This is a genomic window from Psychrobacillus sp. NEAU-3TGS (genome assembly GCF_029955155.1).
GTDB lineage: Bacteria > Bacillota > Bacilli > Bacillales_A > Planococcaceae > Psychrobacillus.
Map to the genome: position 1 here is coordinate 178,612 of NZ_JAPNOZ010000004.1, position 57,671 is coordinate 236,282.

64 protein-coding genes and 1 pseudogene (2 of these 65 only partly in view) are annotated in these 57,671 nt (G+C 37.1%); 42 read left to right on the plus strand and 23 right to left on the minus strand.

Annotation, left to right across the window (positions count from 1 at the left end; genetic code table 11):
- From abc-f to OR571_RS01815, 3 genes are all read right to left on the minus strand, one after another.
- Positions 1-197, minus strand: the 5' portion of a protein-coding gene (gene abc-f, locus OR571_RS01805; RefSeq protein ID WP_282241157.1) for a ribosomal protection-like ABC-F family protein. 1,459 nt of this gene lie to the left of the window's left edge; only the first 197 of its 1,656 coding nucleotides appear in the window; the start codon lies at positions 195-197; the stop codon falls past the left edge of the window.
- Positions 198-492: 295 nt separating this feature from the next.
- Positions 493-1,005: a hypothetical protein gene (locus OR571_RS01810; protein WP_282241158.1), complete on the minus strand. Its 513-nt coding sequence runs from the start codon at positions 1,003-1,005 to the stop codon at positions 493-495.
- Positions 1,006-1,166: 161 nt separating this feature from the next.
- Positions 1,167-1,979, minus strand: coding sequence for an ATP-binding cassette domain-containing protein (locus OR571_RS01815; RefSeq protein ID WP_282241159.1), 813 nt, complete (start codon positions 1,977-1,979; stop codon positions 1,167-1,169).
- A 197-nt stretch (positions 1,980-2,176) separates the two neighbouring features.
- Here OR571_RS01815 and dapD point away from each other — a divergent pair, with 197 nt between their 5' ends.
- Positions 2,177-2,890 carry a 2,3,4,5-tetrahydropyridine-2,6-dicarboxylate N-acetyltransferase gene (gene dapD, locus OR571_RS01820; protein WP_282241160.1) on the plus strand — a complete coding sequence of 238 codons (714 nt, stop codon included), beginning with the start codon at positions 2,177-2,179 and terminating at the stop codon, positions 2,888-2,890.
- Between the two features lie 10 nt (positions 2,891-2,900).
- Positions 2,901-4,028, plus strand: coding sequence for an N-acetyldiaminopimelate deacetylase (locus tag OR571_RS01825; RefSeq protein WP_282241161.1), 1,128 nt, complete (start codon positions 2,901-2,903; stop codon positions 4,026-4,028).
- Positions 4,029-4,145: 117 nt separating this feature from the next.
- Here the strand turns inward: OR571_RS01825 and asnB are convergent, their stop codons facing one another.
- The 4 genes from asnB to OR571_RS01845 form a co-directional block, all read right to left on the minus strand.
- A complete protein-coding gene (asnB, locus tag OR571_RS01830) occupies positions 4,146-5,990 on the minus strand; it encodes an asparagine synthase (glutamine-hydrolyzing) (protein ID WP_282241162.1) in 1,845 nt (614 codons plus the stop codon).
- A 295-nt stretch (positions 5,991-6,285) separates the two neighbouring features.
- Positions 6,286-6,708 (minus strand): ABC transporter permease, encoded by a 423-nt coding sequence (locus OR571_RS01835; protein ID WP_348775011.1) that lies wholly within the window; start codon positions 6,706-6,708, stop codon positions 6,286-6,288.
- Positions 6,666-7,523, minus strand: coding sequence for an ABC transporter permease (locus tag OR571_RS01840; RefSeq protein WP_282241163.1), 858 nt, complete (start codon positions 7,521-7,523; stop codon positions 6,666-6,668). The genes OR571_RS01835 and OR571_RS01840 overlap by 43 nt, the downstream gene beginning before the upstream one ends.
- Positions 7,516-8,415: an ABC transporter ATP-binding protein gene (locus OR571_RS01845; RefSeq protein WP_282241164.1), complete on the minus strand. Its 900-nt coding sequence runs from the start codon at positions 8,413-8,415 to the stop codon at positions 7,516-7,518. Before OR571_RS01845 ends, OR571_RS01840 begins: the two co-directional genes overlap by 8 nt.
- 135 nt (positions 8,416-8,550) lie before the next feature.
- On the opposite strand from OR571_RS01845, the gene OR571_RS01850 reads away from it, so the two are divergent.
- Positions 8,551-9,978, plus strand: a complete 1,428-nt coding sequence (locus OR571_RS01850) for a stalk domain-containing protein (RefSeq protein WP_282241165.1) — start codon at positions 8,551-8,553, stop codon at positions 9,976-9,978.
- A 53-nt stretch (positions 9,979-10,031) separates the two neighbouring features.
- On the opposite strand, the gene OR571_RS01855 is transcribed toward OR571_RS01850, so the two are convergent.
- Positions 10,032-10,946, minus strand: a complete 915-nt coding sequence (locus tag OR571_RS01855; protein WP_282241166.1) for a DNA-3-methyladenine glycosylase 2 — start codon at positions 10,944-10,946, stop codon at positions 10,032-10,034.
- Positions 10,947-11,050: 104 nt separating this feature from the next.
- Between OR571_RS01855 and OR571_RS01860 the strand changes: the two genes are divergently transcribed.
- From OR571_RS01860 to OR571_RS01870, 3 genes are read left to right on the plus strand one after another with little or no spacing between them, the layout of a single operon-like run.
- A complete protein-coding gene (locus tag OR571_RS01860) occupies positions 11,051-11,623 on the plus strand; it encodes a bifunctional transcriptional activator/DNA repair enzyme AdaA (RefSeq protein ID WP_282241488.1) in 573 nt (190 codons plus the stop codon).
- The gene (locus tag OR571_RS01865) at positions 11,616-12,122 is read left to right on the plus strand and encodes a methylated-DNA--[protein]-cysteine S-methyltransferase (protein ID WP_282241167.1); all 507 of its coding nucleotides are present in this window, start codon (positions 11,616-11,618) and stop codon (positions 12,120-12,122) included. Before OR571_RS01860 ends, OR571_RS01865 begins: the two co-directional genes overlap by 8 nt.
- 34 nt (positions 12,123-12,156) lie before the next feature.
- Complete coding sequence (locus OR571_RS01870) at positions 12,157-12,570, plus strand: GNAT family N-acetyltransferase (RefSeq protein ID WP_282241489.1); 414 nt, start codon at positions 12,157-12,159, stop codon at positions 12,568-12,570.
- 129 nt (positions 12,571-12,699) lie between these two features.
- Here OR571_RS01870 and aroD read toward each other — a convergent pair whose 3' ends face one another.
- On the minus strand, positions 12,700-13,452 hold the full coding sequence (gene aroD, locus OR571_RS01875; protein WP_282241168.1) for a type I 3-dehydroquinate dehydratase: 753 nt from the start codon (positions 13,450-13,452) through the stop codon (positions 12,700-12,702).
- Between the two features lie 69 nt (positions 13,453-13,521).
- On the opposite strand from aroD, the gene OR571_RS01880 reads away from it, so the two are divergent.
- Positions 13,522-14,373, plus strand: coding sequence for a GNAT family N-acetyltransferase (locus OR571_RS01880; RefSeq protein WP_282241169.1), 852 nt, complete (start codon positions 13,522-13,524; stop codon positions 14,371-14,373).
- A 65-nt stretch (positions 14,374-14,438) separates the two neighbouring features.
- Here OR571_RS01880 and OR571_RS01885 read toward each other — a convergent pair whose 3' ends face one another.
- Both OR571_RS01885 and OR571_RS01890 read right to left on the minus strand, forming a co-directional pair.
- Positions 14,439-15,470 carry a DUF4097 family beta strand repeat-containing protein gene (locus OR571_RS01885; RefSeq protein WP_282241170.1) on the minus strand — a complete coding sequence of 344 codons (1,032 nt, stop codon included), beginning with the start codon at positions 15,468-15,470 and terminating at the stop codon, positions 14,439-14,441.
- A complete protein-coding gene (locus OR571_RS01890) occupies positions 15,463-15,786 on the minus strand; it encodes a PadR family transcriptional regulator (protein WP_282241171.1) in 324 nt (107 codons plus the stop codon). Before OR571_RS01890 ends, OR571_RS01885 begins: the two co-directional genes overlap by 8 nt.
- Positions 15,787-16,554: 768 nt before the next feature.
- On the opposite strand from OR571_RS01890, the gene OR571_RS01895 reads away from it, so the two are divergent.
- Genes OR571_RS01895 through OR571_RS01905 form a run of 3 tightly spaced genes read left to right on the plus strand, consistent with a single transcriptional unit; the run spans position 16,555 to position 19,090 of the window.
- Complete coding sequence (locus OR571_RS01895; protein ID WP_282241172.1) at positions 16,555-16,884, plus strand: MGMT family protein; 330 nt, start codon at positions 16,555-16,557, stop codon at positions 16,882-16,884.
- A 22-nt stretch (positions 16,885-16,906) separates the two neighbouring features.
- On the plus strand, positions 16,907-17,320 hold the full coding sequence (locus OR571_RS01900) for an NUDIX hydrolase (protein ID WP_282241173.1): 414 nt from the start codon (positions 16,907-16,909) through the stop codon (positions 17,318-17,320).
- Positions 17,321-17,359: 39 nt separating this feature from the next.
- Positions 17,360-19,090, plus strand: a complete 1,731-nt coding sequence (locus OR571_RS01905; protein ID WP_282241174.1) for a MutS-related protein — start codon at positions 17,360-17,362, stop codon at positions 19,088-19,090.
- Between the two features lie 17 nt (positions 19,091-19,107).
- Here OR571_RS01905 and OR571_RS01910 read toward each other — a convergent pair whose 3' ends face one another.
- Positions 19,108-19,866 carry a MerR family transcriptional regulator gene (locus OR571_RS01910; protein ID WP_282241175.1) on the minus strand — a complete coding sequence of 253 codons (759 nt, stop codon included), beginning with the start codon at positions 19,864-19,866 and terminating at the stop codon, positions 19,108-19,110.
- Between the two features lie 165 nt (positions 19,867-20,031).
- On the opposite strand from OR571_RS01910, the gene OR571_RS01915 reads away from it, so the two are divergent.
- Both OR571_RS01915 and OR571_RS01920 read left to right on the plus strand, forming a co-directional pair.
- Positions 20,032-20,619, plus strand: a complete 588-nt coding sequence (locus OR571_RS01915) for a histidine phosphatase family protein (protein WP_282241176.1) — start codon at positions 20,032-20,034, stop codon at positions 20,617-20,619.
- Positions 20,619-21,113, plus strand: coding sequence for a cupin domain-containing protein (locus OR571_RS01920; RefSeq protein WP_282241177.1), 495 nt, complete (start codon positions 20,619-20,621; stop codon positions 21,111-21,113). The genes OR571_RS01915 and OR571_RS01920 overlap by 1 nt, the downstream gene beginning before the upstream one ends.
- A 61-nt stretch (positions 21,114-21,174) precedes the next feature.
- Here the strand turns inward: OR571_RS01920 and OR571_RS01925 are convergent, their stop codons facing one another.
- Together OR571_RS01925 and OR571_RS01930 are read right to left on the minus strand one after the other, a co-directional pair.
- Positions 21,175-22,101 carry a DsbA family protein gene (locus OR571_RS01925; RefSeq protein ID WP_282241178.1) on the minus strand — a complete coding sequence of 309 codons (927 nt, stop codon included), beginning with the start codon at positions 22,099-22,101 and terminating at the stop codon, positions 21,175-21,177.
- Position 22,102: 1 nt separating this feature from the next.
- Complete coding sequence (locus tag OR571_RS01930) at positions 22,103-22,429, minus strand: winged helix-turn-helix transcriptional regulator (RefSeq protein ID WP_142539335.1); 327 nt, start codon at positions 22,427-22,429, stop codon at positions 22,103-22,105.
- Between the two features lie 147 nt (positions 22,430-22,576).
- On the opposite strand from OR571_RS01930, the gene nagZ reads away from it, so the two are divergent.
- Together nagZ and OR571_RS01940 are read left to right on the plus strand one after the other, a co-directional pair.
- A complete protein-coding gene (gene nagZ / locus OR571_RS01935) occupies positions 22,577-24,223 on the plus strand; it encodes a beta-N-acetylhexosaminidase (protein WP_282241179.1) in 1,647 nt (548 codons plus the stop codon).
- 13 nt (positions 24,224-24,236) lie between these two features.
- Positions 24,237-25,010, plus strand: a complete 774-nt coding sequence (locus tag OR571_RS01940) for an alpha/beta fold hydrolase (protein ID WP_348775004.1) — start codon at positions 24,237-24,239, stop codon at positions 25,008-25,010.
- Between the two features lie 50 nt (positions 25,011-25,060).
- Here the strand turns inward: OR571_RS01940 and OR571_RS01945 are convergent, their stop codons facing one another.
- On the minus strand, positions 25,061-25,768 hold the full coding sequence (locus OR571_RS01945) for a YetF domain-containing protein (protein ID WP_282241181.1): 708 nt from the start codon (positions 25,766-25,768) through the stop codon (positions 25,061-25,063).
- A 156-nt stretch (positions 25,769-25,924) separates the two neighbouring features.
- Between OR571_RS01945 and OR571_RS01950 the strand changes: the two are divergent.
- Positions 25,925-27,141 (plus strand): annotated as a pseudogene (locus OR571_RS01950) (MFS transporter).
- Between the two features lie 124 nt (positions 27,142-27,265).
- On the opposite strand, the gene OR571_RS01955 reads toward OR571_RS01950, so the two are convergent.
- Positions 27,266-27,946, minus strand: coding sequence for a universal stress protein (locus OR571_RS01955; protein WP_282241182.1), 681 nt, complete (start codon positions 27,944-27,946; stop codon positions 27,266-27,268).
- A 358-nt stretch (positions 27,947-28,304) separates the two neighbouring features.
- On the opposite strand from OR571_RS01955, the gene OR571_RS01960 reads away from it, so the two are divergent.
- The 9 genes from OR571_RS01960 to OR571_RS02000 all read left to right on the plus strand — a co-directional run bounded on the left by OR571_RS01960 (position 28,305) and on the right by OR571_RS02000 (position 36,756).
- Complete coding sequence (locus OR571_RS01960) at positions 28,305-30,716, plus strand: Na+/H+ antiporter subunit A (protein WP_282241183.1); 2,412 nt, start codon at positions 28,305-28,307, stop codon at positions 30,714-30,716.
- On the plus strand, positions 30,703-31,125 hold the full coding sequence (locus OR571_RS01965) for a Na(+)/H(+) antiporter subunit B (protein WP_142539341.1): 423 nt from the start codon (positions 30,703-30,705) through the stop codon (positions 31,123-31,125). The genes OR571_RS01960 and OR571_RS01965 overlap by 14 nt, the downstream gene beginning before the upstream one ends.
- A 3-nt stretch (positions 31,126-31,128) precedes the next feature.
- Entirely contained in the window at positions 31,129-31,467 is a 339-nt protein-coding gene (locus OR571_RS01970; RefSeq protein ID WP_282241184.1) for a Na(+)/H(+) antiporter subunit C, read from the plus strand.
- Complete coding sequence (locus OR571_RS01975) at positions 31,460-32,944, plus strand: Na+/H+ antiporter subunit D (RefSeq protein ID WP_282241185.1); 1,485 nt, start codon at positions 31,460-31,462, stop codon at positions 32,942-32,944. Before OR571_RS01970 ends, OR571_RS01975 begins: the two co-directional genes overlap by 8 nt.
- Positions 32,945-32,962: 18 nt before the next feature.
- Positions 32,963-33,445 (plus strand): Na+/H+ antiporter subunit E, encoded by a 483-nt coding sequence (locus OR571_RS01980; protein ID WP_282241186.1) that lies wholly within the window; start codon positions 32,963-32,965, stop codon positions 33,443-33,445.
- Positions 33,445-33,729, plus strand: a complete 285-nt coding sequence (locus OR571_RS01985; protein WP_282241187.1) for a Na(+)/H(+) antiporter subunit F1 — start codon at positions 33,445-33,447, stop codon at positions 33,727-33,729. The genes OR571_RS01980 and OR571_RS01985 overlap by 1 nt, the downstream gene beginning before the upstream one ends.
- Positions 33,707-34,066: a Na+/H+ antiporter subunit G gene (locus OR571_RS01990; protein WP_282241188.1), complete on the plus strand. Its 360-nt coding sequence runs from the start codon at positions 33,707-33,709 to the stop codon at positions 34,064-34,066. Before OR571_RS01985 ends, OR571_RS01990 begins: the two co-directional genes overlap by 23 nt.
- Positions 34,067-35,132: 1,066 nt before the next feature.
- Complete coding sequence (gene brnQ / locus OR571_RS01995) at positions 35,133-36,482, plus strand: branched-chain amino acid transport system II carrier protein (protein WP_282241189.1); 1,350 nt, start codon at positions 35,133-35,135, stop codon at positions 36,480-36,482.
- A gap of 109 nt (positions 36,483-36,591) precedes the next feature.
- A complete protein-coding gene (locus OR571_RS02000) occupies positions 36,592-36,756 on the plus strand; it encodes a hypothetical protein (protein WP_282241190.1) in 165 nt (54 codons plus the stop codon).
- 94 nt (positions 36,757-36,850) lie between these two features.
- On the opposite strand, the gene OR571_RS02005 is transcribed toward OR571_RS02000, so the two are convergent.
- Positions 36,851-37,495 (minus strand): GntR family transcriptional regulator, encoded by a 645-nt coding sequence (locus tag OR571_RS02005; RefSeq protein ID WP_282241191.1) that lies wholly within the window; start codon positions 37,493-37,495, stop codon positions 36,851-36,853.
- 87 nt (positions 37,496-37,582) lie between these two features.
- Positions 37,583-38,209, minus strand: a complete 627-nt coding sequence (locus tag OR571_RS02010; RefSeq protein ID WP_282241192.1) for a YfbR-like 5'-deoxynucleotidase — start codon at positions 38,207-38,209, stop codon at positions 37,583-37,585.
- 90 nt (positions 38,210-38,299) lie between these two features.
- Between OR571_RS02010 and OR571_RS02015 the strand changes: the two genes are divergently transcribed.
- The 5 genes from OR571_RS02015 to OR571_RS02035 all read left to right on the plus strand — a co-directional run bounded on the left by OR571_RS02015 (position 38,300) and on the right by OR571_RS02035 (position 41,270).
- Positions 38,300-38,758 carry a DUF3052 domain-containing protein gene (locus tag OR571_RS02015; protein WP_282241193.1) on the plus strand — a complete coding sequence of 153 codons (459 nt, stop codon included), beginning with the start codon at positions 38,300-38,302 and terminating at the stop codon, positions 38,756-38,758.
- The gene (locus tag OR571_RS02020) at positions 38,751-39,209 is read left to right on the plus strand and encodes a DinB family protein (protein ID WP_282241194.1); all 459 of its coding nucleotides are present in this window, start codon (positions 38,751-38,753) and stop codon (positions 39,207-39,209) included. Before OR571_RS02015 ends, OR571_RS02020 begins: the two co-directional genes overlap by 8 nt.
- A 40-nt stretch (positions 39,210-39,249) precedes the next feature.
- Positions 39,250-39,735, plus strand: coding sequence for a TraR/DksA C4-type zinc finger protein (locus OR571_RS02025; RefSeq protein WP_282241195.1), 486 nt, complete (start codon positions 39,250-39,252; stop codon positions 39,733-39,735).
- Positions 39,736-39,812: 77 nt separating this feature from the next.
- Positions 39,813-40,202, plus strand: a complete 390-nt coding sequence (locus OR571_RS02030) for a thiol-disulfide oxidoreductase DCC family protein (protein ID WP_282241197.1) — start codon at positions 39,813-39,815, stop codon at positions 40,200-40,202.
- A gap of 75 nt (positions 40,203-40,277) precedes the next feature.
- A complete protein-coding gene (locus tag OR571_RS02035; RefSeq protein ID WP_282241198.1) occupies positions 40,278-41,270 on the plus strand; it encodes an NAD(P)/FAD-dependent oxidoreductase in 993 nt (330 codons plus the stop codon).
- Between the two features lie 100 nt (positions 41,271-41,370).
- On the opposite strand, the gene OR571_RS02040 is transcribed toward OR571_RS02035, so the two are convergent.
- Positions 41,371-41,745 carry a nucleotide excision repair endonuclease gene (locus OR571_RS02040; protein ID WP_282241199.1) on the minus strand — a complete coding sequence of 125 codons (375 nt, stop codon included), beginning with the start codon at positions 41,743-41,745 and terminating at the stop codon, positions 41,371-41,373.
- 131 nt (positions 41,746-41,876) lie between these two features.
- Here OR571_RS02040 and OR571_RS02045 point away from each other — a divergent pair, with 131 nt between their 5' ends.
- From OR571_RS02045 to OR571_RS02080, 8 genes are all read left to right on the plus strand, one after another.
- Positions 41,877-42,377: a DinB family protein gene (locus OR571_RS02045; RefSeq protein WP_282241200.1), complete on the plus strand. Its 501-nt coding sequence runs from the start codon at positions 41,877-41,879 to the stop codon at positions 42,375-42,377.
- 72 nt (positions 42,378-42,449) lie between these two features.
- Positions 42,450-43,433, plus strand: a complete 984-nt coding sequence (locus OR571_RS02050) for a diaminopimelate dehydrogenase (protein WP_282241201.1) — start codon at positions 42,450-42,452, stop codon at positions 43,431-43,433.
- Positions 43,434-43,485: 52 nt separating this feature from the next.
- The gene (locus tag OR571_RS02055) at positions 43,486-44,430 is read left to right on the plus strand and encodes a dipeptidase (RefSeq protein ID WP_282241202.1); all 945 of its coding nucleotides are present in this window, start codon (positions 43,486-43,488) and stop codon (positions 44,428-44,430) included.
- Between the two features lie 147 nt (positions 44,431-44,577).
- Positions 44,578-45,051 (plus strand): hypothetical protein, encoded by a 474-nt coding sequence (locus OR571_RS02060; protein WP_282241203.1) that lies wholly within the window; start codon positions 44,578-44,580, stop codon positions 45,049-45,051.
- A 12-nt stretch (positions 45,052-45,063) separates the two neighbouring features.
- The gene (locus OR571_RS02065; RefSeq protein WP_282241204.1) at positions 45,064-45,438 is read left to right on the plus strand and encodes a DUF3221 domain-containing protein; all 375 of its coding nucleotides are present in this window, start codon (positions 45,064-45,066) and stop codon (positions 45,436-45,438) included.
- 139 nt (positions 45,439-45,577) lie between these two features.
- Positions 45,578-46,750, plus strand: a complete 1,173-nt coding sequence (locus OR571_RS02070; protein WP_142539361.1) for an MFS transporter — start codon at positions 45,578-45,580, stop codon at positions 46,748-46,750.
- 490 nt (positions 46,751-47,240) lie between these two features.
- A complete protein-coding gene (locus tag OR571_RS02075) occupies positions 47,241-48,254 on the plus strand; it encodes a beta-carotene 15,15'-monooxygenase (protein ID WP_282241205.1) in 1,014 nt (337 codons plus the stop codon).
- 91 nt (positions 48,255-48,345) lie between these two features.
- Entirely contained in the window at positions 48,346-48,951 is a 606-nt protein-coding gene (locus OR571_RS02080; RefSeq protein WP_282241207.1) for an alpha/beta hydrolase, read from the plus strand.
- 86 nt (positions 48,952-49,037) lie between these two features.
- Here OR571_RS02080 and OR571_RS22720 read toward each other — a convergent pair whose 3' ends face one another.
- Together OR571_RS22720 and OR571_RS22725 are read right to left on the minus strand one after the other, a co-directional pair.
- The gene (locus tag OR571_RS22720) at positions 49,038-49,895 is read right to left on the minus strand and encodes an MMPL family transporter (protein ID WP_348775005.1); all 858 of its coding nucleotides are present in this window, start codon (positions 49,893-49,895) and stop codon (positions 49,038-49,040) included.
- Between the two features lie 8 nt (positions 49,896-49,903).
- On the minus strand, positions 49,904-51,169 hold the full coding sequence (locus OR571_RS22725; protein WP_348775006.1) for an MMPL family transporter: 1,266 nt from the start codon (positions 51,167-51,169) through the stop codon (positions 49,904-49,906).
- A 107-nt stretch (positions 51,170-51,276) separates the two neighbouring features.
- Between OR571_RS22725 and OR571_RS02090 the strand changes: the two genes are divergently transcribed.
- Complete coding sequence (locus OR571_RS02090; RefSeq protein WP_282241208.1) at positions 51,277-51,909, plus strand: pentapeptide repeat-containing protein; 633 nt, start codon at positions 51,277-51,279, stop codon at positions 51,907-51,909.
- Positions 51,910-51,953: 44 nt separating this feature from the next.
- On the opposite strand, the gene OR571_RS02095 is transcribed toward OR571_RS02090, so the two are convergent.
- Positions 51,954-52,952 (minus strand): inorganic phosphate transporter, encoded by a 999-nt coding sequence (locus OR571_RS02095; RefSeq protein ID WP_142539366.1) that lies wholly within the window; start codon positions 52,950-52,952, stop codon positions 51,954-51,956.
- 11 nt (positions 52,953-52,963) lie between these two features.
- Complete coding sequence (locus OR571_RS02100) at positions 52,964-53,584, minus strand: DUF47 domain-containing protein (protein WP_282241209.1); 621 nt, start codon at positions 53,582-53,584, stop codon at positions 52,964-52,966.
- Positions 53,585-53,846: 262 nt separating this feature from the next.
- On the opposite strand from OR571_RS02100, the gene OR571_RS02105 reads away from it, so the two are divergent.
- From OR571_RS02105 to fumC, 4 genes are all read left to right on the plus strand, one after another.
- Complete coding sequence (locus tag OR571_RS02105) at positions 53,847-54,356, plus strand: NfeD family membrane protein (RefSeq protein ID WP_282241210.1); 510 nt, start codon at positions 53,847-53,849, stop codon at positions 54,354-54,356.
- An 18-nt stretch (positions 54,357-54,374) separates the two neighbouring features.
- On the plus strand, positions 54,375-55,907 hold the full coding sequence (locus OR571_RS02110) for a flotillin family protein (protein WP_282241211.1): 1,533 nt from the start codon (positions 54,375-54,377) through the stop codon (positions 55,905-55,907).
- A gap of 124 nt (positions 55,908-56,031) precedes the next feature.
- Positions 56,032-56,964: an HD-GYP domain-containing protein gene (locus OR571_RS02115; RefSeq protein WP_282241212.1), complete on the plus strand. Its 933-nt coding sequence runs from the start codon at positions 56,032-56,034 to the stop codon at positions 56,962-56,964.
- 15 nt (positions 56,965-56,979) lie between these two features.
- A protein-coding gene (gene fumC / locus OR571_RS02120; RefSeq protein ID WP_282241213.1) for a class II fumarate hydratase crosses the window boundary here: on the plus strand, positions 56,980-57,671 show its 5' portion. Its footprint extends 685 nt past the window's final position; 692 of the gene's 1,377 nt are visible here — the first part of the coding sequence; it begins with the start codon at positions 56,980-56,982; the stop codon falls past the right edge of the window.

Here is a 57,671-nt window from a genome sequence, read left to right on the forward strand (position 1 = left end):
GCTCCAAACCATTCTATAGATCCACTGGATGGAATCGTTTCTTTTGCCACCACAGAAAGTAGGGAAGATTTCCCTTCTCCATTCCTTCCTACTATGCCAATAACAGCACCTGTTGGAAGGTCTGCTGTAATATTTTCCAAAATAATCTTTTCCCCAAATGTGATACTAATATTCATTAATTTACCGTGTAATGTCATATAATCCGCTCCTTTTGGAGGAACAAAAAAATCCCTCCGAATATGAATCGGAAGGACTCGTTGCCTTTTAAAAAATACGCAAAAAACCACTACAAAAATAGAGTGTTGTAGAGAATCTTTCGTATTTGATTGAAAAATGGGCAGACTAATCCTATTTCCGATTTTGTAGTGTTTATTTTGTTAAACCTCTACGTAAGAAATAAGATTAAATATCCATTGTCCACCCATCATCCTCTCAAAAATAGTTGTCTTCATTATAGCATATTCTAACTTTCTTTTTTTAAAAACAATTTCACTAATGCAGAAAAGGCGATAATTGAGTATATGATAGCAATGATGAAAAAATCCAAAATTCTTTTCCAAAATAATTTAAGTCGTCCGGTTCAAAAAAATTAATAACATTTACTACTGGAGGAAAGATTAATAATAGCCACTTTAAGAATGACAGCTTTTCCACTATGCCCTCGTAAGAAAGGGTAATTGCAATAATAAGAACTGCAGAAAGCCAAGTATATCTCTTTGGGATAAAGGAAGTGATGGATGAGAAAGAACCAACTAAAATACCGAATATAGCAAATAAAAGATGTATGAAAATGGAGAGCCCCAAATGTATTGGTTGAACTGCTTCTTTGAAGCTGCCCAATAGTAAAGGATAGAAAATCGAAAACAATGTCAACGCTAGCGCAATAAGAAAGCTAATCATCCATTTGCCGAGTAAATAATTAACTTTCCCGACTTGAACAAACAGCATATTTTTTTCTGCTTCCTCTTCAATAGAAAATAAGTTCATTGCTATCCATGTTGTCACGATATACAAGACAATACTTGAAACGGCGTAACTGCTTAATATTTCCACTCCACTATAATGATATAAGACAACTATCCATATTAAAAAGGTTGCAGCTGGGGGAATTATTTTGAAGGAGCGTATATAGCTTTTGAATTGGTATTTTATAAATCCCTGCATCGTTAAATCCTTTCCCTGACATCAAGCACAGAACAATTGTTATTTAAAAGCTTTCTCAACAGATCATCACTTTTGTCTCTAGATATGGTGATGATAGCTATGTCCTCCTCCATATGCAATTCGTTAAATTCAAGTCCTAACAATACGTTTTTGTTTGGAAATCTCACTTTTATTACACGTTGGGAGCTTTTATTTTCTGTCTGAACTAACACGCGTCCATCTTTTACATAAAATATTTGATCTGCAATGTTCTCTACTAACAGGTCTTCATGGGTTGTAAAAATAATGGTCATTTTTGTTTTTAGTTTTTCTAACATAGCCATAAGGTTTTGTTGGGAGCTCGTGTCTAAACCAGTTAAAGGTTCATCTAACAAAAGAATGTCAGGTTTGATAAGAAGTGCTTGAAGGATGCCTACTTTTTGTTTTGTACCCTTTGAACATTTTTTTAGGGGGGTGTTTGTAAAAGACTCTATTTCAAACAAACCGATATATTCAGATAGCTCTGCTTCTATATCCTTCTTAGTCATACCTTGGAAGGTCGCTACTAATGTTAAATATTCCTTTAGTTTGAATCGAAGGTTTTCTGGAAAATGTTCAGGGACATACCCGATTCTTTTTGCATTTCGTACTAACTTTCCGCTTGTTGGGTCATAAATCCCTGCAAGTAGCTTCAATAAGGTGCTTTTACCGGAGCCATTTGATCCTCGAATCGCAATCGATGCATGTTCCTCAATTTGAAAGGAGACATGCTGTAAAATCTCTTTCCCATCAATTTCTTTCTTTAAATCCAATGCTTTTAAAATGACTTTTCCCACTAAACCACCTCCGCTTCGTATATAGTTTAACATGTTTCAGTCTACTTTGATAATTCAATAAGTTATCCTGCTAATATCGACTTTTCTATTTTGTGATGTATTTTTCTTCAATTAAATATCAAAAAATGTATTTAATTTCGTGAAATTTTATGAAAATTCCTGTACAATTACAACATGTTTTTAAGGAGGTATGGAAAATGCAACAATTAGATGCGTATGAAATTATTTCGTACATACAAAATTCAAAAAAGTCGACACAGGTAAAGGTATATGTAAAAGGGAAAGATATCGACAAACTTTCTTTTGGAGAAAATACAAAGGTATTTGGAGAAGGTAACTCACTCGTATTGTTTGGAGAATGGGCTGAGATTGAAGTAGCGCTTAATGATTATGCAGACCTAATAGAAGATATCGTTGTAGAAAATGATAGCAGAAATTCTGCCATCCCTCTATTAGATTTAAAGGGCATCAATGCGCGTATCGAACCAGGTGCTATTATTCGCGATCAAGTAAGTATTGGAGATAATGCTATTATTATGCTAGGAGCCGTTATTAACATAGGAGCGGTAATCGGGGAAGGCTCGATGATTGATATGGGAGCGATTCTTGGTGGACGTGCAACAGTCGGGAAGAACTGTCATATTGGAGCAGGAGCGGTGCTTGCAGGTGTAATTGAACCACCTTCTGCGACTCCAGTTATTGTAGAGGATGATGTATTAATAGGCGCCAATGCAGTTGTCTTAGAAGGCTGCAGAGTAGGAAAAGGAGCTGTTGTAGCAGCGGGAGCAGTCGTAACGAAGGATGTTCCTCCATATTCAGTAGTTGCTGGAACGCCAGCAAGAGTTATAAAAGAAATCGATGATCAAACGCGTTCTAAAACAGAAATTATGCAAGAACTACGTCAACTATAAGAGGGATCAGATGAAAACCTTAATTGAAATTCGACGTGATTTACACCGTATTCCGGAGCTTGGTTTCCAAGAAGTAAAAACGCAAAACTATCTATTAGAACAAATTTCGGCACTTCCACAGGAAAGGTTAACAATCATTCAGTGGAAAACTGGCATTGTTGTAAAGATTAAAGGTATGCAGGGAAAAAAGACCGTCGGCTGGCGTACAGACATCGATGGATTGCCAATAACGGAGGCTACAGATCTACCATTTCAATCGGAGCATAAGGAAAAGATGCATGCATGTGGACATGATGTGCATATGACGGTCGCTTTAGGTTTGCTAAGAAAGCTTGTGGATGACCCGATAAATGATCACGCAGTTATTATTTTTCAACCAGCCGAAGAAGGTCCAGGTGGGGCCTTACCGATGAGAGAATGGTTGAAAAAGGAATATCCAGAGCTTGTACCCGAGCAAATTTATGCATTTCATATAGCGCCAGAATATCCAGTGGGTACAGTGGCTACTCGCCCGGGTCTGCTTTTTGCTAACACTTCCGAACTATTTATCGATTTAGTTGGGAAGGAGGGGCACGCAGCTTTTCCACATCAAGCAAAGGATATGTCCATTGCCGCCGCTACATTGTTACTACAACTTCAAACGATTGTAAGTAGATCCGTTAACCCGATGGATCCTGCAGTTTTAACTATCGGGAAGATGTCTTCTGGTACTGTTCAGAATATCATCTCTGGTCAAGCACGATTAGAAGGAACGATTCGAACGATGGATGCAGCTACAATGACGACTATTAAACAAAAAATAGAATCCTTCTGCCAAGCTGCAGAAATAGCGTTTGATTGCGTCATTCGAATCGATTATGGTTCATCCTATTATCAAGTGAAAAACGACGAGACCTTAGCAAATGATTTTATATCATTCGCTAAGCAAGATCCTATGACTACTACAATCGTTTGTGATGCTGCTATGACTGGAGAGGATTTCGGTTACTTTCTACAAGAAATCCCAGGTGTTTTATTTTGGGCAGGAGTAGAATCACCATTTGGATTGCATCATGCAAAACTGAATCCAAATGAAGCGGTCATTGATTATCTTGTTCCATTTATAGATTCCTATTTTCGAGCGCTTTCAAATAAATGAAAAGTGGAGCCACCTTATATAAAGGTAGCTCCTTCTTTTGTCAGAATAAGCCTTAACAAGACAATTCTTTAGAGAATGATAAAAAGTTTACCAAGAGTGTTCGCTATTCTTTTTTATTTAATCCACAAGCTGCACATTGTAATCTTTAAACCAAATATGCAATTGTACTAAATAAGCTAATAATTGAGGTCCAGACATTAATTGACCAAACCAAGGAACCTTAAAGGCATCCCCATTAGATTCGATTAGATCGGAAAGACGATTCGCATGGAATAGCTCATGAAGAATTGAATTTTTATCCTGTAATTGATCTTTAAGCATGTTCCCGACAAGCTCACTGTAAACAGGATTATGAGTTTTTGGATAAGGACTTTTTTTCCTGTAAAGCACGTCATATGGGAGATTTCCTTGAAATGCTTTTCTTAAAATTCCTTTTTCTTGATTACCGACCATTTTAAAATCCCACGGAATATTCCATGCATACTCGACTAATCGATGATCCGCAAATGGTACCCTTACTTCTAGGCTGGCACCCATACTCATACGGTCTTTTCGTTCCAATAAGGTCGTCATAAACCAAGTCATATTCAGATAAAATAGCTCGCGTCGTTTGGATTCAATAGGAGCTTCTCCATCTAAACGAGGTGTTTCAGCAATTGTTGTATCGTATGCGTGTTGAACATATTCACTAATCGTAAGTTTTTTCTTCCAGCTATCGTTTAGTAAATTATATCGCTCATTGGTAGAGCGAATCCAAGGAAATCCTTTTTCTGCATTTGCGACTTGATGAAACCAAGGATAACCTCCGAAAATTTCATCGGCACATTCGCCCGACAATCCTACTGTAAAGTCTCGTTTTATTTCCCGACAAAACCAAAGTAGGGAAGAGTCGATATCGGCCATTCCAGGAAGATCGCGTACATGGACAGCTTCCGTTAAGTATTCCGCCAATTCCTTTTGACTAATAACGGAGTGATGGTGATTTGTATTCAAAGTACTGGATACTTTTCGAATCCAAGGCTGATCGTCTGATGGTTGAAAGGTATTTCCCTTGAAGTGTTTACTATTGTTTTCATAGTCGATGGAGAATGTGTGGAGCTTTCCTTTTGCATCACGAGCAAAAGCACTCGAAGCAATAGCCGTAATGACGCTGGAATCTAAGCCACCTGAAAGAAATGTGCAAAGGGGAACATCCGATACGAGCTGTCGTTCTACCGCGTCGGTAACTAAATCTCGAACTTTTTCTGCAGTTTCATCTAATGAATCGGTATGCACTGCACTTTGGACATTCCAATAGCGCCAAATGTGAAGCCCGTTTCGAGAAAAGGTGAGTGCATGTGCAGGGCGTAATTCATGGATTCCTTTATAAACTCCAGAACCAGGAGTACGAGAGGGGCCTAACCCTATTATTTCTGCTAACCCTTCTCGATTAATGATTGGAGATACATCTGGATGTGCAAGAAGTGCTTTTAATTCGGAACCGAAAAGAAAGCCTTCAGCTCTTTCTGCATAAAAAAGTGGTTTAACCCCAAGACAATCTCTTGCGATAAAAACCTTTTGCTCTTGTTCATCCCAAATGGCAAAAGCGAAAATACCATTGAAATGATCTACACAATTTTCTTTCCATTCGATATAAGAGGTTAATAACACTTCCGTATCAGAATGCCCGGAAAAAGAATGTCCTCGCTTCAATAGTTCCTTCCGAAGGTCTTCTGTATTGTACAATTCGCCGTTATAACAAAGCGTATATCGATTAGACTCATAGGTTTTAACCATGGGCTGTTTTCCACCAATAGGATCAACCACTGTTAATCGGCGGTGCCCCAGTAATGCATGAGTTGTACCCCAAATATTATAATCATCAGGTCCTCTTTTACTAAGTGTCCCTGTCATCTTTTCAACGATTAATTCCTTGTTTCGCAAATCCCTCTTAAAATGAATCCAACCTGTAATCCCGCACATATAACCGCATCCTTTCTTTCATGACCTATTTTATGCAAGAAACTACCAAATTTGTGCCTGTGAATGATTAAAGCACTTTATCCCGCATTAACGGGCAGTAAGACTCCCACTTCAAGATTTTAGAAAAGCGAAAAGATAAGTGGGAGACCAACTGCCCGTAAAAGCCCGATTGATTCAACTATCAGCGGGGGATGAAGACCCCCGACTGATTGAAGTTTCACTTTATAACAAACGTAAAAAACCATCGTAAAAGTTTCCACTTTCACAATGGTTTTAAAAGGACTTGTAAGTATTATTAAGTAGTTACTTTGAGTACGGTTTTAATTTTTTGGATAATCCCACCTGAGCTATACGTTAATACACTTCGTTTATAGAATGATAGGCTTACTAGGAACATAAGTATAACGGTTCCTATTAATACGAGCATTGCTATAATTGGTTCAATCGAGCTAATATCAGTTGCTCCAATTCGAAGTGGCATAACCATTCCTGATGTGAACGGAATGTAGGAAAATACTTTTATAAGCATTGTATCTGGACTAGCCATACCAGAAATTAACACATAAAAACCGATAATTCCAATCATCATCGCTGGCATCATTGCTTGACTAGATTCTTCCACTTTAGAAACAAGGGAACCAAGGAGAGCTCCTAATATTAAGTATAAAATAATCGTTAATAGGAGAAATGAAACAGCGTATCCAATATAGCTAAGGATAACTCATTTGCAATATCTACGACCATATCCCATTTCGAGCCACCGTCGATCAACATAAATAACAAGCCTTGCACAACTAAAAGTGCGCCAATTTGAGTTAAAGCAAGTAAAAATGTTCCTGTAAGCTTTGCCATGAAGTGAGTAGATGGCTTAATGCTTGCAAGCAACACTTCTAGAACACGCGAACCTTTTTCAGATGCAACATCTGTTGTAATCATCGATAAAAATGACATTACGAACGAATAGATAAGGAAGCCCACTAAGAAAGAAGCTCCGATACCAGCCGCTTTTTCGTCCTCACTTTTACCTGATGCTGACTCGATATTTAAATTTTTGGCAGAGATAATCGTTTCGGATTCAAGAATTTTTTCCGCTTGCTCGGCTGTTAAATTTAATTGTTGTACTTCATATATTTTTCCAGCGTATTGCAAGGTAGAGGAAATGCTTTGTTGATCATTAAAAGTAAGTGGTTCGAACGTTGCAATTTCCGCTGCTAAAGAGTTGTCTTGATCTTTCACAAAGACAGCTGCATCGTATTCACTGTCGATCACTTGCTGCTCCACTTTTGCAGTTTCTTCTTTAGGAAACGAAAACTCGATATCACTTGTTGATTTAAAAAAGCTTTCCATTTCCGCCTCTGTTTCGTTCAAAATAGCGACTTGCAAAGGTTCGCTCTGGAAAAAAGCTTCTTTAATATCTGACCAGAACATGACACCACTAATGACGGCAACATAAAGGACGATTGAAAAAATAAAAGATTTGGCTTTTACTTTTTGCGTATATAATTGCTTTACAAGCAACCAAAACTTAGACATTCGGTCCACCAACCTTATCTTTGAAGATTTCATCTAACGTTAAATAATCTAAACTGAACTTCTCAATATATTTGCCGTTCGATACAAAGTCAAAAATAGATTGTGCATGTGATTCATCTTCTAATGTTAAGATGAATTGGTCTTTTCCAACCTGAATATCTTTCACACCATCTAACTTTCCAAGTACTTCTTTTGGTACATCCGTACGAATCGTCAATTTTGTTTTTCCATATTGCTTCTTCAAGTCTAATAAACTACCAGAAAATAAAGAAACTCCTCGTTTTAACAGGCATAGATGATCACAAAGCTCTTCTACATTATCCATTTGGTGACTGGAGAACAGGATGGTCGTACCATTATTCTTTAAATGTAAAATAGCGCTTTTTAAAAGATCTTTATTTACCGGATCTAATCCGCTAAATGGTTCATCTAAAATTAGGAACTCTGGTTGGTGTATAAAGCTTGCTATTAACTGTACTTTTTGTTGGTTTCCTTTTGATAACGTTTCTGCTTTCGATTTTCGTTTGTCCTCTAATTCGAAACGTTCAATCCAATACTCGACTTCTTTACGCAATTCTTTACGATTCTTTCCTCTAAGCTCTCCAAAGAAATAAAGCTGATCTTCGACCGTCATAGAAGGAAAAATCCCTCGTTCCTCTGGTAAATAACCTAAAAGGTCTCGATTAATCGAATTAATTGGTGTTCCGTTCCACATAATCGTTCCTTCTGTTGTTTCTTGAAGGTCAAGAATCATACGAAACGTCGTTGTTTTTCCAGCACCGTTTTGTCCAATCAATCCAAAAATCTCCCCTTTTTCAATTGTAAAGGTTAGATTATCGACGGCTACAAAGTTTTGGTATCTCTTTGTTACTTGGTTAATAGATAATGTCATATGCATGCTCCTATCTAGTATTCTTTCTATTTACCATATACGTAAAGGATAAAAGAATGTTTCATTTTTTTGTAACGTTTTCCTTGGTTGGTCGTCAAATCCAATGAAATGAATGGAAAGAAAAGGAGCGAGACGATGAAAAAACTAGGTATATTTGCAGCAGCGATCCTTGTGGCAGGATTTGTTTTTCAACAGCCTATTGCAAACGCGCAAAGTGAGGAAGAAACGACGGTGGAGCAAAATGACACATCTAACTTTATGATGTCTACTGGAGTAATCAAAGAAATTGAAACGAAGAATGACGTAGTAACACTGACAGTGGAAACAGAAGAAAAAGAACCACAAACGACCATTTTCACAATCAATAACGAGACACTTGCATTTAACAGCGGAACAACAAAAGCAATTCAAAAAGAAGCATTCCAAAAGGGGCAACGCATAGACGCATACTATGATAAAAACAAGCCAATGATTATGATATATCCAGCACAAATATCGCCAGAACTAGTAATTGTCCATGACGATGAAAAGATGGGTTCTGTTAAAGTATCTAAGTTTGATGATGAGTTTTTAAGTTTAGATAATGAACTAAAGTTAAACATTGGAGAAGAAACACTTTTAGTAAATGAAAAAGGCGAGGAGCTTGAACAAGCCGATTTAAATGGAAAAGAGCTAGTTGTTTTTTATACGATTTCAACTAGAAGTATTCCTGCTCAAACGACACCAAGTAAGATCATAGCAATTGGCGATCTTTCAACACAGGACACAACGAATTTCATGAAATCCTCTGGGAAGATAAAAGATGTGGCTTCAAAAGATGGGAAAGTAACGCTCACAGTAGAAACGGAAGAAAAAGAACCACAAACGACTATTTTCACAATCAATAACGAAACACTCGCATTTAACAGCGGAACAACAAAAGCAGTTCAAAAAGAATCATTTCAAAAAGGGCAACGCATAGACGCATACTATGATAAAAACAAGCCAATGATATTAATTTATCCTGCACAAATTACTCCGGAGTTAGTAATTGTCCATGACGAAGATAAGATGGGTTCTGTCAAAGTATCTAAGTTTGACGATGAGTTTTTAAGTTTAGATAACGAACTAAAGCTAAACATTGGAGAAGAAACAATTTTAGTTAATGAAAAAGGCGAGGAAATTGAACAAGCTGATTTAAAGGGAAAAGAGCTAGTTGTATTTTATACAATTACAACAATGAGTATTCCAGCACAAACGCCACCAACTAAAATTATTGCAATCAATAGTCTTTCACCAGAAATGAAAGAAATTCAAACTATTATTGAAAACGACAATTTTATACAAAATGGAACAAAAATGATTCCATTGCAAAAAGTAGCAGAGCAACTTGGCTATGAAGTGCTAACTTATTCAAAGCGTTATGGCACTTTCTTAAAACTAGGGAATAGTTCCCTAATCATTACAGTCGGTGATAAAACGTACAGCTATAATCGTAGTTTACGACAATTTGCAGAAAACCCAGTATTAAAAAACGATAAAACCTATGTATCAGAAGACATTTTAGAAGTGTTGAATCCTTAAATTGTCATTTAACTTCAACGGAGCGCCCCTTTTTATAAAAGGGGCGTTTTATTTCAATATAAAAATCTCCATAAATAGAAAGTCGCATACGCTTCCCAGCCTTTCCAAGGTAATGCTAATTGTTGTATTACATCCTTTGTAGGCTTTTGATCCGAACCGATCACATGCTTGATTGCATTATGGAGACCCACATCATCTATCGGAAAGGCATCCGGAAATCTTAAACAGCGCATTAATACATAGTTGGCTGTCCATGGTCCGATTCCTCGTATTTTCGTTAATATTTTTTCTGCTTTTTTCACATCATTTGTTTCTAACAACATTTCTTTCGTAAGTAATTCTCTGTCTATTTGAGTAGCTACGTCTATTAAATATTCACATTTTTTTACGGTCATTTTTAATTCTACTAATTCTTCTACAGTAAGCTTCGCAAGATCCCGCGCTGTCGGAAATAGCCAGTACATTTCGCCCTCAAATTCCATTGAATGCCCAAACTTTTCAACGAGGCGTCTTTTCAGTGTGTATGCATAAGTCAAATTAATCTGTTGACCTAACACCCCCCAAGCTATTGCTTCAAACAAATCTGGAATACCCATGATACGTAATCCTCTAAATTGTAAAACTGCTTGGTTAAGCATTGAATCCTTCGTGGCTATCTCATAAAAGGGGCTTATATTTGTTTCTAGATCAAACCATTCAATGATGTATGCGACAACTTGCTCACGAACTCTCTTGCTTGAGGGTCTTGTATTACCTAAAAACTCAATGAGTAATGTATGTTCAGCCTGTTCCCCAATCTCTACTAGTATTATATATTCATCGATAGTAATAGCTTTTCTTATTTTATTATCATGAATTCGAAATAGGCATTCATTTGTAGAGCGAGAGAGGTAGTTAAGATTTTGCATAAAACTAAACTCTGCGGGAGTATTTAATAAAATTACTTCCTCTTTTTCTTCCCATAACATGCGCCAACACCCCTTTGTTTCTTTATTATAAACATAAAAAACTTCGTTATCTTGCTATTACGTTTCAAAAACTGCAATTAATTTGTAAATAAAAGTATACTTAAATAAAAGGGAGGGGTGGCACAGTGAACAATGAACAATGGCAAGCAATCATTCAAAACGATAAAAACTATGATGGTTTGTTTTATTACGCCGTAAAATCTACTGGAATATTTTGTAGACCTTCTTGTAAATCACGACCGCCCAAAAAAGAAAATGTCCGAATTTATTCGGAAGTGAAGGAAGCGTTACAGGAGGGGTTTCGACCATGTAAACGATGTAAACCAACTGGATTACGATTACCTGACGAAGAATGGATCACACAAATTAAAGCATATATAGATAATCACTATAACGAGTCGCTCACACTGCATACACTAGCAGATATAGGTCATGGAAGTCCCTATCATCTGCAAAGAACGTTTAAGAAAGTTTTAGGTATATCGCCTATGGAGTACATGCAACAGATTCGGATAAATAAAGCAAAAGAATATCTGGTTACTACAAACAAGCCACTGGTGGAAATAAGTGGGGCCATTGGTATGTCAAATATACCTTACTTCATCACAGTTTTTAAAAAGGTAACTGGATTAACGCCGTTTCAATACAGAAAAAAGGAGAGTTCTCCCAATGAATAAAATATATTGGACACTTTTCATTCATAACGAATGGAGACTTTATATGGCTGCAACAGAAAATGGATTAAGCTACATAGGTTCGCAAGGTAAACCTTATGAAGAAATGGAAGCGTGGTTGGCAAAGCGTTCTCCAAAATTGGAATTAGTGGAGGACGAAAAAGCTTTAACTCCCTATATGAACGAATTGAAAGAGTATCTTGATGGTAGTCGCCGTGAATTTGCAATGCCAGTCGATTTAAAAGGGACAGCATTCCAATTAGCCATATGGGATGCACTTACGAAAATACCATACGGTGAAAAGAAATCTTATTCCCAAATTGCGGAACTCATAAATAATCCAGCAGCCGTTCGAGCGGTTGGAGCTGCGATCGGTGCAAATCCTATACTTATCACCATTCCATGTCACCGTGTAGTAGCAAAGAGCGGTGCGTTAACCGGTTACCGTGGGGGACTAGAAATGAAAGAAAAACTATTAACATTAGAAATGGGAGAAAGATAAATTGATAACGAAGCTAATCAAAGAAGCGTATCCAATGGATTTATTGCTCCTCGCAGACCCTTCTGAAAAACTTGTAAAGCAGTATGTAGGAAGGGGAGAATGCTATATTGCGCAGATCAATGAAGAAACAGTAGGCGTGTATGTCCTACTACCAACAAGGCCTGACACAGTAGAGCTTGTAAATATTGCAGTTGCAGAACATTATCACGGGCAAGGAATCGGCAAGACACTTGTACGAGATGCCATTCAAAAAGCAAAGCAATATGGTTATAAAATAATCGAAGTAGGGACAGGCAACTCAAGCATTGGTCAGCTTGCATTGTATCAAAAATGTGGATTTAGAATCACCGGTGTGGATAGAGACTTTTTCAAAATACATTACGATGAAGAGATTGTAGAAAACGGAATAGTTTGTGTCGATATGATCCGACTGGCGCAGCAGCTATAAAAATACCAAGGAAATCAAGCTTTCCTTGGTATTTTCATTGAACTGGACAATCGCTTAAAAGAGTTGGACAATCTCCACGAAAACCTGGACAATCTGTCTCCAAGTTTGGACAATCTCTTCTTTAATCAATTAATTGGTATGTAAAACCTCTATCATTTTTCTTAACTCCTCAGCGGGTATTTGACCGGGAGCGGATGCTTCCAATCCAGAACCAAATGTTGCGTCAGAGCCAAAGACTTGTCCTGCTATTCGACTGACGACTCCTGTAGAAGCCATGGACATCGTAATAATTGGCCGATCTGCATGGAGTGTTTTCATTGTGTAGGTGGCATCGAGTAAAGTTAGAACATCCGTTGGAATCTTAGGCATCACGGCAATTTTCGGGATATGCGCACCGAGCTCTTGCATTCTTCGAAGACGCCATACTATTTCTTCTTTAGCTGGGGTTTTTTCGAAGTCATGATTGGACATTACGACATAAATATTATTAGCATAGGCTGCTTTCACGATTTCACTTACATTAGAAGAAAATAGTTCTACATCTATTAAATCGATTGCTTTTGTTCGAATAACATTTTCAAGAAGCTCTTTATAATAAGCATCTTCTATTATTTTATTTCCACCTTCCCGATGACTTCTAAAGGTGAATAAAAGGGGAATAGGGAATAATGCATCGCGAATAGTGGAAGCTGTCTTTATCACTACCTCTAAATTTTCAATTTCCTCTAGCATGTCCGCGCGCCATTCCACAATATCTGGGGCTGCTTGCTTGATCGTTTTTATTTCTAAAAGAAGCTGTTCTTCATTTCTTCCCATAAGTGGCACAATAATTTTCGGAACACCTTCACCGATATGAGTATCTCGAATAGAAACAATTTTCATAAAATAGTCTCCCCTTCAATCGTATTTTACGTTATATTAACATACAAAGGTGAAGAGGAGGAGAGTAAGTTGAAATTTCAGAGATATGAAAATGCACAAGATTTTGCAAGAGTAGCCAACCCTTTTTTAGAAAAAAACGAAGATAAGTTCAGCTTATTTCTAGGAGTACTACAAGCGATAAAAGAAGGAAAATACGAGGATCCATACATGGCCACGATTGAAGAAGAAGGCGAATTACTGGCTATTTTCCAGATGACTCCGCCACATCCAATCAATATCATTTTCATCAATGAAAATCGAATGAAAGAATGTATCGATCTTAGTATTGATGAGCTAATCCGGCAATCTATTTCTATCAACTCTATTATTAGTGTAAAAGAATGGGCATATGCTTTTGTGCAAAGTTGGAAAGAAAAAACAGGAGAAAGCTTTTCCGTTTTAATGGATCAAGGACTTTACCGTTTAGACCAAATAGATGAATCGCTTGAAACGAGCCCAGGTACATGGCGTTACGCGACAAATGAAGACGCACTGCTTATTGAAAAATGGTATGGCCAATTCGAAGAGGATACAAAACTTCCAAAAACTGCACCAGTGGAAATAAAAAAACGCGTAAAAGTGATGCTAGACGCAAAGGAAGTATTCTTATGGGAAAATGAAGGACAAATTGTATCTATGATGAAAAAAGCAAGACCAACTGCAAATGGTGTCACCGTTTCTCTCGTATTCACACCAAAAGAGGAGCGGAAAAAAGGATATGCCCGGACAATGGTAGCAGCCGGAAGCAAGGAACTACTAAAAGAATTTCAATTTTGCGTGCTCTACACAGATATGCTGAATCCAACGTCGAACAAGATTTATCAAGAGATTGGCTATAAAAAATTGATAGATTCTGTGCATCTGGGATTTGAACCACAATAAAAAATACACCCTGAATTTTGGAGGAAACTTGAAATAGCCCTTTGCTAGAGCAAAGAGCTATTTTTTCAAATCATACTTTTATTCGCGACAGTAATTTTCCCATTATCAGAAGAAAGTCGAACTGTATTTGCTCCATTCCCAAACACCGTACGAGAATTCTTTTCACCAAATACACTAACTCGCCCGTGATCTGTTTTAGCGTGTATCGATACATCAGTTGGCTTGTTCTCTGTTTCCACTAAGATGCTACCATTATCTGTTTCTAATTGAATCATGCGGTCAAGAGTTGATGTTAGAAGTGTAATACGTCCATTGTCTGTTTTACCAATAATATGTCCGTTTACATAATCCATGATGATACGCCCGTTATCTGTTTCTGTAATAACTTTTTCTGCATCTACATTGCGTAATTCAATTCGTCCGTTATCTGTTTGAGTGGAAAGCTTATCGACCTGTATTTTATCAATTTCAATACGTCCATTATCTGTTTCTACTTCTAAAACTGTAGCGGCAAATTCTTTTAAACCAATGCTGCCATTATCGGATGTAGCTTTAATCGCTTTACCAAGCAGTTTTTCTGCTCGAATACGACCATTGTCAGTTTTCATGGTGATTGTTGTGTACAGTTTTTTAGGTAGGGCCACATTTACTTTCATCTCTTTAATAAGGAAGATAAAGCTGAAAAACTGGAATTTTTTTGGTTTTAATTGAATTGATAAAGTATCGTTCAAGACTTCTGCAGTTAGTATGAGCTTTTCATTTTCTCCTACTAGCTCAATAATCGTTTCATCTGTATCAGAAGGAAATACATTTAGAGAGCCGTAGTCAATTTTCATCGTAACGTTGGAAAAGTTCGATTGTGGAATTCTTGTTACTTTATTTTCAGTCGTCATTTTCTCTTGAATCGGAAACTCCACTAATTCTTGTGCAATCTCTTTCGGAGAACCGAGTGATGCAGCAATGTCGCTATCCGTTTTTCCATCCTCGCGCCCGTTTATAAAATACTCTCTTATATCTGAAAGAATATCGTTTCGTTCTTCAGCTGAAAGTCCCACCAACGCAAGTTCTAATTCAATTAAAAACTGTTGTTCAGTCATTTCTTGCACCCTCTTCGATTAGATTATTGACACCGTTTGTGAAGTTTTTCCATTCGTTCAATTGCTCATGTAGGTATGTTCTACCAAGTTCTGTTAGCTTGTAGTATTTACGCGGCGGACCTTCTGTTGATTCCTGCAAATAAGTGGTGAAATATCCTTCCTTCGTTAGGCGTCTTAATAAAGGATAAACAGAGCCTTCCGAAATGGAAATTTGGTCGGATATTTTTTGGACAAGCTCATAACCATATCGATCTTGTTTATCTAGTAATACAAGTACGCAAAGATTAAGCACACCTTTTTTAAATTGAATATTCACTTCTAATTCACTCCTTTCACTACTGTTCAATAAATAGTACCTTTGAGAACAATATATCACACGGTATTATCTTATGCAAGGTACTGAATAAAATATTATTAATTTAGGAGCGGTAATTATTTATCTTGTTTCCTAAAGTAAAAATGACGATTGATTGCAGTTTAATATTTCAATTCGCTATGTAGGGATAATGCGTCTTAAGACAGAGCTATTATGTGTCCGCTGGGATTTTCGCTACAGGGTAGACGCTTTCCGCGGGCACGGCTTCAATCTCCACGTCGCTCACGCTCCTGCGGAGCTTTCAGCTCTTGCTTTTCATGCTGGAGTCGCCACCCTTTCGCTACAATCCAGTAGAGTTTGCTAATTACTAAGAAATGATGTACTAGATTTCGTACTATATTGTATTCTATAGGGAAAACCTATGAATAATTGAATGAGACATACTTTAGCAATTATTAGCAAGTTCGATTGATTGAAGAGCAAGGTGGCCACTCCTGTGGGATTAGCGAGGCAGGTGAGACCCCGCACGTAGCGTTAGCGGAGGAGGAGGCTCACCGCTCGCCCCACGGAAAGCGTCCGCCTGGAGCGGAAATCATGGCGGACATCTTAGGATCTCTTTACGACGCATTATCCCTTTAGAGTGACGGAAAGCTAATAAGAAGTTGACTAATTAGACACTAAAATAAATGCATTACATTAGTTGGAAAAGTTATAATCATCGGTAGCTCTGAATCAGTTATAATCAAAGTAATGAAAGGATGAGAAATAATGAACCCTTTTACAGAAAGAGTTATGGAAATTATACAAGCAATACCACAAGGAAAAGTAATGACATATGGTCAAATTGCAAAAGAAGCTGGAAGCCCAAGAGGGGCAAGACAGGTCGTTAGAATACTCCACACGATGAGTGCAAAACACAACCTACCATGGCATCGAGTAATCAATATTAAAGGAGAAATCGTCATTCCGGATGAAGAGATTGCCTATTCACAACGTGCTATGTTAGAAGCAGAAGGCGTTTTCTTTCGCTCGAATGGACTTGTGGATCTAAAAAAATCAAGACATGTACCTGAAATTAATGATGTAGATTTAATTTGATGAAAGAAAAGAGGAAAAGAAAATGTTCAAATGGCAAGGTGCAGCAGGTATTTGTATAAATGACAATAAGGAAATATTAATGGTTCTTCAAGCAGCTCCAGATGAAGAAAAGAAATGGACCGTTCCATCGGGGACAGTAGAAGAAGGAGAAACATTTGAACAATGCTGTATAAGAGAGTTCTCAGAAGAAACTGGTTTTACAGTTGGTACTACTGAAAATATACATACGAAAAGTGGCGTCATCAGCGAACATGGAATTTCTTATCATGTAGAATATTTTTTAGTAAGTATAGTAAGTGGGGAAATAACGCTTCAAGATCCAGATGAATTCATCCATGAAATCGCTTGGAAGTCCTTGGAGGAGATTGCAGAACTTCCATTAGCTTATCCAGAAGATATCCACATACTTGAGCAAGTTTTAAAAAATAGAAACTAGTAGTTTCATAAAAACGTATAGATAAAAGAGGTGATAAAGATGCCAAATCTTTTAATCGTTTTAGTAGCGGTAGTACTCTTCTTCGTAGTTAACTATTTTTTAACAAGAGATAGGAAAAAACTGAAAAGGTATCGAGAAGAATGGGATACGGGGAAGTTTATTAGACAAAATGAAGCAACAGAATCCATTTCGTCCTACTGGTTAAACAAAAAGAATAGCAAAGCAAGTTACGATGGGGTAGACCAATTAACATGGAATGATTTATCGATGGATAAGGTTTTCCAAAAGCTCAATTACACACAAACCACTGTGGGCTCGGAATATTTATTTAATCAGCTACGTGAAATCAAACCATCACTTGAAAAGAAAGAAGAAGATGAGCATCTATACACATTAGTTGCTAGCAACCAGGGATTAAGGGAAAAAATCCTTCTTTTACTTTCTGGACTTGGGAAACGGGATTTTACGAATTCTACCTCGTTTTTTTATGACATAAATAGTAAGAAAGTAAGGAATGGATTCGTCTACTATCTTCTTGCTTTTTTGCCGATAGCTTCTATTGCTTTACTATTTTTCAATTTGAAATGGGGACTTTTTTGTTTGCTAGCGTCCTTTTTAATCAATACCATCATTTATTACCGAAATAAAAGTATGTTGGAGTACGATTTGGTATCCGTTACCTATATTGCTTCCATCATTCATACCGGAAAACGTTTTTCTTCTGTTAATCAGTCAGAATTTAATTCTTACGTAAATAGATTTAAGGACAATATGAAACCGTTAAAAAAGGTTTTGTTTCTCAGTAATATTTCTTCCCTTGGGAACAAAGGTGGAGGAGAATTCGATGTTATTTTCGAGTATATTCGAATATTATTTTTGCTCGATTTTATTTCCTATAACAAAATTGTCAAAACGATTTCAGACCATCAAAAGGAATATCATGAAGTATGGCAACTGATTGGTAAACTGGATGCTGCAATCGCGGTAGCATTTTACCGAAAATCGCTTGGTACATATTGCACACCTAAATTCGTAGATAAAGAAGAATTATTATTCGAGAACATGGCACATCCACTTATCCACAACCCGGTAACAAACACATCGGCACTTGGTAAAAGTACGCTTGTAACTGGATCAAATGCTTCTGGGAAATCTACTTACATTAAAGCAATCGCGATTAATGCGATTCTTGCACAAACGATTAACACGGTACTAGCAGAAAAGTGGATCATGAAACCAAGTTATATCGCAACATCCATGGCCATTCAAGACAATGTGTTAGATGGGGATAGTTATTTCATAGCAGAAATTAAATCACTTAAACGTATTGTGCGATTAATAGAAGAAGGTAAACCATGCATATCATTTGTGGATGAAATTCTAAAAGGAACGAATACAGTGGAAAGAATCGCAGCCTCTGCAGCTATGATGGAATGGCTTTCTTCGAATAAAGGAATGAATATTATTGCATCCCATGATATAGAATTAACAGAAATTGCGAGTCAAGTGTATGCAAATTATCATTTTAGAGAATCCATCGAAAATGGAGAAGTACGATTTGACTATACCATTCATCCGGGTCCCTCCAACACAAGGAATGCCATTAAACTTCTAGAAGTACTTGGTTATCCACAAACTATTACAGAAAAGGCAAATGAACTAGCTGAAAGTTTTGTGGAAAAGAGAGAATGGGACGTTATCAGTGAACAGATTGTAAATTCTAAGAAACTAAGATTAATCGAGAATAATTTTATACACACAAAAAACTAAAAGGCATAACTCGCCTTTTAGCTTTTTGTGTAAATATGCACAGCATCTCTCAAAAACACTGCTGCACCAGGCTGTATCTTATCGTAGTAAGCAGTAAATCGTTCATCATCCACATACATTTGTGCGACACCAGCATGGGCATCTTTCGTATACTGATCCCAATAAAAGCTCAGCCATTGTCGGTGCAAATCTGCTGTCTTTTGTGCAAGTTCTCCTGCTGGATCACCTGTTGCCATAGCTGCTTTTAGACTTAAAGCTAGTTGTTGTTCTAACTTTGTCACTTCTTCATACTGTGCTTGTGTCATTCCTTTTACTTTAGCATTTGATTTATTCACAGTATCCTCGCCATATTTTTCGCGAATTTCTTTGCCATATTTTTGCTCGTTATCATCCACAAGCTTTTGTTTAAAGCCTTCAAATTTTTCTTTGTCCGTCATGATTATCTTCCTTTCTGTTAGTTGTATGGATTTATCCACATTCTCGATTAATAAATCTAATTGCGCTCTTTTTTCCAGTAGTTTTTCTCGATGCTCCTTTAAAGCAGTTGCCCCGTCGAAGTCTTCTGAAGTCATTATTTCTTTAATGCTATCCAAATTAACCCCAAGCTCTCGGTAAAACAAAATTTGCTGCAGTCGATCTACCTCTGCAGAACCGTAAATGCGATACCCTGATGAATTGATACGTGCGGGTTTTAGTAGGCCGATTTCATCATAGTAGCGAAGTGTCCGTGTGCTTATTCCAGCTAGTTGACCAAGCTTTTGTACGGTATATTCCATATCATCACCTCCTAATATCTACAGTCTAAACCTTGACGTTGCGTGAAGGTCAAGTCGAAATTTAAAAAAGACCAATTCAATCAATCTTTTTAAAATGTTGCCGACAGATTGTTTTCATAGTAAATTTCAGTAGAGAGTTAAAGAAAAAGCAAAGGGGATTAGAAAATGACAACAATCGGTTTTATAAGACATGGTGTAACAGCATGGAATAAAGAAGGACGAGCTCAAGGAAGTACAGATGTGCCGCTTGATGAAGAAGGTATCCAAATGGCTGAACGTGTTGCTAATAGAATGGAACATGAAGAATGGGATATCATTTATACAAGTCCTTTAATTCGTGCAAAAAGAACGGCAGAAATTATTGCAGAAAAGCAGGCAACACTTCCATTTTATATAGATAAGCGTTTAGGTGAGATAGGTGGAGGAATCATTGAAGGTACTACGGAAGCGGAACGTGTAGCGAAGTGGGGTTTAGAATGGAGAAAGCAAGATATGGGTTTTGAACCAGAGGAAACGATTATTTCTAGAGGAATGTCCTTTATTGAAGACGTGAAAGAAGCACATCCTGGTAAACGAGTTTTAGTCGTGAGTCACGGTGGGTTTATAGGAAGGCTTCTAAAAGTGTTAGTTCCCCATGGAGATTTTGAAAACGATATAGGCAACACTTCTGTTACCGTAGTAGAGCTTCAAGATAGTAAAAACTTATGTCATCTATTTAACTGTACAAAACACTTAGAAACGAGAGAAGTCTAATGCACAAAAACGCAGATTATTATATACAACATCTAGGTTTAGAAGCCCATCCGGAAGGTGGCTACTATAAAAGTACGTATGCTTCTGAAGAGACATACAATGTTTTTGGAAAGACGCGAAAACAGTACACGAGTATTTATTTTTTATTAGGGGAAGGCGATGTATCACATTTTCACCGACTGAAATCAGATGAATTATGGTACTTCCATGGTGGGAGTTCGCTAATTGTACATGTGATTGATGAAGAAGGGAATTATGTAGAGCATAAGCTAGGTCTAGATATTGAAAATGGAGAATCTCCTCAAGTGCTTGTTCCTCGAAATTCTATATTTGGATCATCAGTTGTGGCTAATGGATCGTTTTCGCTCGTTGGATGTATGGTGTCTCCTGGTTTTGATTTTGAAGATTTTGAGCTTTTTACGCAAAGTGAATTACTAGCAAAATATCCGAAACATGAGCAGATTATTCGAAAGATGGCTTATGAGAAATTATAAAATGATGACTTATGAAAATACCGTTGGAGTGCGATTGTACCCCAACGGCATTTTACTTTTACTAATTCAGTTTAATATATTTTTCTCCAAGTACTTCTTCTACGACATAGCTATCCGCAGCCAATTCTTTTTCCACGAAAGCTGCCACATCTTGTGGTGCTACATTATAAAGATCTTCGATTTCACGAGAGAATAATAGCCCTTCTTTTTGTAGAATATGTTGTAATGCATCGACCGTTTTTGGTTGTATATTTTCTTCTGGAAGTATTTGCTTTAATGCCTGCACGTAATTATCATATGGGCGAGCTCCTACAACTTTTACTCCTTTTTGTTCTTCGTTTAAGAAAATAATTGTTGGGAAGCCACGAACTCCCAGTCTACCTGCCATGATGAAATCTTCTTGCAAACTTTCTTGTGCAGCTGGCAGATGTGATTCTTTTACGATTTCTTCCCCGTTTAACCCGATGCTGTTAACAATTTCTATTAATAATTGGTCGCTACTAATATTTTTATTGAATGGGAAAACGGCTTCTCTTGCTTTTCTTAAAAATACAGGAGCCAAGCTGGCATCTTTTTGTTGTACCACTTTATATACACGGGATGGGATATAAGATGAAGTAACTGGATCCTCGAACCAGAAACTACCATCGATTGGCATGCGTGTATGGTCACCTACTTCTCGCCAGTGCCCTGCTACGTCCCCAGGTCCGGAAATTCCATTAGATACATCGGCAAATCCGTCCCATTTTTCAAGTAAACCACCCATTAATGTATGCAGATTGACATACTGACCGTACTCTTCCAAAAATTTACGTAATGTCGGTTCTAATGCCCAGCAATGCGAGCAAATCGGATCGGTTACATAATAAAGATCGATTTTTTTAGTTGGAGCTGTTAAATCGATTAGCTCCATTTCGGAATTTCCTTCTCCTGCTGGTCCACAAATACCTGTTTCTAAATCACACATCATTGAATTATTGTTCGTCATGTTATTTCTCCTTTTCTAGTGTAATATGTTGTTTTGCCCATGCGTGTACCGGTTTGAGTGCTTCTGCAAGTTCCTTTCCGGCCACTGATAAATGGTAAGAAATTTGGACAGATGGCTCCACCATCGTTTTTTTCTCCACTAACCCATGTTCTGCGAGTTCTGTTAACTTAAGTGACAATGCACGAGGTGTGATGTCATTTAAATCCTTTTTCATATCTGAGAAATGGGCACAATAATTGGGACAGTTAAATAAATAATGAATAATTAAACCGTTCCAGCGGCGGCCAAGTATTTCAAAAGATGATTCTAAATATGGACAAATTTTCATTTTATTCATTCCTCTTTTCTATTTCATTATAATTGGTATAAAAAATATATCAAGTATAAAAAATATATTTAAAATAAAAAAGGTATAAAGGGAAAGAACTATAGAATTGGGAAAGAAGGGAAAACCAATAGGAAGGAGGGTTCTTGAATGACTAAAAAAGTTGCAATCATTTTCTTATTATTTATTATTATCTCGGTTATTGTGATGGTGATGGAAGATAAAAACGAAACGATAGATAAAGATGTACAGCCTAAGGAAGAAGGAACTCTACCAGAGGCAGAATCACTTGTTGAACTTGTCTTTGAGCTTGCTTCAAAAGGTCAAGTATTAGATGTACCGTTTATCGCAGGAGAAACGGGTATACAGGAAGTGTATGAGTTATGGGGTGAATCTGCGAGTAAAAGTGAGCTTTCTACAGCTATATATGAAGAATATCCTTCTAAAAAAGCAACGATTGGTCACCAGTCCGATATCGTATTTGATATAAGAACTAACTCCGAAGCTATCCAGCAAATAAGCTTAAAGGATATTGAAAAGGTAAAAGGGGAAGAGGATGCAATAAAATATGATGAGTTGGGCCAACTAATACTCGTGTATGAAGTGAAATCTAATTACCAACTTAAGTGGATCATTCAAAAACCAACAGAAAATGAAGCTAATCCAAAGGTCGATCATATATCTGTTGTTACAGATCTTGTAGAAGTTACGGAACAAGTTAATCCCTTGATAGGTGAGATGACTTTACGAGAAAAAATAGGGCAAATGATTTTTGCGGGAGTAAAAGGAACGGGCCTTTCTGAAGAGACAAAGCAATTAGTTTCTACAGACAAAGTAGGTGGTCTCATTTTTTTCAAAAATAATTTAAAAGATGTACAGGGAACAGTTGCATTATTAAACGCAATCAAAAAAGAAAGTGAAGATGAAAAGTTCCCATTATTTTTAGGCGTCGATCAAGAAGGGGGTAGAATTTCGCGATTACCAGGACTGAGCAAGTTACCGACCAATAAGGATATTGGGAAACTAAATAATCCTTCCTATTCTTATAAAATAGGTACCCACTTAGGTGAAGAATTGAACGCATTTGGTTTTAATCTTGATTTTGCGCCTGTATTGGATGTGAATAGTAATCCTAAAAATCCAGTGATTGGTGATCGTTCATTTGGGAATGATGTGGATCTTGTCAGCGAGCTTGGAGTTGAGACGATGAAAGGGATTCAAAGTCAAAATGTTATCTCTGTTGTAAAGCATTTTCCAGGGCATGGAGATACGGATGTGGACTCCCATCTAGAACTACCGATTATTGAAAAAAGTTTGGAGGATTTGCAGAAACTTGAATTGATCCCGTTTAAACGAGCAATGGAAGAAGGGGCGGATGTCATAATGGTTGCTCATATTTTAATGCCTAAACTTGATCCAGCGTTTCCTTCATCTTTGTCGTATGAAATTATTACTACACTACTAAGAGAACAGTTACACTTTGAAGGCGTTATTATGACGGATGATATGACGATGAACGCAATCACCCACAACTATGAAATTGGTGAAGCGGCTGTCCGAGCAGTAACAGCTGGAAACGATATTGTGTTAATTGCACATGATTATAAAAATGTTCTAAAAGCGATAAATGCAATTGAAGAATCAGTAAAAGACGGAGAGATTTCAGAGGAAAGAATAAATGAAAGTGTACACCGCATTCTTGCACTAAAAGAAAACTATAAATTAGCTAATAAGGAAGTAACAGCAGTCAACATACAGCAGCTTAATGAAGCTGTAGAACAATTATCGATAAAATAAGGAGATGAGTCGAATGATTATTCATGTAAATAAAGTGGATGTAGCATATAGAGAAGAGGGAAAAGGAGAACCGATTTTACTTGTTCATGGATTTTGTGGTAGCTCTGATTATTGGCGCAATCTTATCCATGATCTTGCTCAAACGTACCGAGTTATTGCATTAGATTTACCGGGTCATGGGGATTCTTCCGTGCAGGAAAATATAAACGAAATAGATCAGTACGCTACTTTTATAAGAGATTTTCTAGATGAACTAAAAATTGACCGAGTAACAATGTTTGGCCATTCATTAGGAGGTTATATTACGCTTGCATTTGCTGAGATGTATAGTGATCGACTAAAAGGTTTCTCGTTAATCCATTCTACAGCCTATCCAGATTCGGAAGAAGCAAAAAAAGGAAGAGACACTTCTGCAGACAAAATAGAAACAGAGGGAATGGAAGCATTTATAGAAGGATTAGTTCCTAAATTATTTTCACCTAAACATTTGGATAGTCATCATAAAGAAATAAGAGAAGTGAAAAATATCGGCTATTCGACAACTCCTGCTGGAGCAAAGAATGCCCTTCTTGCTATGAAAAATCGAATAGATCGCCGACAAGTTATAGAAACTACGAATGTACCAGTGCTATTAATAGCTGGAGAAGAGGATCAATTGATACCTTCAGAGAAAGTCTTTACGGCAAAGGGGCAACATATAAAACAAATCCTACTAAAAGATGTTGGTCATATGAGTATGTACGAAGCACCTCAAGAATTAATACAAGAAATCTTGGAATTTAAGTGAAGTAATTAGGCGAGCACGTCGCTCGCCCGCTATAAAGCTTATATACTGTTTCAAATTCCGTTTTTCTTTAAGCTAATATATAAAGAGCCATTCGTTTGAAGTTGAGCATAAAATACATCACTGACAGATTCAACTCCGTGTTTACGGAGTTTTTTCATTACCCAATCCTCTGTTAAGTCAAGCTCCTTTAAGTTTTTTTGAACAATTTTTCCGTCGGAGATAATTTCAGAAGGCATAAAGGCGGGAAGCGATACATCTGCTTTGACATCTAGTTTTGTAGCTTCTTGTTGCGCTACTTTCTTAAAAACACTCAATTCCCCATTTGTCTCGAGAACGGCATAATGGACCTCTTGAATAGAGAAAATAGATTGTTCTCTTAACATCATTAAAACATCATCCATATGTAGGCGAGAAGATTTTAATGATTTGACGGAAATCTCTCCATCTTTAATAATAATGGTCGGCTCATCGTCGATTAGCACGCGTAATTTGGTAGACTTTAAGGAAATGTAGCTCATAAATAATGTGAGAAGAGTCCACCATACTATTGAAACAAGACCATCAAGAAAAGGAGTTTCTTTTTGCGAAGCGATTTCTGCAGCGATGGATCCAATTGAAATACCTGTAATGTAGTGGAAAAATGTAAGCTGGCTAAGCTGTTTCTTGCCTAAAATACGTGCCAACACTAATAATGCTGCAAAGGAAATTGTAGTCCTAATAATCATTTCCCAAAAGTTCAATTCGAAAAATGTATCCATTTTCTATTCAAACTCCTCTATAAAATAACTTTTTGTTAGTATGACCTTCAAGCTTGTAACTATCCCTGAAACAAAAACTCAATCATATTGTCAGAATTTGCGATATAATAAATTTAATGACGTTATTTCGAGAGTAGAAAGAGTGTGATATATAAAATGACGACCGGAACTGTTTCGAGTAGATTAAGTAATCCAGTTTATCCCATTATGTTTGCAATTGGTCTTTGCCATTTATTTAATGATTCGCTTCAAGCTGTTATTCCTGCGATGTTCCCCGTATTAGCCAAGGAGATTGGTTTAACTTTTACGCAGTTAGGTTTAATTTCTTTTGTGTTGAATATTGTAGCGTCTGTATTACAGCCTGTTGTAGGCTTTATAAGCGATAAAAAACCGATGCCTTACGCACTTCCGCTGGGGATGACGAGTTCTTTTCTCGGCATGGCTGGACTTGCGTTCGCACCTGAATATTGGATGATTTTAGTTTCTGTCATTTTTTTAGGGCTAGGTTCAGCCGTTTTTCATCCAGAAGGTTCCCGAGTTTCTTTTATGGCAGCAGGAACCAAAAGAGGGCTATCTCAATCGATTTATCAAGTAGGTGGAAATTCTGGACAAGCGCTTGCACCTTTAATAAGTGCATTTATCCTTGTGCCACTTGGTCAAAAAGGAGCCGCTCTGTTTTTAGTCGTTGCAGCAGTTGGGATTTTTATCTTATCCAAAATTTCGGCTTGGTATAAAAAGCAACTAGAGGAAGAGAAAACAGCGAAAAAGAAAAGAGCGCTACTTTCATCGCTACCAACTCTTACTAAAAAACAAGTAGGAATTGCATTAACGCTTTTAATGATTATTATTTTTGCAAGATCATTTTATGTGACGAATATGACAAATTTCTACATATTCCACTTAATGGACAAATACGGATTTACAATCCAAAGGGGCAATTGTTTATATTTATTTTCCTTGCGCTTGGAGCAGTTGGAACGTTTTTTGGTGGACCGTGGGCGGATAGATTAGGTAGAAAAAATGTTATTTTGCTTTCGGTGCTTGTCCCGATTCCACTAGCGCTATTATTACCGTATGTTCCGATTTGGACGGTTGTTATTTTACTAGTGTTAATCGGTTTTTTCATCATGTTAAGTTTTTCGGTAACTGTTGTGTATGCACAAGAACTTGTACCGAGTAAGATTGGGACAATGGCAGGTTTAACAGTTGGACTTGCCTTTGGGATGGGAGCAGTAGGTGCGGTAGTTATCGGTATTTTAATGGACCACGTTGGTGTTTATACTACAATGATTATTGTTTCGACCTTGCCAATTATAGGACTCGTAGCCTTCGCATTGCCAAGGGATCGAAAAATTACATTGGAAGGTACATAAAAATAGTAGCAGACCAACGAACTGTAGCTTCGATTAAATGGTCGTTAGAGATGAATGGTACAAATGAAAAGCGAGATATTCAACTGAAAAGTAGTTGAATATCTCGCTAAGATTTCTTCTTTTTCTATAACTTTACACTACAGCCATCGGGTACTTGAGATGTATCTGTAACTAAATTATCTTGAATATGAACTTGATGCATTTTGTTATTATGCATAAACTTGAAAATGCCATTGTCAAAATCTGTTCCTATTTCTTTAAAGAAAATGCCTTCTTGGCACATATTTTTAGCACAAGTGAACGAAACTTTATAGGAGTCTCCGTCAGTAACTAAATAGGCACGGACTCCTTTTTCAAAAATGCCTTCTTCTTCATCTTTTATCGAACGTTCCACTGAAACTACGTGGAAGTCGACGAAAGGAATTTCTCTTAATAGAACGTTCATAAAAGAACCTTTTGTGATTTCTTCCCATCTACTCTGAGCAGTTTGTCCAATAATAATTTGTGTTATATTAAGCTGATGAGCGACTTCTTTAATAACTTTCGAAGAAGAACGTTTTTCATTATCACGAATGATAAATTCTTCTACTTCTAATTCTTCTGATAAATTCTTCCAGTCCTCAATATATTTAGATTTCTCAGCGTCGAACGCATCATATGGAAGTGGGTCTACAGTAAGAATATAAAGTGGGCAATCTAGCATACTTGCCATTTTATGTCCTCTTCTTATCAATCGTTCTCCATTTGGGCCGTAGTATACGCAGACTAGTATACTTTCATCCATCCGACCTTTTGTGTGTTTCACGGTTTCTACACCTCGTTTTTTTAATTGTTTTTCATCTATCTACATGCATGTGCTATTCAAAATCTTCTGCATTATTCACATCAAGTGCAGTGTCTAGTTCTTTCGTGTATAATTTAACATGATATATTCTTTAATATATCCATGTAATCCATCTTTTATATGAAAAGCATACTTAGTGCTTTTCGCTTAAACAGGCAATGTTAAACACCCCAAATTCTTCTGAAGTACTTATAAGGACCTCATATGGATTCCTATTATGATACTAGTTACTGGGATAGTCAAGTATCCCTTTCAAATGAAATAATTCTTTCAAAACTAAAAATTCATACAATATGTTTTGGAAATAGGAGGCTACAATTTGTTTTCAGTTACTTTCGCTATTATTATTCCATTTATAATAGCTGCTCTCGTGCCATTCATCTATAGGCGATTTAAATTATTGCATATCGGATGGTTTGTCATGTTAGTGCCTATAACATTGTTTGTAATGCTCGCTAGGCTGATTCCCTCGGTAGCGAGCGGTAAAACATATATCCATACATACAATTGGATACCCTCATTAAACATTAATTTCACTACTTATTTGGACGGTTTAAGTATGATATTAGGATTACTTATTACCGGTGTAGGAAGTTTAGTAATTCTCTATTCTATTTTTTATCTTTCTACGAAAGAATCACTTCAACATTTTTATTGCTATCTTCTATTATTCATGGGTGCCATGCTTGGTGTCGTATTTTCCGATAACTTAATGGTGTTATATGTGTTTTGGGAATTAACAAGCGTTTCTTCTTTCCTATTAATTGCATTCTGGAATCACCGTAAAGCATCAAGACTCGGTGCTCAAAAAGCAATGCTGATTACAGTAAGCGGTGGTATTGCCATGTTTGTTGGCTTCATCATGCTTCACACAATGTCCGGTTCTTTTAGTATACGTGAAATAATAGCAAACGTAGGGGACTTAACGGATCACGCATTATTCATCCCTGCAATGATTTTAGTATTACTTGGGGCATTCACGAAATCCGCTCAGTTTCCTTTTCATATCTGGTTGCCAGATGCAATGGAAGCGCCGACTCCCGTTAGTGCGTACTTACACTCCGCGACGATGGTGAAAGCCGGAATTTATATAGTTGCTCGCTTTACACCATTTTTTGGTGGAGATCAACTATGGTTTTGGGTTGTAAGTGGTGTAGGAATGATTACGTTATTCTGGGGTTCGTTTAATGCTGTTCGTCAAACCGATTTAAAGGCATTATTAGCGTATTCTACTATAAGTCAGCTTGGTCTGATTATGAGTTTACTTGGATTAGGTTCTATTGCTTTGCAGTACGGGTATTCAGAGGAATCTATTATTTATACACAGGCTACATTTGCAGCTTTGTTTCATCTCATTAATCACTCCACGTTTAAAGGGGCACTATTTATGGTCGTTGGGATTCTCGATCATGAGCTTGGAACACGGGACATCCGTCGCTTAGGTGGATTAATGACCTTTATGCCATTTACTTTTACTGTCGGGGTAATTGGAAGTTTGTCTATGGCTGGACTGCCGCTGTTTAATGGATTTTTAAGCAAGGAAATGTTTTTTGCGGCAACTGTTCAAATAATGAATGCAGATGTATTTTCTTTACAAACAATAGGAATCATTTTTCCTATTATTGCATGGATAGCAAGTGTATTTACATTCGTTTACTGCATGATTATCATTTTCAAAACGTTTCTTGGACCGGTTCAACCGGAGAAACTGGATAAACCACTTCATGAAGCACCTGTGGGGATGCTTATTTCTCCAATAATTTTAAGTGTGTTCGTTGTTGGCATTTTCTTTTTCCCAAATCTTTTGGGCGGCTATATACTGAAGCCATCGATGGAGAGTATTTATCCTACATTTGGAGATCCGGCAAATCTTACGCCTTCCATACATGCTTGGCATGGGATTAAGCCTGAATTGCTGATGACGATTGGTGTTGTTTTAGTAGGAGCATTATTATATCGATTCCTTAAAAAGTGGAAGCCGATTTATGGATTATTATCTTCTAGATATACCTTAAATGCATACTATAATAATTTCTTATCGTTTGCAGAAAGTAAATCTACCATTGTAACGAACAAATATATGACAGGACTATTAAGAGATTATTTAGTCTATATTTATATCTTCTTTATCTTAACAGTAGGTGGGTTTTTCTTTTATTCTGGAGCATTTTCACCTAGCTTTTCGATGGATGTAAGGATTAGGGCGTATGAGGTAATTTTGGTTGGTGTGATGGCAGTGGCTGCTGTAGCGATGTTATTTTCGAAGTCTCGTATGACTGCAACTTTGTTAAATGGAGTTTTAGGATATTCTATCGCCATTTTCTTTGTCATTTTCCGAGCACCAGATCTAGCATTAACTCAGTTGGTCGTGGAATCTATTACAACTGCATTATTCCTGTTAGCTTTCTCCCATCTACCTGATTGGAAAAAGGAGAGAGTCCCTTCCAAAACGAAATTAACAAACGCGGTTATTTCTGTGGGGACTGGTGCAGTTGTTGTATTGGTAGCTTTGGCAGTTTTAAATTATGATCGATTTGAAACGATTTCGGCATTTTTTGAGAATGCTTACGAATTGGCGGGCGGTGCAAATATCGTTAACGCTATACTAGGAGATTTCCGTGGGTTTGATACAATGCTTGAGGTAGTCGTTCTCTTTATAGCGGGCTTAGGGGTTTATACAATGATTAAGCTTAGAGCCAAAAAGGGGGATGAAAACATTGAAAATAAATGATGTTATCCTGCGTACAGTCACAAGAATTGTTGTATTTATCATCTTAACATTCGGTGTGTATTTGTTCCTTTCGGGTCACAATACTCCTGGTGGTGGATTTATCGGAGGATTAGTATTGGCATCTGCGATTGTCCTTTTATATCTTTCAAATGATATTGAAAAGGTTCAAAAAAGCCTTCCGCTTGATTTTAAGCTTGTTGCAGCTTCGGGTGTGCTGTTGGCGACTGGAACTGGTTTAGGCTCTCTATTGTTTGGGGTGCCATTCATGTCGCAAACATTTGCTTATTTTGACCTTCCTGTCTTTGGTAAAACAGAGCTTACGACAGTAACGATTTTTGAAGCTGGAGTGGCACTTGCTGTAGTTGGTGTAGTGGTAACAATAATTTTAAGTATAAGTGAGGATGAATAGACTATGGAAACGTTAATAATACTACTAATCGGAATATTAGTTGCCGTTGCTACGTATCTAATCCTCTCACGAAATATTATTCGGGTAATTTTAGGGACTGCGGTGCTTTCTCATGCGGTTCATTTGCTCATCTTAACGTTGGGTGGTTTGAAAACAGGAAACGTACCATTGTTGACAGAAGCAGATGCGCCTTATACCGATGCATTGCCACAAGCATTAATACTTACCGCAATCGTTATTAGTTTTGCGGTAACGGCATTCGTACTTGTATTAGCATACCGTGCTTACCAAGATAACGGAACGGATGATTTAGATGCACTGAGAGGGACAAATGATGAATAATATTATTGTACTGCCTTTAATAATTCCGATCATGGTTGGGGTTATACTCGTATTTCTTCGACCATATATCAAAACACAGCGTGTGATTAGCTTGGTTACAATGCTTGGTATGGTCGGTATTAGTCTATATATTTTAAACAAAATTCAAACAGAGGGGATCCTCCGATTAGATTTTGGCGGCTGGGAACCTCCGTTTGGTATTCTGTTTGTGGCAGACTCGTTTGCCATGTTATTTGTATTAACGGCTAATATTGTAACAGCAATTTGTCTTATGTATGCTTTTTCTTCCATTGGAGAAAATCACGAGAAAATGTTCTTTTATCCATTTGTTTTATTTTTGATTGCTGGAGTGAATGGCTCTTTTCTAACAGGTGATTTATTTAACTTATTCGTGTGTTTTGAAGTGATGCTTCTTGCTTCTTATGTATTAGTAACATTAGGAGGAAAGAAAGCCCAGCTTAGAGAATCGATTAAGTATGTTGTGATCAATATTCTTTCTTCCTGGTTTTTCTTAGTGGCACTAGCCTATTTATACGGCACGCTAGGTACTTTAAATATGGCCCATTTGTCAGAAAGAGTAGCGGAAGCGGGACAAGGTCCGTTGCTAACAACCATTAGTATTCTATTTTTAATCGTTTTTAGTTTAAAAGCAGGTTTGTTATTGTTCTTTTGGCTGCCTGGTTCTTATAGCGTACCTCCGACGGCGATTGCTGCATTGTTCGGTGCATTATTAACAAAGGTTGGGATTTATGCTTTATTTCGCACATTCACACTCATCTTCTATCATGAACCTTCGATTACACATACATTAATCGGAATTATGGCGGGAGTGACGTTAGTAGTCGGATCTATAGGGGCGATTGCTTACAAAGACGTTCGTTTAATCTCGTCTTATAATGTTGTGATTGCAGTTGGATTTATATTAGTCGGGTTAGCACTTGCTACACAAACGTCGTTTGAAGGTTCTATCTATTATGTAATGCACGACATGATAGCAAAAGCCATGTTATTTTTAATAGCTGGTACGATGATCGCTCTGACTGGAAAGACGAAAATTGATGAAATGAGTGGGCTAATACGCAACTATCCTTTATTTGGGTGGATGGTGTTCATTGTAACTTGTTCCCTTGCAGGTATTCCACCCCTCAGTGGATTTGTTGGCAAACTGTTAGTTGGAGAAGCTGCTATAGAAGCGGGCTCATACATTTTACTAGCACTTGCATTTATCTCAAGCATTGTGGTGTTATATTCACTTCTTCGCATTTTTCTTAACTCTATCTTTGGTGAAACAATTATAAGTCCAGAAGATGAGGTGCCATTGAAAAAAGGAATGATTATCCCTATCGTCTTGCTTGCCATTGGTACGGTTTTTCTTGGACTTGGAGCAGAGTTTATATCGGGATATGTAAGTGATGCAGCACATACGCTATCCAACCCTTCTGTTTATATTGAAGCAGTATTAGGAGGAAATAAGTGATAGGAGAGGTGATGAAAAGTGCCAGCACAGTTTTTACTTAATTTATTTATAGCGTTTCTTTGGATGCTGTTACAAGATGAAGATGAACTTAAAATCACGACCTTTTTCGGAGGATTCATCGTTGGAATTGTGATTATCTTCTTAATGCATCGTTTCTTCGGTACACAATTTTACTTAAGAAGGCTATATTCAATTATTAAGCTTATCTTTATATTCATTTCGGAGTTAGCAGCTTCAAGTGTGTTGATAAGTAGGCAAATATTAAGTCCGAGGTTAAAAATAAAACCGGGTATTTTCACATATAAAACAGAACTGCAAGGAGATTGGGAAATCACCACGCTTGCGATGTTGCTTACTTTAACTCCAGGTTCTGTGGTGATGGAAGTGAATCCGGCGGGAGATATGTTTTATATTCACGCAATGGATATCGAGCAGTCAAAAGCAGATGTTCTACGATCTATTACCAAGTTCGAAAAAGCAATTATGGAGGTGACGCGCTAATGGTAGAAAAGATACTCTATACAGCCCTTGCCTTATTTGCTATTACGATTGTAATTGCTTTAATCCGAATTATTAAAGGGCCTTCGATACCAGACCGTGCAGTGGCCTTAGATATGATTGGTGTAAATTTAATCTCTATGATTGCTGTTATTTCCATTGTGTTAAAAACAAAAGCTTTTTTAGAAGCCATTCTAATTTTAGGAATACTTGCTTTCATCAGTACAATCGCCATTTCGAAGTATGTGGAAAGGGGGGTTATCGTTGAACGCACATCAGACGATTGAGTTAGGAGCAGCTTTGCTCATCTTGCTGGGTAGTATTATGAGTGTAATCAGTGCTTTAGGAATTATACGTTTGCCGGACGTGTATACGCGATCACATGCGGCAACGAAAAGTTCCACATTAGCGGTTTTATTATCCCTTACAGGTGCATTTATCTATTTTTGGGTGCACGAAGGTTTTATAAGTGTAAGATTGTTGCTGGGGATTGTATTTGTATTTTTAACAGCTCCAGTAGCTGGTCATTTAATAACCCGAGCTGCCTATCGAGCAAGGGTAAAACTCACAGATGCCTCTTCAGATGATGAGCTAAAGGACGTTCTTTTTCCAGAGGATAAATAGTTTTAAAATAGCAGCTGCCTTTTTAAGAGCTTATCTTAAAGAGGCAGTTTTTTTAAATATTAGGAAAGAATAAAGTATTAGTTGTGTCACTTAATAGGGAAACTACGACGTAAGAAATTTTATTGGGTGATTAGGTGACTACTGGGATTTTCGCTACAGGGTGGACGCTTTCCGCGGGCACGGCTTCAATCTCCTCGTCGCTCACGCTCCTGCGGGGCTTTCAGCTCGTACTATTCCCGCTGGAGTCGCCGCCCTTTCGCTACAATCCATGATGAATAACGCTATCTAATAGACGTCACTGTTTAACAAATGAAACTTCTTCAAAAGTTTTACAACTATTAAATTCCAATAAATGGTGCAACGCCATACGGGGAACGTGACAAAGCCGAGCAAGCGGAAGCTTTTGAAAGTAATCCTAATTAATGCTCTATTATTATTGCCATCTCAATTCTAGTTAACTTTTTTTAGGGAAATTGGTTGCTTTCGACAACTGTTTGGTCGCACTTAGCCACTTATTGGATTTGCATGGTCAAAAACTGTGGATGATTTTCTTTAGTAAGTCGATCATAAATAACCAGTGAATCAGAATCCATTTATAACTCTGATTACTGCCGAGCTAAATTAGCAAGAAGCCTCCATTGATTGAAGCGGAAGGAGGCGACTCCTGCGGGAATCAAGCGGGGCAGGTGAGACCCCGCAGTGGAGCGACAGCGACCGAGGAGGCTCACCGCCCGCCCCGCGGAAAGCGTCCTCCTAAAGCGAAAATCCTAGCGGCTACCTAATAAAATTTCTTACTGCGCATACTATTTTCTCGACGGAGTCTTAGAAAATCAAGATCTACATAAATTCTATTTATGCTTAATAATTGAAGAATATTATTCCAATAAAATAAATGTTCAATTAATTTCGATTAATATATTGCATTCGAATTAAATTCATAGTATTATCAAGTCTGATATATTGCATACAACGGTGATAAAGAACAATCATTTGTATAGCATTCATCTAAGAGAAATTTGGCACACGTTAAGAAATGATTATTTCTTATATCACAGGAGGAAGAAAGATGGACAAAAAAATATCATTTTCCAATTACCTTGTTATTGGGGTAATGTTATTTGCACTGTTTTTTGGAGCAGGCAATTTAATATTTCCAGCAAGTTTAGGACAAAACGCTGGTACAAATCTATGGCCGGCAGTGCTAGGATTTTTAGCAACTGGTATAGGATTACCTTTCCTAGGTACACTTGCAATGGGCTTTTCAGGAAGTAAAAATTTACAAGACTTATCAAACAGAGTACATCCTATATTTGCAGTAATATTTACTTCATTGTTGTACTTAACAATAGGGCCGTTCTTTGCACTTCCAAGAACAGGGGCAGTATCGTACGAAATAGGGATTCAACCTTTTATAGGTGCAGAATATGCACAGATTGGACTACTTATCTTCACGGTATTTTTCTTTGGGGTAACCATGTTATTCTCATTAAATCCCTCTAAAATTGTGGACAATGTAGGGAAGTATTTAGCACCGGGAATAATCGTTGGACTATTTATTTTATTATTCTTTGTTGTTATAAAGCCTATGGGTGGATTTGAGGAACCTCACGGAAGTTACGTGGACAAAGCATTTATGACTGGGTTTACAGAAGGCTACAACACAATGGATGCACTGGCATCTTTAGTATTTGGTATCATTGTAATTACTGCAATTCGATCAATGGGTGTTAATTCAACCAAAGGGATTATCGGAGCAACAGCAAAAGCTGGTGGAGTTGCAATTTTCTTTTTAGGTTTAATTTATGCTGGTATCGCTTATTTAGGGGCGACTAGTACTGGAATTTTTGGCTTGTTTGACAATGGAGGACCAGTGTTAAGCAGTGCTTCAGAGCATTATTTCGGTTCTTTTGGGGCAGTTCTATTATCTGTAGTAATCTTCTTAGCGTGTTTGACGACGAGTATTGGGTTGTTAACTGCATGTGGGGAGTATTTTCATACGCTAATGCCGAAAATTAGTTATAAGGCTTTTGTCATTTTCTTCAGCGTATTTACTTGTATTATTGCTAACTTTGGTTTATCGAATATTATAACGTATTCTATTCCAGTATTGATGTTGTTATATCCATTAGCGATTGTACTCATTTTGTTAACGTTCTTATCTCCAATTTTTAATCATGCGAGAATTGTATATGTGAGTGTTATGTTCGTTACGTTTTTAATAAGTGTTATTGATGGATTTAAAGCATTATGTGATTCATTAGAAATCGAACATTATAGCTGGTTAAAGCCAATTGTATCGTTTTATGAGAATAGCTTACCATTCTACAATGTTGGTCTGGGTTGGCTTATACCATTTGTGATCGTTACAATTATTACGGGTGTTATTGCTAGGTTTCAAAAAGTAGCAACAGTATAAATTATACTGGGAGTTTTCACCTTTCACTTCCATCCAATGGGCGAGTAAAAGGAACAATAGTGCTTATAAGTAAAAAGGTTCACTCTAGTTATAGGGTGAATCTTTTTTTATGAATACAGGGAATCATAAACATGTAATGGATAGCTTGGTCATAAAGAGAGAGGGTGTCATAAAGAGAGAGGGTTTTGAAATATTTCTAAAAAAAGAAGTGCAAGGGACAAAAACAATAAAAAGAGAGGCTGGTTGTGATGTTGATCACGACAGCCTCTTGTAAAATTAAACGGTTATAATTTAAGCTTAAATGTGGTTTAAAGCACTTCAACTTACAAAATAAATGAGGTTTTATAATTAGAAAACGCTATACGTTTTTAAAATTCTTCGATTGTATATATCCAATTTGAACGCATCGTTTCTGCTAGCTTTGTTGCATCTTTTTCTCGTAGAAGCTTAATAATCTCTTCATGTTGTTCAATGGAATATTCTCTTAAAATGATCTTTTCATAATAGAATAATCTTCGCACATGGGCTTGAAGCATTTCTACCATAGAAAGTATGTATGGATTATTTGCACTATCTACAATAATCTTGTGAAATTCTTCATCTACTTTTAATGCAGTAGTGAATTCTTTCGTGTGTAGTGCTTCTGCAAATTGCTTGTTTTTTTCCTCTAGTAGTTGAAGAGTAGCTTCGTCTATATTAGAAATGGCGAGCTCCGCTGCAAGCGCTTGCAATACAGCGAGCGGAGGTAGAAGATTATTTATATCCTCCGTTTCTACAGCAGTGACTTGGGTAGCTCTTCCCGGTTGCATGGATACGAAACCTTGTGACTCTAATAGTTGCAATGATTCTCGAATTGGGGTTCTACTTACACCCAATGCTTTTGCAAGTTCGATATCATTCAATTTTTCTTGCGGTTGTAGTGTCCCATCAATAATCCATTGTTGTAACTGATTGAACGCATGGATTTTAGCAGTGGTGCGTACAGGTTTTGAATGATTTACAGGGATTGGCATTCTACATCCTCCTCTCAATTATCTTAATAGTTCAATAATAGTATACACTATATTATACGATATATCGTATTTTTGAAGGAATTAATTTTATTCCATCAGTATTTTTAATGTTATTGTTTTTACATCGATAACAGATTCCTCTGCTATTATATCTTGAAGCATCACTTCTTTAAAATAGGCGATACTTTTAGGGAGCGGAATTTTGAAAATTTTTCGAAGCGCAGTTTCATACATCTTTAGAAACTCGATATCTGTATTTCCACGTTGCAATTCTGCAAAAGCTTCGTAGACTTGGTCCAGTTTATCAGCAAGCTCTAATAGTCTACCTTCTATTGTTTCATCTTTACCTTCTTTCATCCTGTCGAAAAACACGGCTTGGAATTCTTTAGGTATTTCTTTTTTTATAAAGTTTTCCATCATTTTTTCTTCTACATGTGAAAGCATTTGTTTCAATTCGGGGGAAGCATGCTTTACGGGAGTTTTGATATCACCGATGAAAATTTCTGCAAAGTCATGGTTAATCGTTTTTTCGTAAAGTGATTTCCAGTTAATCGTAGCTCCATTATTTTCTTCTATTGTAGCAAAGAACATAGCATATTGGGAAACCTTCCAAGAATGTGCCGCAACATTATGCTCTTCAAACTTAAAACGTCCAGGAGCTCGAATAATTCTTTCTAAATCGTTCATACTCATAAAAAACTTATGGATTCCCATTAAAACCACTCCTTTATTTTTTATTTTACCTTATTTGAGAATTTAATGAAGTAAATGTACTATTTAAATAAAAAGAAAGTAGGTAATAAATTGAGCCAGATACATCCTTTATTAAAAAAATTGCAATGGAAAGAAAATGAAAAAGCAGTTTTAATCGTAAATGCTCCAAAGGAATATGAAGAAGTAGTCAAGGCGTTTGAAGGAAGGGTAGATAGAGAACCAAAAGAAGAAAAGTACCCATTCGCTCAAATATTTGGAACGACCATTGAAGAAGTATCTACGCATGCCAAATCTGTAGTCCCTTCTTTAGAAGAGGATGCTCTTTTTTGGCTATGTTATCCGAAAAAGTCTTCAAAAGTTTATAAAGGATCAAATTGCAACAGGGATACCGTCGCCAAAGTTTTGGCGGAAGAAGGTTTCGAACCAGTACGAAACATCGCAATAGATGACGATTGGTCAGCGCTTCGTTTTCGTAAGGTAGAGCATATTAAAAAAATGGTAAGAAAGTTCGCACATACCGAAGCGGGAAAAGAGCGAACAAATGATTAATGATGTCATAAAACAATTGAAATATATTTCTAAAACAATAGAACAATTATTTCAATATGTTGATGTGGAAATACAACATAGACAACCAATAGCAAATAAGATGAGCGTATGGGAGATTTGTGTGCACCTTGCTCAAATTCCGAAAGCCGACCTACTAATCTTGGAAGGTTATTCAGAAGAGCAGATGACCAACTATTATTACATGAACACTCCGGTTAGTATAGATAATGCCAAAAATCAATTTCTAGCTGGGATTCAAGAACTTATTTATTTATGTGAAAAGCTAACGAAGGAACAATTGGAAAAAAATTTTATGACATATTGGAAAAGTGAGTATAGTACAGCAGAATGGTTAATGCAAATAGTAACACACCTAGTACACCATCGTTCTCAATTGTATCAGTACTTACTAATGTTAAATCGAGATGTGGAGATTGTTTTATTTCGATGAAATATGGGTAATCCTAATATAACCCCAAGGAGGAATTCATATGTCGAAATACGATAAATTAAAACATACATTATTAAACCGTTTAGAGGAGCTAGAACAAAGTAAAGAGAATGACGAAGAATTTGAAACGACAGAGCTATCCAATTACGATAATCATCCAGCGGATAATGCAACAGATTTAACGGATCAACACACACGACTAGCATTGCGGAAGCATTCTGAAGAGGAAATAGCTGATATAAAAGAAGCATTAACTGCAATAGATGAAGGTATTTATGGAGTATGTACAGAGTGTGGGAAAGAAATTCCGATGGAAAGACTGGAAGCTGTGCCTTCTACAACGACATGTGTGGAGCATGCTCAGCAAGGAGTAAACGAGGAAATACGTTCTCTAGAAGAATCTGTTTTAAATTCTACAACTGACCAACCAGTTGAAGATGAAGATCCTAGACTTAGGGATTATTCAAATAGCTTTGAAATTTTAGAGGAAGTCGGTTCATCAGATACTCCTTCTGATAAGCAGTAAATGTAATGCCTCAGTATGATATGTACTGAGGTTTTTTCTGTTATAACTGATATACTGTAAAAAAGGAGTGATTACGTATGACTGCTATTGTTTTGTTTGACGGAGAATGTAATTTCTGCGATGCAAGCGTTCAATTTATTATTAAAAGAGATCCTCAAGGGTATTTTCGCTTTGCTGCTTTACAAAGCGATATGGGTGAGAAACTAAAGAAAAAGCATTTAATACCTGAAATGTTGGATAGTGTGATAGTAATTGATAATAATACAGTATATGAGTCCTCCGATGCGGCACTTGCGATTTGTAAAAACTTAAGTGGGATGTGGAAGGGATTTTATGTGTTCAAGGTCATTCCTAAGTCGTTTAGAGATCAGGTGTATAAAATGATCGCCAACAATAGATACAAATGGTTCGGGAAAAAGGATAGTTGTACCATTCCATCTCCAGATATACGAAACCGATTTCTGTAAGATGGGCTCGATTTATGATAGGCTAAGATTGAGAATCATTTTCATTCTTGAAAAAGTAGTAAGGTGGGTGTAAGTATGGACGAGGAATTATACGATGTAATTATTATTGGCGGAGGTCCAACAGGACTATTTGCTTCTTTTTATGCTGGATTACGTGATTTGAAAGTGAAGATAATTGATAGCTTGCCACAATTAGGCGGTCAGCTAATGGAGCTATATCCGGATAAATATATATACGATGTAGGTGGACTTCCCAAAATTTTAGCGAAAGACTTAGTAGCAAATTTGGAGGAACAGGCTGCTTACAGTAATCCGACTATTTGCTTGGAAGAGACGGCAATGTCGCTTGAAAAATTTCCAGATTATTTTGCTTTAACGACCGATAAAGAAATACATTATTCAAAAACAATATTGCTTACTTCTGGTATTGGTTCTTTTCAACCTCGGAAGTTAAATGTTCCGGGAGCAGTAGAGTATGAAGGGAAGAACCTTCATTACAAAGTGAAAGATATAAATCATTTTAAAGACGCTGATGTGCTCGTATTAGGTGGGGGAGACTCTGCCCTCGATTGGTCCTTGATGTTGGATGATGTTGCTTCGAACGTTACCATTTGTCATCGCAAAGAACAATTTACAGCACATGAAATGACTGTACAGCAATTATTAAATTCAAAGGTTCAAGTTAAAACGCCTTATACCATTAAAGAATTAGTGGGTGATGGGCAAGCGGTTCAAGAAGTAGTAATTGCTGCAAAAGATAAATCTGAACAGCGAATACCAGTTGACCATGTCATTGTAAATTACGGAAACGTTGCATCGCTAGGACCATTAAAGGACTGGGGGCTGGATATGCAAAAGAATTCAGTTGTTGTAAATGAAAAAATGGAAACGAATATAGAAGGGATATATGCTGCAGGGGATGTGTGTACACATGAAGGAAAAGTGAAGCTAATAGCAGTTGGTTTTGGAGAGGTGCCAATTGCTATTAGCCATATTAAAACTTTCATCGATCCGAAATCACGTGTTCAACCACTTCACAGTACGAGTATTTTTGAGGCTGCAAAATAAAAACTTAAGCTAAACGGATAAGGAAGATTCCGAAAGTGAAAGCAAACAAAAACACAAAGAGAAAATGAAACACCTTCTCTTTGTGTTTTTTATTTGGTACTTATCTAAAAAAAGCTTTGTCGATATTGTATTTAGATTTTAGTGTATTAATCGCATACGTTTCGTAAATTTCACGATCCATCGCTTCTTCTACTATACATACACTGATTTTATACACTTCATCACGATGTTTAATCATGGGCGATACATTGTCTTCAAAATGCTTTTTAATACGTTGTCTAATTTTACGTGCTTTCCCGACAAATAATAGCTCATCATTTTTGTTAAAAAACATAAAGATGCCACCTTTATCACGAGGGATTTGGTGGAAGTCGATAAATCCATAAATCGATGGAATTTCAATATCTCCTTCTTTTACTAATTGTTCACGCTGGGTAATAGTAACAGTTGGTTTTGGTAATTCGATTTTAATCAATTTGCTCACGTCCTCTTATTGTCTGTCCTTTAGTCTACCATAACAAAGCAGTAATATCTATTCGCAAGAAAGAAGGAATCTTTCTTTTGTATATCGAAATAGAACTTATAGAAAAATTTGGAGGGATTCACTTGATTAGAACATTAGAAGATTTTTTGATGAACTGGAAACATGAGTCTGAATCAACGCTGAAAATATTAAATACATTGACTGATGAGTCGTTAAATCAAAAAGTATATGACGAAGGAAGAACGCTCGGGACGCTTGCTTGGCATATCGTTGTAACAATAGATGAGATGATTGGAAAAACTGGATTGCAATTTAAAGCTACTCCACATGACGCACCGAAACCAAAAAAAGCTAAAGAAATGGCAGTGGCATACAAAGAATCTAGTGATGAAATGGTTGATGCGATAAAAGCACAATGGTCAGATGAAACGCTTCTCGAAGAAAAAGATATGTACGGCGAAACATGGACAGTTTCAACTATCCTTCAAGTATTAATATCTCATCAAATACATCATAGAGGACAAATCACAGTGCTAATGAGACAAGCTGGACTAGTTGTTCCTGGAATGTACGGCCCATCAAAAGAAGAGTGGTTGGCTTTTGCTGAAGAAGCACCTGAATAATTATCCGTTGACTGTTTTGAATTATGCATGTATTTTTAATACTATGAAATCGTAAATGTGGAGGAAAAGTAAATGAGTAAAATAAGAATTGGTATTATCGGCTACGGAAACCTAGGTCGAGGAGTCCAGTTAGCAGTAAAACAAAATCCTGATATGGAGTTAGTAGGAGTTTTTACTAGACGTGATCCTTCAACTGTTCAAGTAAATGATGCTTCTGTTGGTGTGTATTTAGTAGAGCAAGCAATAGATTTTCAAGATAAAATCGATGTCATGATTCTATGCGGTGGTTCTGCCAAAGATTTACCTGAACAAACGCCCCAAATAGCACAAAACTTCCATACTGTAGATAGCTTTGATACACATGCATTAATACCGGAGTTTTTTGACAAAGTAGATAAAGCTGCAAAAGCTTCTAATAAAATAAGTGTCATTTCGGTTGGATGGGATCCAGGTTTATTCTCTTTAAATCGATTGCTTGGAGAAGTGGTGCTTCCACAAGGTAATACATATACATTTTGGGGGGACGGTTTAAGTCAAGGACATTCCGATGCGGTACGTCGAATTGAAGGCGTAAAAAATGCAGTTCAATACACATTGCCAGTAAAAGAAGCGGTAGATCGTGTTCGGAATGGAGAACATCCGTCACTTTCAACACGTGAAAAGCATACTAGAGAATGTTTCGTCGTCTTAGAAGACGGGGCTAATCAGGAAGTAGTGGAGCACCAAATTGTTACTATGCCAAACTATTTTGCTGATTATGACACGACGGTCCATTTTATCTCGGAAGAAGAACTACAACAAAATCACAGTGGAATGCCTCATGGTGGATTTGTTATTCGAAGTGGTGAAAGTGGCAGTAAAGAAAAACAATTGATGGAGTTTTCTTTGAAACTAGAAAGCAATCCTAATTTTACTTCTAGTGTGTTAGTGGCATATGCAAGAGCAGCATATCGTTTAGGGCAAACTGGTCAAAGTGGTGCGAAAACAGCATTCGATATTCCATTTGGTCTACTTTCACCAAAGTCTGCTGAACAGCTTCGTGCAGAATTACTATAAAATTCAACCGGTAACTCTTTATAAGGGTACCGGTTTTTTTAGGAGATTAGAGATGAAAATATACGACTTACATTGTGATGTGCTTTATAAGCTCGCTAAAGCGAAGTCCCCGATTTCTTTTACCGATTCCCCTTTGCTACAAGCAAATAAAGAACGTTTAGAGGCTGGTAAAGTTGCTCTACAACTATTTGCTGTGTTTGTATCCGAAGGATTTCCGAAAGAACAGCAATTTATGGAGGCAGTCCGACAAATTGAATTTTTCCATACTGAAATTGTTGGGAAGCATGATGATATAGTACCCATTTATAAGTGGGAACAGCTCGAAACGCTACAAGAAGGGCAAATCGGTGCAGTATTATCATTGGAAGGCTTGGACATGATAGATAAAGACATTGAAAAGCTAAAGTTGCTGCTATCTCATGGGGTTAAATTAGTTGGTCTTACTTGGAATGGGGCAAATGCTGTAGCTGACGGTGCAGCAGAGGAGTCTGGAACAGGATTGACTCCATTTGGTGAAGAAGTAGTCACGTTATTAAACGAGCAAAATATTATTATCGACGTATCCCATTTAAGTGAAAAATCATTTTGGGACGTACTTCCAAAAGCAAAATGGCTTATGGCTAGCCACTCGAATGCAAGAACGATATGCGACTCGAATAGAAATTTAACGGATCAGCAATTAAAAGGATTAATTGAAAGAGATTCCCCGATTCATATTGTCTACTATCCACAGTTTATTAACAATTCTGAAAAATGTGTGGATATGTCGGATTTAGTAAGACATGTCGATCATATTACTTCTCTTGGAGGGGAACATTTGATAGGATTAGGCTCAGACTTTGATGGAATAAGTGAATTTGTGACCGGGTTGGAAGATGCATCGAAGACACAGAGCCTAGTAATGCATCTATTGAAGGACTATACAACAGAACAGGTTCAAGGTTTTACATCGCGAAATTTTGGTCGATTTGCGGCAAAGATTAGCAAGGAGGAATAAGACAATTGGGTAGTTTACCAAATTGGTTTTTTGCAGTTGCTATTGCAGTAGTTATTTGTTTTGTAATCGTTGCCGAATGGTGGACGCGGAGAAGTTAACGAGTATGCTATACTAGACAAATGAAATAGATAAAGAAAGAGGAATCACATGCTAACATTTGAAGAAAAAGAAGCGATTATCCAAGAATTTAAGGAGCTCACTAGAAAAGAAGTTTCTTTAAAACGAGTAAATTACCATTATGAAGAAAGTTTATATGAAAAAACAACAGTCGTTTATCACCTTCATCCGAATGGAAATGGATTTGTCTATGTGGGAGATCTTGTCCAATATGAAGAAGCCAATGATAAAGGAATGTTGAACATCCGTGAGGCCACTGCCGATGAATTAAGACAAACGATTAAAGACTCTATCGCTTATTTAGCGACGGAGGAAGAAGAGGTTGCCTTGGAGGAAGTAGAAGAAGAGTGGAAAAACAAAGAAAACTCGAAATTAACCTTATTACAAGAAGATGAAATGTGGAATATTTATCATGGCTATAATTTAGAAGAAAGCTTTGGTTCCTATTCAGAGGCAAAAGCATACTTATTAGAAGAAGGCTTTCGAAAAGTTGCTTCTAAGTAAGGAGGATTTTGTGTGAAAGGAAGATCTACGGTTGCTCTTATGTTAGTCCTCACGCTTATAGCTATTGGAGCTATCGCTTATTTTATCATGCAGTTTTATGATAAAAATCCAACTCAATCACAGCCATCTAGTTATATGACTGGTGTTATTGTAGACATGAATAACACAAGTATACTTGTCGTGGGTGACCTTTCGGTTGAGGAAGTAAAAAGTCTTACCGTACAAGAAGCAATAGATAATGGAAAAGATGCCACATGGTTTACAATAACGATGGGCCAAAGAGATACGCTAGAAGAATATGATGAAGTGAAAGTTGGTTATGATGCTTTAGCGGAGTCTTATCCAATGCAAGGAACAGCCAAAACGCTTGAAAAGTTGGATGAATAGTAAGAGAGAGTTGCTCGTTTAGTTAAACGAGTGACTCTTTTTATCGTCTTGTGACTAAAATCAGGTTCTTGTATAGTACTCGGTGGCATGGTATTCTTTTGCAAGTATGCAATTATTTTAGAATGAAAGTAGGGAACAAATGACGAAAGATCAGCGAAAGAAATTATTTGTTTTAATGATAAATATGTTTATTGCGATAGGGAGTTTTGGAATAATTATTCCTATTTTACCAGCCTATTTAAAGTCGATCGGGCAAGGGGGAACAGCGGCAGGATTGATGATTGCGATATTTGCCGGAGCGCAGCTAGTCATGTCTCCGATTGCTGGAAAGTGGGCAGATAAATATGGAAGAAGAATTATGATCATAGCGGGGTTAAGTGGCTTAGCGTTATCTATGTTCGTCTTCTATTTTTCAGATACTGTAAGTATTTTATATGTTTCGCGTGTGATAGGTGGAATTGGCGCTGCGTTATTAGTACCCGCAATTTTTGCTTATGTCGCGGATATTACAACAATGGAGCAACGAGCAAAAGGGAATAGTTTTATATCGGCAGCGATGTCCCTTGGAATCGTTGTTGGTCCCGGTATTGGTGGTTTCCTAGCAGATTTTGGCCTGAAGATGCCGTTACTAGTTTCTGCGGTTGTAGGTGTTTTTGCAGTTATTTTTTCATTGTTTGTCCTAAAAGAAAGCAAACCAGAAACTAGCATCTCTCCTGAAAATAAACCAGAGCCTATGGTAAAAGAGATTGTTCAATCGTTTAAGAAACCATATTTTATCCCACTTGTTATCACGCTAGTAATGAGTTTTGGATTAATGGCGTATGAATCGGTTCTTGGGCTTTTCGTAGACAATGAATTTGGTGCTTCGCCCCAAGATATTGCCTGGATGGTAACAGCTACAGGAATTGTCAGTGTCATTGTCCAATTGATAGCTGTTGACTGGGTTGTGCGCCGTTTTGGTGAAGAAAATGTGTTGAAAATATTTTTAGGTGTGGCTGCTTTTGGCTTTCTCCTTTCAATTGTCGTTTCAAGCTATGCATTTTTCTTTGTCATTACAATGATTATCTTCCTTTCTTCCTCTATTTTGCGTCCGGTGCTCACGACATTAATCTCGAAATTAGCAGGTCAGGAACAAGGCTTTGCGATGGGGATGAACAATGCATATATGAGTATAGGTAATGTGCTAGGACCACTTTTAGCAGGTTTATTGTATGATGTACACATAATATATCCATTTGTTTTGGGATTGATCGTATTACTTATCACAATGATTGGCTCGATTTTGTGGAAAGGTACGAAGAAAATAGCATAAGAAGAGCTGTTCCATAAGTTGTATTATGGAACAGCTTTTTTGCATTAAGAATTTTAAAAGCTAGACGTATGGAAGATGACTTTTTTGATGTGTTATAAGGTATGCCATTTTATGTAGAACCCTATATAAGGAAACTGCGACGTAAGAGATACGGCAAAGGCAATTGATTTCCGCTCCAGGCGGACGCTTACCGCGGGGCGGGCGGTGAGCCTCCTCGTCGCACGCTCCTGCGGGGTCTCACCTGTCCCGCTGACCCCGCAGGTGTCGCCGCCTTGCGCTACAATCAATGGGAATATCTTGCTCATTTAGTATCCGCATTTAGCAGGATAAAGCCAAGCCGGCGGAAAGCGTCCACCCTGTAGCGGAAATCCAAGCGTCCACTTCATTCAACTCACTACCGCGCAGTTTCCCTAATGTCACAAAATTGTATCTTTTTTGGGGAGGGTTTTATTCAGAGGAAAGATATAATAAAAGAAAAGGAGGAGTTCACATGGTTTATCGTAAAACCCGAAAGGCTAATTTAGCACTGGCATTTCTTCTTCTAGTACTGACAACAAATTTTCTTCTTTATCAATCAGAGGTACCAAATTTTTTATCACTTCCGTTAACTAGTGGTGTCGCGATTGGATCACTTATTGATTTAGCGATTGTTGCACCTATTTTAGTTTATGTCGCATTTAAAATATCTATTAAACAAACAATTTTATTAATGTTGTTTGGTTTAGTTATAGCAAGATTTCTAATACCTGCTGAGCTATATGCGCCGTATAAAGGAATATTATATACTGGTCTTGCATTAGAGGCGTTGCTAGTGTTTGCTGAACTAGCGCTTGTTTTTATCGTAATCCGTAAAGGCTCTGCAATTCGAAGTGAGATGAAAGTGATGAACGAGGGGGCAATTTATAGTTTACTTCCAACTGTTGAAAAAGTGGCAACCAAAAACGTGTTTATTCGCCTATTGATGACTGAATTTTTAATGTTTTATTATGCTTTGTTTACATGGAAAAAGAAAGCACCTAGTCACGAAGGCGTAGTAACCATGCACAAAAAAACGAGCGCAATTGCGATGAATATTATGCTCATCCATGCAATCCTAATTGAAACAATTGGACTGCATTGGTGGCTACATGAAAAGTCACTCGTACTGTCGATTATTTTACTTGTCTTAAATGTATACTCTGTCTTTTTTATAATAGCCGACATCCAGATTACAAGACTTCACCCAATGGAAATAAAGAATGGAAAACTATATATTACACAAGGGATGGCCTCGCGAATTGTCGTTACTCTATCAAATATTAAAGAAGTAGAGTGGGATGTTGCTTTAACGAATAAGCATACATTGCAATTTATCTATAAGGATTTTGAAAAAACAGACCCGCAAGCTATCATTCGCTTACATGAACCGATAGAAGCAGTAATGTTTATGGGAGTAAAAAAGAAAGTAACTGAATTTGCAATTCGAGTGGATGAGCCAGAAAAGTTAAAGCAACTGTTACTATAAGTAGTTTCAATGTAAACTCTTTTATTTGACCTATCATATGAATGAAGTTATAATTATCTTGAATTCAAGATAAACAGAGAGGAGTATGAACATGAAACATGTTTTTTATAAAGGTGACGACCAGTCAAAGCCAACATTATTATTACTGCACGGTACAGGAGGAAATGAGCATGATTTAGTTGGGCTGGGAAAAGAGATCGACGGAACAGCTAATATACTAAGTGTTCGCGGAAATATTTTAGAAAATGGAATGCCACGATTTTTTAAACGTTTAGCTGAAGGTGTTTTCGATCTGGAGGATTTAAAGTTCCGTTCAGAGGAATTAAAAAACTTCATCGATGAAGCTGCAGAAGATTATAAATTCGATCGTAATAATGTGGTCGCGATCGGCTATTCAAACGGTGCTAATATTGCGGCCAACCTATTATTCGAATACAACAACGTATTAAAAGGTGCTATTTTGCATCATCCAATGGTTCCAAGACGTGGTGTAGAACTTCCACCACTTACAGGTGCACCTGTATTTATCGGTGCAGGGAAAAATGATCAAATGTGCCCTGCGACAGAATCAGAGGAATTACGTGATTTACTACAAGATGCCGGAGCAGAAGTGGAGTTGTATTGGCATTCCTATGGTCATCAATTAACGCAAGACGAAGTACAAGCTGCAAAAAATTGGTACAATAATAATTTTTAATAAGAAGCTATAAAAGATCTAAATATTTATTGGAATAGACAAAAAACTGCTAAGCAAAGATTTTCTTGCTTAGCAGTTTTTTTATCTCAATGCCATTTTCCTGCTTTATATGGCCCTTTTCTAAAAGGCATCCACCAGTTCCATTTTCCAAATAGTTTCATTAAGCTTGGAACTAATAATAGTCGAATAATCGAGGCATCAATTGCAACTGCAATCGCAATGCCAAGTCCGATTTGTTTTACTGGCATCACATCGGTAAATGCAAAAGCACCTGTGATGACAATCATAATAAGTGCTGCAGATGTGATAACTTTACTAGTGGAAGTTAATCCCTCTATTGTAGCAGCCGTATTATTAAGACTTTTCGAATACTCTTCTTGGATACGGGAAATTAGGAATACCTCGTAGTCCATACTTAGACCGAATACTAAACTAAATACAATAACGGGAATGATTAACGCAATTGTTGTTTCTTCTATACCAAAATGACCGTATTGGAATATATAAACAAGTATTCCGAACGTCGAGGATAGACCAATTATATTCATAATAATTGCCTTCAGTGGGATTAATATAGAACGGAAAGCAATCATTAATATGATAAAGGTAGACCCCAAAATAATTGCAAGGAGTAAACCGACTTTATTGAAAATCTCATCGAAAATTTCCTGATTGAATTTAGGCTGACCACCTAACATCATATCGACACCTAAATCTTTTTCTGACCATTCCCGTGCCCAATCCTGTGCTTCATCAGAGGAGCCATTCAAATCCAGTGTTACTGGGATTAATAACTTCTTTCCTTGAACAAATGATTCCAACAAAGGAGTTAACTGAGCTTTTACTTCAGATACCTGCAAGCTTTGCTCCCATTGTTCAATGGTGGAAATATTACTTGCACTAAAAATAGTATTAACTGAATCTACATGTTTATCTTCTAACAATTGTTCCTCTATTTTTTCATTTCTTCAAGTCCATCTGTATTTTCCCAGCCATCGTTTCGCTCAGCAATCATATAAACAGTCGATTTCTCTCCTAAACCGAACTCTTTATCCATTAATTCGTAAGCTTGACGAGAATCATAAGATAAGGGCAACGAATCTACTTGCGGAATCGTAAGTTTCATATCTTTTACAGGTATAATTCCAATTCCTAAAATCAGGAGCGCTACAACTACTAAGGACACTGGTCGTTTCATAACAAATGCAGCAAAGTTACGCCATCTAGTTGAAGCACCAGGCTTTACTCGAATAATTGTCCATTTATTAATGCGATCTTTCATTAACATTAACAGGGAAGGGAGCAGCGTAATAGAGGCTAACACGGCCATTGATACAACGAGCATTCCTCCAAGTGCAAGGTTTTGGAAAATCTCTACTTTCATAACAAGCATTGCACCTAGCCCGATGAATACACATACTGCAGAGAAAATAATCGAACGGCCGGCAGTTTGGATCGATGTTTGAACAGCATCTACTATAGAATTCTTTATGCGCTCTTCTTTATAGCGGTTGATAAGTAATAACGCAAAATCGATACTTAAAGCGAGTCCGAGCATAGGAATAATATTCAACACAAAGATAGATAAATTCATCGTTTCGCTAAATAAAGTCATAATGCCGAATGTGGATACTACTGTTACAATCCCGACTGCAAGTGGGACAAATGCAGCAAATACACTCCCAAAAGCAAGGAGTAGCACAATAATGGCAATTGGTATTCCAATTGCTTCTGCACTTGCTAAATCTTTTTGACTTGCAACATTAATATCTTTATTTATAGCGGCGCCTCCGGTTAGTGTAACTCCTTTTTCACCGTCGATAGCATTACGAACTTTATCTACGACCTCAGCCATATCCTCCGTGTCTCCACTGAAATGTAACATGGCATAAGCAACATGATCTTTAAAAAGAGTAGGATCATTTATAGGTGATTGGATCGATTCAGCAATTTGTAAATCTTCCATCTTAGAAATAGTTTGCTCTATCTTTTCATTCGACACCTGATCAAAAACGATAAATAATGTTTCAGCTGGAAGGTCAAATGTATTCGTTAATTCTTCCATCACAAGTTGATGCTCACCGTCTGTGCTAAACCCGTCTCCTTCCAATAAACCGGGCAAACGAATAGCAAGTACTGCTAAAGCAATAAAAAGTACTAACCATAAGCTCAATACAAATTTATAATAGCGTGTCACTATATTAGACAACCATTGCATAAAGTTTCCTCCCCATGCTAAATAACTTTCTTTATTGTACTAGAAAGAAGGGAGCATATACTAATATAATGTTAAGAGAAGAGGAACAAAATAAGGGAGGAAACGAATTGAAAATTACTCCACCAAAGCTACGTAGCTTTTTATCTGAACTGGATGTAAATAGTGCACTTTTAGAAGATTTTTATGTATCACAAGGAATCGTGACATTTTTAGAGTTAGAAGAGGAGCAAGAAGATAAAATCATATTTGATCAAATACACTTTCAAGGAGTTTCAATGGAAGGAGTACGATTCCAACAGGTTGAATTCGTAGATTGTTTGTTTGAAAAATGTGATTTGTCTAATGTGGATTTTGGAGATGCGGTATTTCATCGGGTAGAGATTAGAAACTCCAAGCTTTTAGGAACGAATATTTCTCAAAGTAGACTAACAGATGTGAAAATAGAAGATTCTGTTGCCAATTATATGAGCATGAGTTTTTCAAAATTGAAGAAAATATTGTTCAAACAAACCTCTATAAATCGTGCAGATTTTATCGAGTCAACATTTGATAAAGTAAGTTTAGAAAAATGTGAACTAGATGGTGCAAATTTCACCGAAACGGATTTAAAAGGAGTTGATTTAAGTACAAATACATATGAACAGCTCACTGTATCCATGGAGAAACTTGCGGAATGTACTGTATCGACTGAACAAGCGATAGGCTTTGCAAAATCACTTGGTTTGGTTATTAAAGAATAAAGGATACTTAAAAAAACCTCGCCTTTTAGGGCGAGGTTTACTTATTAAAAGAATAAGTTTAGTACTTGGAATATAGCTCCGGCTAATACTGCAGAAATCGGTAATGTAATAATCCAAGTCATAACGATTTTCTTCGCAACTCCCCATTTAACACCTTTCGCACGTTGGGCAGTCCCAACTCCCATAATAGCAGAAGAAATAACATGCGTTGTGGAAACTGGTAAATGAATAGTTGTAGCTCCAAAAATAATCATGGCAGATGATAAGTCAGCAGCGGCTCCATTTATAGGACGAATCTTCATAATTTTACCGCCAACCGTTTTAATAATCTTATAACCACCAATGGAAGTACCTAATCCCATTGCAGTTGCTGCAGCAATTCGTACCCATAACTGAATATCATCAGTTGTTTGTAACTCGGCTGCGATTAAAGCCATAGTAATAATCCCCATTGCTTTTTGCGCATCATTTGTACCATGTGTAAAGGATTGTAATGCAGCAGTTCCGATTTGAAATGTACGGAAACCTTTATTTGTCCCATATAGGCTTGTCTTTCTAAAAAGTACTTTGAATAAAGACATCATTAAAAATCCAACTGCCAACGCTAGAAATGGTGAAATGATTAATGCTTGAATGATTTTGATAAATCCTTCCCAGTTTAAAACAGCAAACCCAGCAGCAGAAACCGCAGCACCTGCAATAGAACCGATTAAAGTATGTGAAGAACTGGAAGGGATCCCGTAATACCAAGTTACTAAGTTCCATATAATAGCAGAAAGTAAAGCTGCTAAAATAATGAGGGAACCATTTTGTAAAAGGAACGGATCAACGATATCTTTTGTAATTGTTTTTGCAACTCCGGTAAAAGTAAGTGCTCCAACAAAGTTCATCACAGCTGCCATTAATACAGCAACTCGAGGTTTTAATGCTCTTGTTGAAACAGAAGTTGCAATAGCATTAGCCGTATCATGAAACCCGTTAATGAAATCGAAGGCTAAAGCAAAAAAGACAACAAGAATTGTAAGAATTAAAATAGAATCCATAAGACGTGCTCCTACGCATTTCGCATGATAATTGCTTCAATCGTAGTAGCTACGTTTTGACAATAATCTGCAACTTCTTCTAGTTTTTCATATATATCTTTAAATTGAATAATCCGAATCGGGTCTTTTTCATTTAAAAATAGTTGTTTAATAGATGAACGAAGTACTTCATCACATTTACGTTCATAATCTTTAATAAGTACAGAATTCTCATGCATTTTAAGTAGCTTCTTCTGAGCAAGAAGCTCCATAGCTTTTACAATTTCATCTGTACTCTTCACAATATATCCTAAAAACGTACGCATTGAATCATCGATCTCAATAAGAGAGAACATTTCTAAATTTGCTGTGAAATCATCAACGCCATCTAAAATATCATCCATTCTAACAGCTAGTTGCAATATATCCTCTCGTTCAATAGGAGTCATAAACGACTTGTTCAGCATAACAATTAGCTCATGAATTAGTTTGTCTCCTGCTGTTTCATAGTTTTTTACTTTTACGCTAATTTCCTTTAAATCTGCAACAGTTTCAATGCGGAAATCATCTGCATAGTGCGTTGCTTCTTGCACGTTTTTAGCGATATTTAACAAGGATGCGAAAAAGGGATCTGTTTTCTTTGAACCAATCATAAAAAAGCCTCCTGGACTTTAAAGTTTATTTTCAACGTTTTTCCTCAAATAGCATACCAAAAAAAATACAAAATCTACACACTTTTTACTTCAATTTATCAAAATTTACAATGCTGTAACATTACTACCTAAAATAAGGGTTAAAATGACGAATAAAAGCGCTCTTTGTCGAATTAAATTCAAATATTTATAAGAATGTAAAAATATGAAACTTTCCATTATTTCGTTCGTATATAAGTTATAAAAGTATAAAGAGGAAGGGGTGAGAGAAATAGAACAAATCTTCTTGTATGGATTATTCGCTATTGGGTTGATCACGATATTATATGTGTTGTTTGCAGATGCGATAGATGGAATGGACAGTGGAATTTTAAATCCTACGACTGTACTTACTTTCTTATTATTTATCTGTGCTACCGGGTTTATACTGTTAAAGTTAACGAACTGGAACGAAGAAATAATTATCATCGTAGCACTTGTAGTTTCTAGCATTATAACGTTTCTATTATACTTCTTTGTTCTTGTTCCATTAGCTTCTGCAGAAGTTTCAACAGCATATACAAATGAGTCACTGCAAGGTCAGGTTGCACGAGTAATTGTTCCGATTCCTATGGATGGCTTTGGAGAAATCGTTATTGAAACAGTGAATGGAATCATTTCGAAAAGGGCAACAGGATATGATCAAGAAGAAATTGAGTATGACAAGCAAGTGTTAATAATTGATGTGGAAGATGGTACATTTTTAGTAAAAGAATATGAGCCTTTAAAATAATGATAGGGGGAATGTGAAATGGATTTTGGACTTTTAATCGTAATAGGAATTGTAGTCTTTGTATTAATCGTTGTGCTTGCAGTATATATCACAAAATATCGTACAGTTGGCCCAGATGAGGCGCTTATCGTAACAGGAAGTTATTTAGGATCGAAAAACGTGCATACGGACGATTCCGGGAACCGTATTAAAATAATTCGCGGTGGAGGAACATTCGTATTTCCGGTATTTCAACAAGGAGTACCCCTAAGCCTTTTATCGAGTAAGCTAGAAGTTACAACGCCAGAAGTGTACACAGAGCAAGGAGTGCCAGTGATGGCAGATGGAACGGCAATTATTAAAATCGGAGGATCGATATCCGAAATTGCCACTGCAGCGGAACAGTTTTTAGGAAAAACAAAAGAAGACCGTGAGAATGAAGCAAAAGAAGTATTAGAAGGTCATTTACGTTCCATTTTAGGATCTATGACAGTAGAAGAAATATATAAAAATCGGGATAAGTTCTCCCAAGAGGTACAAAGAGTTGCTTCTCAAGACTTAGCGAAAATGGGATTAATCATTGTTTCCTTTACGATAAAAGATGTTAGAGATAAGAATGGTTACCTAGATTCACTAGGGAAACCAAGAATTGCTCAAGTCAAAAGAGATGCAGACATCGCAACGGCAGAAGCAGAAAAAGAAACACGTATTAAACGAGCAGAAGCTTCTAAAGACGCGCAACGTGCAGAACTAGAACGAGCTACGGAAATTGCAGAGGCAGAAAAAGATAATCAATTGAAAGTGGCAGAATATCGCCGTGAACAAGATATCGCCAAAGCACGTGCTGACCAAGCATACGAATTGGAAACCGCACGTTCTAAGCAAGAAGTAACTGAACAGGAAATGCAAATTCAAATTATCGAACGTCAAAAACAAATCGAACTGGAAGAAAAAGAAATCTTACGTCGTGAAAGACAATATGACTCGGAAGTTAAGAAAAAAGCAGACGCTGATCGCTACGCAATTGAGCAAAATGCAGCTGCATCTAAATCACGCGAAATTGCAGAGGCAGATGCGGAGAAATATCGAATTGAAGCAAAAGCAAAAGCGGAGGCAGAAAAAGTACGATTGGACGGACTTGCAAAAGCAGACTCTCAACGTGCTCAAGGGGAATCAGAGGCAGATATTATTCGCCTAAAAGGTCTAGCAGAAGCAGAAGCGAAACGCAAAATTGCTGAAGCATTTGACATGTACGGCCAAGCAGCGGTTCTAGATATGATTGTCCATATGTTACCGGAATATGCAAAACAAATTGCAAGTCCACTTTCGAATATCGACAAAATTACTGTAGTCGACACAGGGAGTGGAGAAGGTGGCGGTGCAAACAAAGTGACATCTTATGCAACTAATTTAATGTCTACCTTGCAAGAAACGTTAAAAGCCTCCTCCGGAATTGATGTAAAAGAAATGCTTGAAAACTACTCTGGTAAAGGGAATATACGTCCAAGCATTGAACAGTTGACTGAAGAAGTAAAAAAGTCCAATGAGCTCATTCATCAAAAAGCAGAATAGCAACAAAACGAAAAAGTTCAGAAAGTTTTTCTGAGCTTTTTCATTGTATTTCATTTATTCTAAATAAACTATATAATATATATACATAATGTAGGATATTGTCGAATGAATGGAGGCAAATAGCATGCTAACAATTGAACAGGTACAAGATATCAAGCAAAAGATGCATTTGCCGAAAGTTGTGACGGATAAATCTATAACAACTTACATAGGGAGTGCAAATGGCATTACGTATTGCTTATACACCTTACTTCCTAGGAGTACCTCTTGGATAAATTATATTCCAAACGAGCATGTAGGGTTTATAGAAAACTATACCATTCTATTTGGCGAGTTAGAGATTGAAAGAGACAGAGAAAAAATGACGCTATCTCGTGGTGATATTCTTGATGCGAGACTCAATCATGCGGTTCATACTTGTTATGCAAAAGATACGGTGGAAATTCTGTTTGAAATGACTTCCTTTGTTTTTGAGCCGAATTTTTTTGAGAGAGAAATTATTCAACGGGATGCATGGAAAATACAAGAAGTGGATGGGTATACTTACCATCACTGTGCTCGTATTAGAGATTACTCTATTGAATTGTGGAAAAGAATTAATCCTCAGAAAAGCTTAGCCATTATCAGTATTGGTTCTTATTTTCACGATATAGGAAAACTTGCTATTCCATTAGAGATTCTAACCAAACCAAGTAAATTGACGGAGGATGAATGGAAAATCATCAAGAAGCATACTACATTTGGTGCCGAAATGATGAGAAACCATGAAGTAGAACGCTTGCGGGAAGCCGCTTTTATTGTAGAACAGCACCATGAGCGGTATGATGGAAAAGGATATCCGTACGGGCTCAAGGGTATTGAGATTTCATTGGAAGCCTCTATTGTTTCCGTAGTAGATGCGTTCGATGCAATGACAACGAACCGTGTCTATAGGGGGGCTTTGACGATTGAAGAAGCTCTTCAAGAAATGAAAAACGGCAGAGGCACTCAATTTAACCCGCTTGTAGTGGATGAGTTTTTAAAAATGTTAGAAGAAAAAAACAACAAATGGTACTGAAAGGGAGAGAGAAAAATGTCTTATCGTATTGAACGTGATTCTATGGGAGAAATCCAAGTTCCACAAGATAGTCTTTGGGGAGCACAAACGCAAAGATCTAAAGAAAACTTTAAAATTGGTAATGAAAAAATGCCGATTGGTGTTGTTCATGGACTTGCCCTATTGAAAAAATCTGCCGCAATAGTTAGTCACTCTCTAGGAAATTTATCAGAAGCAAAAAAAGATGCAATTGCAGCCGCAGCAGACGAAATTCTAACAGGAAAACTAGATGCACATTTTCCATTAGTCGTATGGCAGACAGGTAGCGGTACGCAATCGAACATGAATGTGAATGAAGTAATTGCTCATCGTGGAAATCAACTCCTTGAAGAAAAAGGGAGCGAAGAACGACTTCATCCAAATGATGATGTTAACAAATCCCAAAGCTCAAATGATACATTCCCAACAGCTTTACATATTGCAGGAGTGCTAGCTGTCGAAAAGCAGCTTCTACCAGCAATTGATATATTAAAAGAAACATTAGGTGGAAAGTCAGAACAATTTATGGATATCGTGAAAATTGGTCGTACACACTTGCAAGATGCAACACCTCTTTCACTAGGACAAGAGTTTAGCGGTTGGCATCGTATGCTCGAAAAATCAGCTAAAATGATTACGCAAAGTGTGCAAGACATGAAAGAACTTGCGATCGGTGGAACAGCAGTAGG

Excerpts from the sequence above, each read along its gene's own strand:
- OR571_RS01870 (WP_282241489.1), top strand. The coding sequence starts at position 12,157 with ATGGATTTATTGCTCCTCGCAGACCCTTCTGAAAAACTTGTAAAGCAG.
- OR571_RS02070 (WP_142539361.1), top strand. The coding sequence starts at position 45,578 with ATGACGAAAGATCAGCGAAAGAAATTATTTGTTTTAATGATAAATATG.
- OR571_RS01910 (WP_282241175.1), bottom strand. The coding sequence starts at position 19,866 with ATGGAATATACCGTACAAAAGCTTGGTCAACTAGCTGGAATAAGCACA.
- OR571_RS02005 (WP_282241191.1), bottom strand. The coding sequence starts at position 37,495 with ATGCCAATCCCTGTAAATCATTCAAAACCTGTACGCACCACTGCTAAA.
- OR571_RS01865 (WP_282241167.1), top strand. The coding sequence starts at position 11,616 with ATGAATAAAATATATTGGACACTTTTCATTCATAACGAATGGAGACTT.
- OR571_RS01920 (WP_282241177.1), top strand. The coding sequence starts at position 20,619 with ATGCACAAAAACGCAGATTATTATATACAACATCTAGGTTTAGAAGCC.
- OR571_RS02110 (WP_282241211.1), top strand. The coding sequence starts at position 54,375 with ATGGATTTTGGACTTTTAATCGTAATAGGAATTGTAGTCTTTGTATTA.
- OR571_RS02055 (WP_282241202.1), top strand. The coding sequence starts at position 43,486 with ATGAAAATATACGACTTACATTGTGATGTGCTTTATAAGCTCGCTAAA.
- OR571_RS01985 (WP_282241187.1), top strand. The coding sequence starts at position 33,445 with ATGGTAGAAAAGATACTCTATACAGCCCTTGCCTTATTTGCTATTACG.
- OR571_RS01840 (WP_282241163.1), bottom strand. The coding sequence starts at position 7,523 with ATGTCTAAGTTTTGGTTGCTTGTAAAGCAATTATATACGCAAAAAGTA.
- OR571_RS01895 (WP_282241172.1), top strand. The coding sequence starts at position 16,555 with ATGAACCCTTTTACAGAAAGAGTTATGGAAATTATACAAGCAATACCA.
- OR571_RS02100 (WP_282241209.1), bottom strand. The coding sequence starts at position 53,584 with ATGATTGGTTCAAAGAAAACAGATCCCTTTTTCGCATCCTTGTTAAAT.
- OR571_RS01845 (WP_282241164.1), bottom strand. The coding sequence starts at position 8,415 with ATGACATTATCTATTAACCAAGTAACAAAGAGATACCAAAACTTTGTA.
- OR571_RS01900 (WP_282241173.1), top strand. The coding sequence starts at position 16,907 with ATGTTCAAATGGCAAGGTGCAGCAGGTATTTGTATAAATGACAATAAG.
- aroD (WP_282241168.1), bottom strand. The coding sequence starts at position 13,452 with ATGAAAATTGTTTCTATTCGAGATACTCATATCGGTGAAGGTGTTCCG.
- OR571_RS01885 (WP_282241170.1), bottom strand. The coding sequence starts at position 15,470 with ATGACTGAACAACAGTTTTTAATTGAATTAGAACTTGCGTTGGTGGGA.
- OR571_RS01930 (WP_142539335.1), bottom strand. The coding sequence starts at position 22,429 with ATGAAAATTTGTCCATATTTAGAATCATCTTTTGAAATACTTGGCCGC.
- OR571_RS01945 (WP_282241181.1), bottom strand. The coding sequence starts at position 25,768 with ATGGATACATTTTTCGAATTGAACTTTTGGGAAATGATTATTAGGACT.
- OR571_RS01850 (WP_282241165.1), top strand. The coding sequence starts at position 8,551 with ATGAAAAAACTAGGTATATTTGCAGCAGCGATCCTTGTGGCAGGATTT.
- OR571_RS22725 (WP_348775006.1), bottom strand. The coding sequence starts at position 51,169 with ATGCAATGGTTGTCTAATATAGTGACACGCTATTATAAATTTGTATTG.
- OR571_RS01925 (WP_282241178.1), bottom strand. The coding sequence starts at position 22,101 with ATGACGAACAATAATTCAATGATGTGTGATTTAGAAACAGGTATTTGT.
- OR571_RS02080 (WP_282241207.1), top strand. The coding sequence starts at position 48,346 with ATGAAACATGTTTTTTATAAAGGTGACGACCAGTCAAAGCCAACATTA.
- OR571_RS01970 (WP_282241184.1), top strand. The coding sequence starts at position 31,129 with ATGGAAACGTTAATAATACTACTAATCGGAATATTAGTTGCCGTTGCT.
- dapD (WP_282241160.1), top strand. The coding sequence starts at position 2,177 with ATGCAACAATTAGATGCGTATGAAATTATTTCGTACATACAAAATTCA.
- OR571_RS01855 (WP_282241166.1), bottom strand. The coding sequence starts at position 10,946 with ATGTTATGGGAAGAAAAAGAGGAAGTAATTTTATTAAATACTCCCGCA.
- OR571_RS02010 (WP_282241192.1), bottom strand. The coding sequence starts at position 38,209 with ATGGGAATCCATAAGTTTTTTATGAGTATGAACGATTTAGAAAGAATT.
- OR571_RS02050 (WP_282241201.1), top strand. The coding sequence starts at position 42,450 with ATGAGTAAAATAAGAATTGGTATTATCGGCTACGGAAACCTAGGTCGA.
- OR571_RS01825 (WP_282241161.1), top strand. The coding sequence starts at position 2,901 with ATGAAAACCTTAATTGAAATTCGACGTGATTTACACCGTATTCCGGAG.
- OR571_RS02020 (WP_282241194.1), top strand. The coding sequence starts at position 38,751 with ATGATTAATGATGTCATAAAACAATTGAAATATATTTCTAAAACAATA.
- nagZ (WP_282241179.1), top strand. The coding sequence starts at position 22,577 with ATGACTAAAAAAGTTGCAATCATTTTCTTATTATTTATTATTATCTCG.
- OR571_RS02115 (WP_282241212.1), top strand. The coding sequence starts at position 56,032 with ATGCTAACAATTGAACAGGTACAAGATATCAAGCAAAAGATGCATTTG.
- asnB (WP_282241162.1), bottom strand. The coding sequence starts at position 5,990 with ATGTGCGGGATTACAGGTTGGATTCATTTTAAGAGGGATTTGCGAAAC.
- brnQ (WP_282241189.1), top strand. The coding sequence starts at position 35,133 with ATGGACAAAAAAATATCATTTTCCAATTACCTTGTTATTGGGGTAATG.
- OR571_RS01905 (WP_282241174.1), top strand. The coding sequence starts at position 17,360 with ATGCCAAATCTTTTAATCGTTTTAGTAGCGGTAGTACTCTTCTTCGTA.
- OR571_RS02000 (WP_282241190.1), top strand. The coding sequence starts at position 36,592 with ATGAATACAGGGAATCATAAACATGTAATGGATAGCTTGGTCATAAAG.
- OR571_RS02095 (WP_142539366.1), bottom strand. The coding sequence starts at position 52,952 with ATGGATTCTATTTTAATTCTTACAATTCTTGTTGTCTTTTTTGCTTTA.
- OR571_RS02060 (WP_282241203.1), top strand. The coding sequence starts at position 44,578 with ATGCTAACATTTGAAGAAAAAGAAGCGATTATCCAAGAATTTAAGGAG.
- OR571_RS02075 (WP_282241205.1), top strand. The coding sequence starts at position 47,241 with ATGGTTTATCGTAAAACCCGAAAGGCTAATTTAGCACTGGCATTTCTT.
- OR571_RS01975 (WP_282241185.1), top strand. The coding sequence starts at position 31,460 with ATGAATAATATTATTGTACTGCCTTTAATAATTCCGATCATGGTTGGG.
- OR571_RS01940 (WP_348775004.1), top strand. The coding sequence starts at position 24,237 with ATGATTATTCATGTAAATAAAGTGGATGTAGCATATAGAGAAGAGGGA.
- OR571_RS02030 (WP_282241197.1), top strand. The coding sequence starts at position 39,813 with ATGACTGCTATTGTTTTGTTTGACGGAGAATGTAATTTCTGCGATGCA.
- OR571_RS02025 (WP_282241195.1), top strand. The coding sequence starts at position 39,250 with ATGTCGAAATACGATAAATTAAAACATACATTATTAAACCGTTTAGAG.
- OR571_RS01915 (WP_282241176.1), top strand. The coding sequence starts at position 20,032 with ATGACAACAATCGGTTTTATAAGACATGGTGTAACAGCATGGAATAAA.
- OR571_RS02035 (WP_282241198.1), top strand. The coding sequence starts at position 40,278 with ATGGACGAGGAATTATACGATGTAATTATTATTGGCGGAGGTCCAACA.